The organism is Tessaracoccus sp. MC1679 (assembly GCF_014164775.1).
GTDB lineage: Bacteria > Actinomycetota > Actinomycetes > Propionibacteriales > Propionibacteriaceae > Arachnia.
In genome coordinates this window covers 56,275-112,290 of the sequence record NZ_JACJGB010000004.1, presented here as the reverse complement: position 1 = coordinate 112,290, position 56,016 = coordinate 56,275, and the positions used below count along the sequence as shown (strand labels likewise).

Genomic DNA, 56,016 nt, shown 5'->3' with positions numbered 1-56,016 from the left:
AGCCGATCCGGGTCGCTGCAACCTCCTGCTCCAGCAACGCAACCACCTCCGCAATCGCCGCGTGATGGGCTGTGGTGATCAGCGCCTGTGTCCCACCGTCTGCAACCGCCCACAACGCCGACACCGACTTGGGGACCGAGAACGTGTAGTCATACCCGGCCACCGCTCGCCGGGTCGGCCGAGCGGACTCCTCGGCCTCGATCGCGGTCACCGCTGCGGCGCGTTCGTCCACGGTCAGGCTCCGGTCGAGACGGCCGATGCGGATCTGGATGCGCTCGGCGATCCCGGCGAAGTGCCGGTAGGGCTCGCCCAACTCGTCGCCGGTGAGTGGGTCGCGGCCCATCCCCAACAGCAGCTCAAGCTGTTCCTCGGTCACCGTGTCACCGGGGCGAAGCTGGCCGTCGCCCAGGGCGTGGACACCCGAGCCGAGCCAGAAGCCGGGCGGACAGCCAGCCTCGGTGTAGTAGCGGGTCAACGGTGTTGACAACGACCGGTCACCGTCACCGGCGGCGACCGACTTCAGCAGGTACTTGAAGCCGTCGCCCGCAGACATCACCCGCATCGAAACCGTCATCTCGGCGTCCGATCCGTCCTGGCATCCATGCCAGCGAGGTAGGTCGCCACGCCCCGCCGAAGGCGGGTCGATCCGGTCGTTGCAAGACGTGTGATCCGACTGGAACGGGACTGCGGAGGAGCCGCGACAGTCCGCACGACGAGTCGGGGAGCTGGTGGGGAGCGAAGCGATCGAGCAAGTCGTGGAGGGCGAACCCGCACGCAAGTAAGGCTGCCTACTTCTTGGGAACTACGCCGGGTCGATGCCGGTTCGTGCCGCTGAAGCTCACATCTCGCGGCCGTCGGCAGCTGAGCCACCGGGGTCTGCTCCGAAGATGAAGTCGAGTTGGGTGTCGAGGGCCGCGGTGGCGGTGTCGGCGGGCAGGTCGCCGCTCAACAGGTGGACCGCGAGACCTTCGGCCGTCGCCAGCAGCGCGGCGGCTACGGGAACGGGGTCGATGGTCGAGCGCGCAGTGCCCGCGGCTTGTGCGTCACGAAGCAGGTCGGCGACGAAGCCTCCAATATGTCGGTGTCGTCACCGACGTGCTTGGCGGCATCCGGGCGGGTCGCGGCATGGGCCAGGAAGGCCAACGCCACGCGACCGTCAGCCCGCTGGGATTCGTCCAAGGGCAGCAGCGTGACGAGCATGGTGCGCAGCAGCGCTCGGACGGAAGGGTCCTCACCGAGCGCCGCGACGGCCTCGGTCATCCGTGCCTCGAAGCGCGCGCTGGCGGACTGCATCGCGAAATCCATCATCGCTTCCTTGCTCGGGAAGTAGTGCTGAACCATCCCCGACGTGACGCCAGCTTCGGCGGCGACATGGCGCAGGCTGACCGCTTCGAGTCCCTCGTTGGTGGCCACCCTCATGAGCGCGGCGGCGATCTGCTCGCGGCGCTCCTGATGGTCGAGATCCTCGGCCACGACTCGATCGCCACCACCCAGACCTACGTCGCGGTCTACGACCACGACGTGATCGACCACCACCGCGCCTACATCGCCCGCCGGCGATCACTTCGCCCCTCACAGGAGTACCGCGAGCCCACCGACAGCGAGTGGGACGAGTTCCTCGGACACTTCGCCCAACGCAAACTCGAGCTCGGCACCTGCGGGCGTGCCTACGGCTCCGCCTGCCAGCACGAACACGCCTGCATCCGCTGCCCGATGCTCCGCCCCGACCCCAAACAGCACGAACGCCTGCGACAGATCATCGACAGCCTCGACGACCGCATCGCCGAAGCAGCTGAACGAGGCTGGGCCGGCGAGGTCGAAGGACTTCGGGCCAGCCGTGCCGCTGCCGAGCTCAAGCTTGTCCACATGCAGCGCACCGCGACCAACCTGGGCCTGCCGATGTTCCCGCCCCGGCCTGGCAGCGCGCAGTAGCGTCCGTCACCGCCGATGATCGTGCGACGCTGCTCTTGCCAGACTTCCCAGCCACCAGTGACCCGGAGGTTGTGATGACTGAACCGGAGGTCGTGAAGGCCGGATCGAATGCGCTGACCTAGCGGCCAAGTTCGAGCGGGCCGGACCACGTTCGCGAGACAAGCTTACTTGCCCTTTTGGCAAGGTTCCTTTACGCTGCCCAGCATGGCATCGGAACGCGAAGAACTTCAGAGCAGCGGCGACATCGCACGTCGGCGCGCCGCATCCCGCGACCTCGTGCCCGGGCTGGTCGTGCTCATCGTCAGCCAGGCATCGCTCATTGCTGCGAGCCCGGACACCTCCACCAGCGGCTGGCATCTCGCGTGGGCGCTGTCGCCACTGGTCGGTATCGGATTGTTGGTGTGGGCGCAGTTCAGGATGCTGCGGCGTTCCGACGAGCGCGAGCGCACCGTCGTGCTGTCGGCGATGGCGATCGGGTTCGGCGTGGTGATCACCGCCCTGGCTGTCGTCGGCGTCCTCCAAGCAGCCGAGATCGGCGACGCCCGCCAACAGCTCCAGATCGCAACCGGGCTGGGGATCGCAGCGTGGGTCGTCGCCTCGCTGGTTCTTGAGCGGCGGGCGTCGTGAACAACCGCCTGCGCGAGTTGCGAGCAGCCCGCCGATGGAGCCAGGCCGACCTGGCAGATCGCCTCGACGTGTCACGCCAGACGATCAACTCGATCGAGAACGGCCGCTATGACCCAAGCCTTCCCCTGGCGTTCAGGATTGCTGCGGCCTTCACGCTACCCATCGAGGAAATCTTCTTCCCATCACCTGTACCCAACTCCTCACCCGAGTTGCCGACCGACTCCCACCACCAAGAAGCCACCCGCGGGTGAAGACCACTGCGACAAGCGAAAGGACCCCGACATGCTGGCCCACGATCTGTTGATGCTCCTCCACCACCCCGAGACCGGCCGTCCGCTGATCTCGTCGAGTAAGGCCGACCTCGTCATCGCAGGAGCGTTCCTTGCCGAACTCACCCAACGGGGACGGATCGAGTTCACCGAGCCCCATCGGCTGACCAAGAACCGCACCATCGTCGTCACCGACCCCACCCCGACAGGCGACGACGCGCTCGACCAGGCGCTACAACACATCTCGGCGCACCGCTCCACACGCGCGCACGCCATAGTCTCCAAGATCGCCAAGGGGGCCAGCAACCGAATCCTGGAACGCTTCTCCACACAGGGCACGCTCAGATCCGCGCAGGCACGGCTCGTGGGCATCATCCCCGCACGAGTGTGGCCCGCAGCCGACGCCCAGCACACCGCCGAACTCCAGCTAGGACTCCACCAAGTCCTGACCGGCGAGCGGCAACCGACACCTCGCGAGGCTGCGGCGATCGCGCTGCTCCACGCCATCGGCGGCACCGCGAAGGTTCTGGGTGACACAGGGCTCGAACATCGTGAGCTGAAACGACGCGCCAAGGCGATCGCCGCAGGCGACGCAGCAGGCGAGGCAGTCCGCCAGGCACTCGACGCGGCTGCCTTCTGAGTGAGATCAACGTGGTAGAGCGCCCGCAAACTGCTCGCGGTCGACAGTGGCATCGTCGGCACCGAAACCAAACCGTACGGGGCGCCGCGCACACCTGATCTCTATGGCAAGAGACCGCACGACAGCCCGCCCGCCTTGGTGCAGAGGAGAGCTAGCCCACATCACCCTCGGGCACGAGGATCGCCGTGGGGAGGGCTTGCATCGCGGCATCGGTGAGGTCGAAGCCGAGTCGGTGGCGATGATGGTCACCGCCGCTTGGGGCATGGACTCCACTGGCTACACGGTCCCGTACGTCGGGGGCTGGTCGTCGTCGGTCAACGACCGCGATCCGACAGAGGTGGTGCGCGAGACCGGCGAGTTGGTCCGTCGCACAGCGGTGGCGATCCTGGATCGTTGCCCAACCCGCCGCTGGGCGATGGCTCGCCACCAGGGCTTGAACAAACCCACCGCGCAGGACGCACTTCGGTCCGTTCGCACACCCCCAAGGCCGCACGGATCGAGCACACGGGCAGCACGCGGGAAACCGGTGAGGTTGTGACGTGGACGACCTGGCCCGCCTGTTGTCCGCCATCGGTGAGCGGTCCCTTCGGGACGCGGCGCTGGCGTGCGGCGAGGCCGGTGTGCGGGTGTTCCCGTGTGCACCGGGCGCGAAGCATCCGCTGACCACTCACGGGTTCACCGACGCAACCACCGACCAACGACGGATCGCCCGGTGGTGGGATCGGTGGCCGGAGGCAAACATCGGCGTGCCAACCGGCAACGGCGGCGCGGACGTAGTGGACGTTGACTGCCATCCGTCCGGGTCGGGGTTCGCCCCCCTGGACCGCGCCCGGCGAGCCGGGCTGGTCGATGGCTGGGCGTGTGTGGTGCGGACGCCTTCGGGTGGCCTGCACTTCTACTACCCCGCGGATGCACGGCGGTCGCAAGCGTCGTGGTCGGTCGGTGAGGCGCACATCGACTTCCGCGGCACCGGTGGCTATGTGCTCATCCCACCGTCACGAATCGTCGCATCCGACAACGGCTCCGTCGGCTACGAGCTGGTGGTCACTGGACGCGGTCTGCACCCGCTGGATGCGGTGGCCCTGCGCGAGTTCATCCAACCACGCCGACCGTCGCGTCGGGCCATGTCGGGTGCACCGGTGCGGGGTGGGGAACGGATCGCGACCTGGTTGGCAGGACGCCCCGAGGGCACCCGCAATCGGGCGTTGTTCTGGGCAGCGTGCCGCTACGCCGAGAGTGCGATCCCCGAAGACCACGCCCACGACCAGCTCGGCGCAGCCGCCGAGCAGGCGGGTCTGGCGCCAGGTGAGGTAGCGGCGACGATCCGCTCGGCGTACCGCCGCACCCAACCCTTTCTGACCGTGCCGTCGTCGATGTCGTCTCGCTCGGGACTGGCCCTATGACCCGCCAGCACGTTCTCGCCGAGTACAGGGGGCAGCCAGCGGTGGTGCCGGGGTGGGTGGTGGCCACGGCGGTGGCGGGGACGGTGCTAATCGCGCTTGGGGCGTTCTGGTTGTCGTTCACGGCGTTGACTGATCTGGCGCAGCGGGCGGGGATCGCGGCGAGCCAGGCGTGGGTGTGGCCGTTGATCGTGGACGGGATCATCGTGGTGGCCACGATCTCGGTGGTGGTGCTGGCCCCGTACGGGCGTCGGGCCACCTGGTACCCGTGGGCGCTGCTCATCGCCGGGGCGGTGGTGTCGGTATCGGGCAACCCCGCCCACGCGCTCGTAGCGGCGGAGAACACGCTGCCGGGGTTGTGGGCGGCGGCGATCTCGGCAGTTCCGCCACTGGTGTTGTTGGCGATCACCCACCTGACCGTCGTGCTGACCAGCCGCACCGCCCGCCAGCTCGAGGACACCGGAACCGCCCAGGACCCGAGGCTGCCGATGGCGGAGCCGTCTCGGGAGGAACGCCGGGCGGTGGCGTGGTCGCAGCGGGAGGCGGGGTGGATCAACAAGGAGATCGCTGACTACTTCGGCGTTCACCCCTCCACGGTGGGTCGCTGGTTCGCCGACCCACCGCCCGACGGCGACGGCGATGACCGACACGACGACCGCGAACTCGCCGCTACGGGAGCGGCGGGGGGCGGGATACAGGGGGCCGCGTAGAGCCCGAAATCCAACGACAGGAAGGAGCATGAAATGGTTGATGACTCTCACGAGCAGCGCACGACGGCGCCTCGACCCGACGCCGAGTCCGCTCCACGACGGGACACCGGCGGCGTCGAGGCCGAGGTGGCAGATCACCTGAAGCACCACGACCCCTCGGCGCCGTCCCGCGCTGCGTCGCGTGGACGCCGGTTGCCGACCGGTGAGGTGGCGTGGGTGCGGGTCAGTGACGTGATGACCCACCGCTCTGGCCGAGCGGCCGGGCGGGGCATCACCTGGACCGCCACGGTGAACCGCTGGCCTCGCCTGGCGCCGTTACGCACGGCGGGGACGGGGCGCCGAGCGATCGCGCGCGCCAGTGCCGACCCGAAGGTGAGGCGGTTGGCGCCGCTGTCGGCGTTCGGCACTCGACGAACACCGGCGACGGCGAGATCGGGGGTGTCCTTGTGACAGCGGTGGGTTCGCATCCGCACCGGCGGCGACAGATCGTGATTCTGATGATCTGACCAACCACGACGCCCCGCCCGCCTGACCGCTCACGGTTGGCGGGTCGAGGGTTTGGGGTGTGGGTGCGCACCTTCCCGCTGAGGGACTGACGCACTCATGACACGCACCGCATTGCACCCGCCCCAGGAGCCATCCGGGCCGGCATTCGCCGACTCGGAGGGGCTCCGCGCGGTGCTGATGCGGCTGCATGAGGCCGGGCCGGGCGCTTGGCGTCACGACCCCGAGGCCGCCGAGCTGATGCGGTTCGCCGCGGACCGCTACGCGGCGCTGGCCCGCAAGTACGACCAAGAACCCGCCGACGCCGCCGTTGCGGCGTTCGAGGCGATGCGCAACACCTCCACCCGGAGCGCCGCGGACCCGTGGGCAGTGGTGACAGTGGCGGTGCGGATCACCCTGATCGCCGAGCACCGCGCCCACGGCCTCCTCACCTCCACCGACCGAGCCCGCCGCCCGCAGTATTCGGTCTTCCATGACGCCGAGCGATTCAGCGACCGCGAGAGCGAACTGACCGAGTACCACCCCGCCTTTCACGTCCCACCCCACCACCACAACGGCAACGGTCACCAGCCCGACGACGTGTCGGAGGTTGATGTGTGGTGGGTGGTCGAGCAGACCGCCCGACTGCTGGTGCTGCTGGGCTGGCCCGCCGGCACCGCATGGACCCTGGTCGAGCACGTCTGCGCCCGCCTGGCCGACATCGGCGACCGCCACAACGCCTACGAGACCCTGCGCCGCGACAAGGCGCTGCGCGCCAACCTCGACCTGCCCCACCAGTCGTGGATCGGGCTGCTGCGCCTCACCCTCGGCCACCCCACCGGCACCGGCGCGCTACGCCACGGGGTACTGGCTCGGCTGTTGGTCGGCGACAGGCTGGCCGATCTCCTCGATGACGACGATCTGGTGCTCACCGCCGTGGCCGCCAACCCCGCCGGGGGTGGTCGCGGTGGCTAGCGGTGGGCACATCGAGTTGGACCGCTCCGTCGAGTCGATCCGTGTCGGCCAGCGGCACCGCACCGAGTTGGGCGACCTTGACGAGCTGGTTGCCTCCATCGACCGGTTGGGGTTGTTGCAACCGATCACGATCAGCCCCGACGGCACCTTGATCTGTGGTGCCCGCCGGCTGGAAGCGGTCAAGCGGCTCGGGTGGCAGCGGGTCAACGTGTGGGTGCGGTCGGGCATCTCCACCCGGCTGGAACAGCTCTTGGCCGAACAGCACGAGAACACCATGCGCAAGGCGTTCACGCCCACCGAGGCCGCCACTCTCTACCAGGAGCTGAAGACGCTGATCGCCGAAGACGCGACCCGCCGCCAGGCCGCCAGTCGCTTCGGCGCCAACGACGGCGAGGAGGGCGCCGAGCACGGTGCTGCCGATTCGGCAGCACCGTCAGACCGCACCTCTCGTGTCCAAGCCGCCCAGCTCGTGACCGGCCGCAAGTCCTACTCGATGCTGGAACAGGTCAGCGAGCTCGAACGCATCGCCGCGGACCCCGAGACACCAGAGCATGTGCGTGACCTAGCAGTCGAGGAGCTGGCGAACATCGACGCCACTGGAAAGGTCTACGGCTCTTACCAGCGCGTCAAGACCGCCCTTGGCCAAGGCGCAGCCGAAGGGGATGAGGACGAGCTACGGCAGGATGAGCTGGCTGCGCGCGCCAAGGAGGCTCTGGCGCGGGTGCAGGGCGAGCCTCGACGGCACCGCCGGGCCAAGACCGCAACGGCTCGCGACTCGGGGCGGGGATCGCGTCGATATGGGGTTCGGGCGTTCGTGGTGACCTGGAGCGACCTGCACGGGTGGGCTGACCACTACGACCCCGCCGAGATCGGCCCCGCCCTGAACGCCGAGCAGTGGGCGAGCTTCGAGGCCACCGTCGAAGCGACCGTGACCTTCGTTGACGCCGCCCGGCTCGCCCGCGACACCTGACCGACCCACGGCGGGTGGTGGTGCGCACCTTCCCGGCAACTGCTGATCGTCCGCTGTTGTCGGGAGCCCATCCATGTCGTCCGAATCGTCGTCTCGCCGTCTGCTGGTCATGGCCGTCATCGGCGGCATCGTCCTGGTCACCCTGATCGGCGTCGGCATCTATGGACTGATCGTCGGCCCACCTGACCACGACCACCAGAGCACCCCGACAACGACCACTCCCTCGGAGAGCACGCCGAGCGGTCCGAGCCGACCGGCGTCATGGGAGGACCTGCCCGCCCTGCCGGACACCGGCGACCCGATTCGCTACGCCAGCGCGGTCGCCGAGGCGTTGCTGACGTGGGACACCATGTCGGGGCTGGCGCCGATCGACTACGCCCGGCCGGTCATCGTTGGCGCTGACCCCTCCGGCTACGAGACACCGGGGCTGGTGTCGGACGTGGCCAACTTCTTGCCGACCGATGCAGTGTGGCAGGAGCTGCGTCACTACTCAACGCGCCAGACCGCCACCGTCGACGCCGCCTTCGTCCCCGACTCCTGGGACTCGATTGCCGCCTCGGCGTCGGCGGGTGAGCTGCGTGAGGGCACCGTGGCGGTCACGGTCGAGGCCACCCGCCACCGCGCTGGGGAGTGGTTCGACCGGCCCGCAACCAGCGACCACCCGATCACCTTCACGGTGTTCGTCGCCTGCCAGCCGACGTTCGATCGCTGCCACACCCTTCGGCTCTCCCTCCCCGATCAGCCGCTGTTATGAAGCGGATGCTGCTGGCCGCGGCCGCCGCGGTGCTGCTGCTGTTGCCGAGCGTGCCGCTGCTGGCGATGGCGGTGGTGATGAACCCGGCTGCGGATGCGTCGTGCCTGAACCTCACCTCGATCGTGGTCGGCGATGTCCCTGACCGCCTCCAGGCCACCACGGCGAACGGTGAGACGATCACCCTCAATCGCACGCAACTCACCCACGCCCGCACGATCACGGTGATTGGGTCACAGACCGAAGGGGTCGGCCACAACGGCATCCTCATCGCGCTGATGGCGGCGTTGACCGAATCGTCGCTGCGGATGCTGTCCAACACGTCGGCGTACCCCGAGTCCGCCAACTACCCCAACGACGGGGACGGCAGGGACAACGACTCGCTGGGCCTGTTCCAGATGCGACCGGTCTCGGGTTGGGGGACGGTCGCCGAGCTGATGAACCCGACCTACCAGGCGCGGGCGTTCTACGGCGGTCCTGATGGTCCGAACAACGGCTCACCCCGTGGACTGTTGGACATCCCGAACTGGGAACGCCTGTCGTTCGGTGAGGCAGCCCAGGCGGTGGAGGTGTCGGCGCATCCCGACCGGTACGCCAACTACGAGCCTGTCGCCCGGACCATCCTGTCCGCCCTCACCGTGTCCGGTGCTGGGTCGGGGGTCGCCGAGACCAGTCGGGTGGCCATGCCGATGGCGGTGGGGACGTACACGATCACGTCGGGGTTCGGGATGCGTGACGACCCGCTCAACCCCGGCACCCAGCGGATGCACTACGGCCTCGACTTCGCCGCCCCCGACGGCACCCCCATCCTCGCCGTCGCCGACGGCCAGGTGACCGTCGCCGGCCCATCGGCGAGCGGGCAGAACCGGATCATCGTCGAGCACACCATCGCCGGTGAGACCGTGGCATCGCTGTACCTGCACATGTGGGACCACGGCATCCACGTCACCGAAGGTGACCGGGTGCTCGCCGGACAGCACATCGCCGACGTGGGATCACAAGGCCGCTCCACCGGCCCGCACCTGCACCTGGAGATACGCCCCGGCGGCGTATCCGCACCGGCAGTCGATCCCGAGCTGTGGCTTGCCAGCCACGGTGCCGGGCACCTCGACACGCCCAGCTCCGGCGGTCCTGGCTGCGGACCGAGCATGGTCGGGTTGCCGGGCGCACCGCTGCCGTTCACCGGCACCCCCGGCGGACAGGTACCCGACCCGACCGGCACGGGCGGGTTCGTCACCCGTGAGATGGCACATCTCATCGCCGAGACCCGAGCGGCGTTCCCGGAGTCGTCGTGGTCGTGCTGGTCACCCCGACCCGGCACCGTCTCCGAACACCCTCTCGGGCGAGCGTGCGACATCACGTTCGGCAACCGCATGGGCGTGTTCCCCACTCCCGAGCAGGTCGCCGAAGGGTGGCGGATGACCAACTGGCTCCAAGCCCACGCCGACGCCCTGTGGGTCCAGTACCTCGTCTGGCAGGGCCACATCTGGAGCGTCGCTCGCGACGCCGAAGGCTGGCGACCCTACGACGGCGGCGGGATGCACGACCCCACCCACCCCACCGGTGGCCACTACGACCACCTCCACATCACCACCCGCCAGTAGCAGGCAGTCGCGGTGCACCTCGGTTGATGTCCCCCTGTGTCTCGATCGAGGAGCTGTGATGCCGCTGCCCCGCCTGCTCGTCCTCGCCAGCGTGGGTCCCGACTTCGGCGGGGTCGGCGGGTCCAGCGCGCTGACCACGATTGTCGGGGCGCTGCTCACCATCGTGTTGGTGGTGTCGGTGCTGATGCTGGTGGTCTGCGCCATCGTGTGGGCGATCGCCTCGTCGGCTGGCAACTACCAGGCCGCCACCCGCGCCCGCTCTGGCCTGTGGGTCGCGGTCGGCGCCGCCGCCCTGGCTGGTGCCGGGGTGACGTGGATGAACTTCCTCCTCGACCTCGGCCGCGACCTCTAGCCCTCCGGGTCCGAGGGTCGTGGTGTGCGGGGTGCACCTGTGCTGTGAGCCCGCCCGTCCGGTGCGGGCCACAGCGTTGAAGGAGCCCCATCCGATGTTCGACACCCTCGTGACCTTCGATCTGCCCGCTGTCGCTCAGGTGGTGGCCCAGGTCGACATCTCCCCGAATGACACCGGGCTGCCCGGCATCGCCTCGCTGCGCACCATCGTCGGCGCCGTGATGACCATTGGCCTGGTCCTGTCCGTCCTCGCCCTCATCGTCTCCGCGGTGGTGTGGGGGTTCGGCTCCAACTCGTCCAACCCGCACCTGGCGGGGCGAGGCAAGGTCGGCGTGTTGGTGTCCTGCGGGGCGGCGATCATCACCGGCGCTGCGGTGACGCTCATCAACTTCTTCTGGAACGTCGGCCAAGGCGTTTCCTAACCGACTTCGCGCTGACTGTCTGGAAGGGAGACCTCGATGGGTGTCTGTGATGTACCGCTGATCTCGACCGTGTGCGACGTGGCAGGTGAAGCCGCCGCGACGCTGGTGTCAGCACCGTTCGACTGGATCGCCTCTGCGATCGGCGCAGCCGCTGGGTGGATGTTCGAGTCGGTGTGGGCGATCTTCGACACAACGACGTTGGTGGATGTGACCAGTCCCGCCTATGTCGGGGTCTACAACATCCTGTTCGGCATCGCGGTGTTCTTGATGCTGATCTTCTTCTGCTTCCAGCTCATCGGCGGGCTGATCCGACGCGACCCCACCGCCCTGTCCAAAGCTGCCCTCGGGCTGGCCAAATCAGTCCTGGGGTCGTTCCTGGTCATCACCCTCACCGCCACCCTGCTGGAAGTCACCGACCAACTCTCGGTCGGCATCGTCCAGGCCACCGGCACCACGATGGAGGAGATGGGCGGCCGCATCGCCGCCCTCGCCATCGGCCTCACCGCGGTCAACATCGCCGCCCCCGGCGCGGGTGCCATCGTCACCATCTTCCTCGCCGGGCTCGCCATCTCCGCCGCGGCGTTGGTGTGGTTCACGTTGCTGATCCGCAAAGCCCTGCTGTTGGTGGCGATCGTGATGGCACCGATCGCGCTGTCGGGGTTCTCGTGGGAGGCCACCCGCGGCTGGTTCACCAAATGGGCCTCGTTCGTGCTGGCGTTGATCTTCTCGAAGCTCGTCATCGTCGTCGTGTTCTTGGTCGCCACGGCTCAGGTGTCGGCACCGATCGACTTCGACCTGGCCTCGATCGCCGACCCGATCGCTGGGATCGTGTTGATGTTCGTCGCCGCCTTCGCCCCCTACATGGCCTACAAGTTCATCTCCTTCATCGGCTTCGACATGTACCACTCCATGTCGGTGGAACAGGAAGCCAAGGGCGCGCTCAACCGGCCCGTCCCCGTCAGCGGCGGTCCCCGCTCCGATGGCGTCAAGAAGGTTCTCGACGGCGGCGACGGCACTACCAGTCCGAGCAGCCGCGGCTCGACGGGCGGGGCGGGCACGCCAGGCAAGCCGGGCACGTCCCCAGCCGGTGGCGCGACTGGCGGGCCAGCCAGTTCGACAGGCAGCGGAGCCGGGGCCAGTGAGAGCGGCGCGGGCGGTGGTACCGCAGCGGGTGCAGGCGCCGCTGCCGGGGCTGCTGTGACAGCGGCCAAGGCGGGACCGAAGGCGGGCAAGAAGGTCGGCACCGCGGCCGAGGAGCACACCGACGCGAGCCAGCAGGCCAGCGATCCGCCGCCGACCCCACCGGCACAGCCCTCGACGTCGCCCCGTCGCAGCCCGTCGAGGTCGGAGGGAGGGGCGTCGAGCGCACCCGCGGACCAGCCTTCGCCACGATCAACCCCACCTGAGCGCCCGGTCCGCAAGCAACCGCCGCCGACCGTCGAGCCCCGCCGAACCGACCCCAAGCCGGGAGACGGCTCGTGACCCGCACCCGAACCACGACCGACGACACGGGCGGTGACGTGGAAGCGGTGAAGTTCTCCCGGCTCACTCGCCGCGGTGTCCTGCTCGGCCTGTCCACCTCACAGGTCGTCACCGTTGCCATCGCCGTGGTCACCTTCGTGGCCAGCCTCTACCTCGTCGGTGCCCAAGCCCTGCTGGTCACCTCACCGATCTGGGCGACCGCGCTGGCGCTGACGTGGCTGCCCATCAACGGTCGCAAAGCGGTCGAGTGGCTGCCCATCTCCGCACAGTGGGCATGGCGAGTCACGGTGCGCCAGACCATCTACCGGCGGCGGGTGGTCAAGCCGCGCCCCACCGGCACCCTCGCATTGCCAGGTGACGCCGCTGCGATGCGCTCCTATGAGGACCCCGAGACCGGGGCGGTGATGGTGCATGACCCGCACCACAACCGGCTCATCGCCATCGCCAAGGTCACCCACCGCTCGTTCGTGCTGCTCGACCCCGCCGAGCAGCAACGCCGCGTCACCGGGTGGAGCCGCGTCCTCTCGACGGCTTGTCGATCTAGCCGACTCGCCCGCCTCCAGGTGCTGGAACGCACCCTGCCCGACAGCGGTACCGGGCTGGCACGTTGGTGGGCCGAGCACGGCGCCGACGACGACTCCTGGGTCGCTCGCACCTACCGCGAGCTGATCGACCGCGCCGGGCCCGCAGCAGAACGCCATCTCACCACCATCTCCATCGCACTCGACGTGAAGGCAGCTGCGCGCGCGATCCGCTCCGCCGGCGGAGGCCTGCGCGGTGCGGCGGCGGTGCTGCGCCAGGAGATGCACACCCTCGCCACCGCGCTCGGCTCCGCTGATCTGAAGCCAGCCGAATGGCTCACCCCGCCTCAGCTCGCGATCGTGCTGCGGTCTGCGTATGACCCCCAGGTCGCCGCCACGCTGGAACGCTCGACCATCGGCGCAGACCTCGCCACCGCCGGGCCGGTGGCGATCAACGAGACCTGGGACCGGCTGCGCTCGGACTCCGCCTACCACGCTGTGTTGTGGATCAGCGAGTGGCCCCGCTCACCCGTCTATCCGAGCTTCCTGGCACCGATCCTGCTGTCGTCGGGGATCAGACGTGCCTTCAGCGTCGTGTGCAATCCGGTGCGTGCCGATGTGGCGGCGCGGGACATCCGCAAGAAGAAGACCGAATACATCTCCGACGCGGCCCAGCGGGCCAAGATCGGCCAGATCGAGGACGCCCAACAGACCGCCGAGTACCACGACGTGCTCCAACAAGAAGCCGACCTCACCGCTGGCCACGGCGTCCTTCGCTACACCGGCCTCGTCGCCGTCTCCGCACCCACCCTTGACGACCTCGACGCCGCCGTAGCCGAGATCGAACAGGCCGCAATCCAGGCGTCGTGTGAGACGCGGCGGCTGGTCGGCCAACAGGCCCAGGCGTTCGTCGCCGCGGCGCTGCCATTGTGCCGAGGCATCTGAGGCTGGCGGGCCGGGCGCACCTAGCGGGCAGATGACGATGCCCGAGCGCGCGGAGGTACCACCGATGGTGACGTTCAACGATCCGAGAGCCGATGCTGATGAGGCCCGTGAGGCGCTGCGTGGATTGGCGCACGCCACCCGCACCATCGACGAGGCCGGTGACACCTATGCGGTGTTGGGGGCCTTGTCGGCGGGACTGGCGTCGTTGGGCCAGTCGTTGGATCAGCTCGCCGAGTGGCATCACCGCAACGCCGACCGGGCCGTGACCGACACGGGTTCGCGGGACGCCGGTCGGCGGTACGCCGTGGAAGCGGCCGATGATCTGCACGACGCCGCCACGCTGGTGGAGCGGGTGCGTGCCGTGGTCGATGAGGCATGGAACGTCAACGGACGCATCGCCTGGCACCCCGCACCCCAGCCCACGACACCACGCCCGGTTCGGCGTCTTGCGGAACCGTCGCTGTTCGGCGCCGGAGCACCGCAGCGGCAGGCCGTTGACGGCCTGGCCCGCTGAACGGAGCGCAACCGTCATGGCTAAGTCGTCTCGGGGCAAGGTGCATTCGTCGGTGCTGGTCGGCCCGGCCAAGGAGCATCGTCGCAACAAGCGGCAACGCCGCCGGGCCGCGGCCCGCGTGTACGCCGCCGACGCCGCTGCCCGCAAGGCCGCTGCCAAGGCCCAAGCCGCCGCCGAGCGGGCTGAACGCCGCGCCACCCACTACCTGCCAGCCAGCGGTGAGCCCGGCCCGGCGGGGTTGCGCACCCCGCGCCGCTTCCGGGTGCCAGTCCACCAGGACACCTCCGCGGCGCTGGCCGGGGCGTATCCGTTCCTGGCCGAAGGCGGGCTCGGGTCGGATGGGGTGTTCGTCGGCCAGGACCTCTACTCGGGTGGCAGCTTCGTGTACGACCCGTGGGTCCTCTACCAGCGCGGGGTCATCACTGCGCCGAACGTGGTGCTGGCTGGGATCGTCGGGGCTGGCAAGTCCTCGTTGGCCAAGTCGCTCTACACCCGGTCGATCCCGTTCGGTCGCCGTGTCTACGTGCCTGGCGACCCGAAGGGTGAGCACACCCCAGTGGCCGAGGCGGTCGGTGGCCGGGCGATCGTGCTCGGCCACGGCCTCCCCAACCGCTTGAACCCGCTCGATGAGGGCCACCGCCCCTCGGGGGTGTCGGACGTGGAGTGGGCGATGCAGGTCGCCTCCCGCCGCCGCGACCTGATCGGCGCCCTCGCCGAGACGGTTCTGACCCGACCGCTGACGCCGCTGGAGCACACCGCCATCGACATCGCCCTGCGAGCCACCGTCGCCACCTGCGACGTGCCGATCCTGCCGATGGTCGTCGACCGCATCCTCGACCCACCGCACGGTCCCGACTACGACGAACGACTCGCCGAGGACGGCCGGATGGTCGGCCACGCCCTGCGCCGCCTCGTCGCCGGTGACCTCCAAGGGCTGTTCGACGGCCCCTCGACGGTGCGGTTCGACCCGTCGCTGCCGATGATCTCGCTCGACCTGTCACGGGTGGCGGAGAACTCGACGCTCATCTCCGTGCTGATGACCTGCTCGTCGGCGTGGATGGAGTCGGCGCTGCTCGACCCGGCCGGTGGGCGGCGGTGGGTTATCTACGACGAAGCCTGGCGGCTGATGTCCCACCCGGCCCTGCTGCGCCGGATGGATGCGCAGTGGCGGCTCGCACGCCACTACGGGATCGCCAACATGTTGATCTTCCACAAGCTCACCGACCTCGACACCGTGGGCGACCGCGGCTCGGCCATGCACGCCCTGGCTTCCTCCCTACTGGCGAACGCCGAGACGCGGATCATCTACCGGCAAGAGACCGACCAGCTCGGTACGACGGGCCGGGCCCTCGGGTTGACCGGCACCGAACAACGCTTGCTGCCGGGCCTGGGGACGGGGCAGGGGTTGTGGCGGATCAAGGACCGCTCGTTCGTCATCCAGCACCAGCTCCATCCCGACGAGCTCGACGCCTTCGACACCACCGCCCGGATGGTCACCCCGTGATCGGCCACCGGCCGCGCTCCGAGCAGGCCAACGGCAGCGCAGGCGTCTCGATCGTGCCCGTCGTCCTCCCCTTGGTGGTGGTCCGTCCAGGCGGCACCGACACGGTGACCATCAGCGTCGACGGCCACGACGACCCCGAGAGCCCGCAGCGGCGCGACCGGCTCGGCGATGCCCTCGCCCGGATCGCGCACGAGCAGGACTGTGCGATCCGTGTCGAGGTCCACGACCCCGACGGGACGGTCTACGCCGACATCATCGACCCACCACCACGGCCGCTACCTGTCCCCGACGACCCCGAGGAACCAGATGTCGGGGCGGCATGGGTGGAGGTGTCGGCGGGCGGGTTCCTGCCCGGCGAGCCCGTCCACATCGCGGTCGCCGTCACCACAGAGACGGCGGACCCTGCCGGTCGGCTCACCGCGCACCTCGACCCCTCGCAGCTCGGTGGAGGGGCCGTGGTGGTCGTGTTCGGTGCGGTGTCGGGGATCACGATCGTCCAGGAGCGGTCGTGAACGGCCCCGCCCGGCCGGTCAACGACAGCCTGGCCAACCTCGGCATCGGCCTACTCATCGCTGCCTTCGCCACCCTCGGCTTGCTTCGACTGGCCGCCAGCATCGCTGCCTGGGTCAGCGGCCTACCCCAGCCCACCGGCGGCATCACCAACGCACTCGGCGTCTTGGCCGACCCCCTCAACCCCGGCTCGGCGCTCGGTGCCCCCGACCTCAACACGGTCATCTACTGGTCGATCGTCGCCGTACTGCTCGGGGTGTTGTCTACGGCCGGGTGGACGGTGTGGCGGGCAACCCGCAACCTGCGCGGCACCACCGATCCCCGCCGCCTCGCCGGAACCGCCACCGCCACCGAGATCGCCCGCACCGCCTCGGCGCGCAGCCTGCGCCACCGCGCCAAGACCCTCCGCCCCTCCCTCACCAACCCGCGCCCCGCCGATGTCGGGTATCTGTTGGGGTCGGCCAAGGGACGGGCGGTGTGGGCCACCGTCGAGGACTCGATGCTGCTGATCGGCCCGCCCCGCTCGGGTAAGGGCCTGCACATCGTCATCAACGCCATCCTCGACGCGCCCGGCGCGGTCATCACCACCTCGACCCGCCCGGACAACCTCACCGCCACCCTGCGAGCCCGCGAGCAGGTCGGGCCGGTGGCCGTGTTCGACCCCCAACACCTCGCACCCGGACTACCGGCGGGACTGCGTTGGTCGCCGGTGCGGGGTTGCGAGGACCCGCTGACGGCGATGATCCGTGCCACCGGCCTCGCCTCCAGCACGGGGCTCGGCTCGGGTGGAGTGGACAACGGCGGGTTCTGGGAGGGCAAGACCCGCACCGCCATCCAAGCTCTCCTCCACGCCGCCGCCCTCGACCACCGCGACGCCCGCACCCTCTACCAGTGGGCGCTCAACCCCACCGCCGCCGCTGACGCCGTACGCATCCTCCAAACCGACCCCAGAGCTGCGGGCGGGTGGGCCGAATCGCTCGATGCGATGATCCAGGCCGACCCCCGCACCCGCGACCCGATCTGGCAAGGAGTCTCCCTCGCCTTCGCCGCCCTCGCCGACCCACGCGTGATCGACGCCATCACCCCACGGCCCGGCGATGCGTTCGACCCCAAGTCATTCCTCCAAGACAACGGCACCCTCTACCTGCTCGCCACCGGCGCCGGCGCCGGCGCATCCGCGGCGCTCGTGGCGGCGTTCATCGAAGACCTCGTAGAAGTCGCCCGCACCCTCGCCGCCAGCTCACCCGGCGCTCGGCTGGACCCGCCGCTGTTGATGGCGCTCGATGAGATCGGCAACCTCGCCCCGCTGCCGTCGCTGCCCACGCTGATGGCCGAAGGTGGGGGCACCGGCATCACCACGATGCCGGTGCTCCAGTCGATGGCTCAAGCGCGAGAGAAGTGGGGCGACAACGCCGCCGGGTCGATCTGGGACGCCTCGATCGTCAAGATCGTCCTCGGCGGCGCGTCCAACAGCCGCGACCTCCAAGACCTCTCCACCCTGATCGGCGAGCGCGACGAGCGCACCGACTCCACCAGCATCGACGCCTACGGCGGCCGTTCCCACCAACGCTCCATTCGCCGCGTCCCCATCATGGCCCCCGACACCCTGCGCACCCTCCCATTCGGGACCGGCGTCATCCTGCTGCGCACCGCCCGACCAATCGTCACCGACCTGCGCCCCTGGACCGACCGGCCCGACGCCAAGACCCTCCGAGGCCATCGCAGCGAGGTCGAGGGGCTCCTACGCACCAGCGCTCGATAGCTCCTGGGGCGGAGTTCGCACCTTCCCGATGACACGCCGCACCGGCGTGCATCGGGGAAGGAGCACCTGATGGCCATCCGCACCCAACAGTCCCTGTCGGGGTTCATCGCAGGAGACCCAGAACTGTCGTTCACCTCCAAGGGTGACGCCCGGTTCTACGTGCGCGGCGGGCAGAACCACTACCGGACCGAGGATGACGGGTCGTTCACCAAGACCGACACGACCTACTTCAACCTGGTGGCGTTCCGGGCCACCGCCGAGCGGGCCTACGAGCGGTTCCGCAAGGGCGACAACTTCCTGGCCGAGGGGTACGTGCGCACCTACGAGCACGAGGTCGAGGGCCAGGTGCGCGAGGTCGAGGAGTTCGTCGCTCGCCGGATCGGCCACGACCTGGCCATGACCCGCTACGAGGTCGACCGCAGCCCGCAGCGCAGCGGACCCGGCCAAGACCGAGCCGTCGAGAGCGAAGGGCTCGACCAGGCCGCCGCCGAGTCGCCAGCGCGGAGCGGAAGCGAGGCGGCGCAGCGCCGTGAGCAGCTCGCCGACATCAACTCACCCGACACCCAGCGGCGCGGCCCATCGGCTCGCGCCCGCGCGGTGTCGCTCTGAAACGGCGGTCTGACGATGAGCTTCCCTGACGATCCCGACACCCCCGACGACTTCGACGAGCCGCACGACGAAGGCCCGTCGTTCGATCCCACTGCCATGTCGCTGCCGGACCCGCCCCGGCCGATCAACTGGAACCTGCTGTCGGCCGACGACGCCGAAGTGGAGTGGCTGGAGCTGAACGCCTGGGTCAACTGGCTGCGCCGCACCTACGGGCTGCCCGCGTCGGTCATCCCGCCCTACTGGCACCACCACCCCGAGCTGGTGTGGGAGCTGTCGGCGTTGCACCTGCACTGGCTTGGCGCCTACGACCCCGAACAGAACGGCTCGGCACCGATCGGCTGGCACCGCGACTTCGCCGACGCCCGCGAACGGCTCCGCGAGTGGGTCGCCGCATCCGGCAGCCGTCTCGACCGCGACCGGCCCACGCGCCAGACCCTGTGGCCCGGCGAGGAACCCGACCCCGACTATCCGGCAACCGGTGAGGAGGAGGTCATCACCGACCGCGACCGGGACTTCGTGCAGTTCGTCATCGCCGACGTGAACCGCCGCCAGGCCGTCGAGGACGCCTTCCACGCCCGCCACGACAGCACGGACGATGACGGGTCGGGCTGATGGGCCGCTACGTCAAGAAGACGGCCCAGCGCCGCTACGAGGACCGCAACATCTGGGTACGGCCGGTGCACCGGGACCCACCGGACCTGCACAAGCTGGCCGAGGTGCTGATCCGTCTCACGTTGCAGGAGACCGGCCGCACTCGAGCGATCCGCCGGGCCAACGAACCGCCCGAGACCCTGCGGACGCTCCCTCACTCATCCGGGGAGGGCCGCTAGAATGGCGGTATCTCGCGCCGAGCGTGAGGTGTTGTGGTCTACAGGAACCGACCGTGCGAGCGGTCGGGCGAATGCGGGACACGGCCGTTCAGCCGGTCGGTCCTCCAGCTTTCGGGCTCTCTCACAGTCAGCACTCACAGGCTTCGGCCAGCCGGTGCGGGGACGTTGCCGCCGAGGAGTGAGAGAGAGCCCATGTCCACCACCACCGTTCGCTGCGATCCCGTGAGCAGCCTCATCAGCCCGCCGACACCGGGCACCGCGCTGGCGGTGTCCTATCTGCGGGTGTCGACCCGTGAGCAGGCCGAACGGGGCGGCACCGACGAAGGGTTCTCGATCCCCGCCCAGCGCGAGGCCAACCTGCGCAAGGCCCAAGCCCTCGGGGCGACGATCTTCGAGGAGTTCGTCGACGCCGGGGCGTCGGCGAAGTCGGCCGACCGGCCCGAGCTGATGCGGATGATCCAGTTCGTCAAGGCCAACCGGGTGGCCTACTGCATCGTGCACAAGGTCGACCGCCTCGCCCGCAACCGGGCCGATGACGTGACCATCCACATCGCCCTCCAAGAAGCCGGTGTGATGCTGGTGTCGGCGACGGAGAACATCGACGAGACCCCCTCGGGGATGCTGCTGCACGGGATCATGTCGACCATCGCCGAGTTCTACAGCCGGAACCTGGCCAGCGAGGTCGTCAAGGGCATGACGCAGAAGGCCACCAACGGCGGCACGGTCGGCAAGGCCCCGATCGGCTACCTCAACGTCCGCACCCGCGACGCCCAGGGCCGCGAGATGCGCACCGTGGAGATCGACCCCGAGCGCGCTCCGCTGGTGGAGTGGGCGTTCAAGTCTTACGCCTCGGGTGACTGGACCCCCAGCCAGCTCCACGAGGAACTGACCGCCCGCGGCCTGACCAGCCTGCCCACCCCCAAGCGCCCGGCAAAGGCGCTCGCCCCCTCGTCGGTCCACCGGATGCTGACCAACCCCTACTACAAGGGCGATGTCACCTACCAGGGCGTCACCTACCAGGGCGCCCATGACCCGTTGGTGCCCGCCGAGGTGTGGTACCAGGTCCAGGCCGTGCTGCGGGCCAACAAGACCGCTGGCGAGGGCCACCCAGGTCCACGACCACTACCTCAAGGGCAGCGTGTTCTGCGGTAAGTGCGGGTCGCGGCTCATCATCTGCAACGCCAAGAACGCCCAGGGCAACGTCTACCCCTACTTCGTGTGCGGCGGCAGGCACGCCAAGCGGACCGACTGCACCCGCTCGGCGTTGCTGATCGAGCACGTCGAGGAACTGATCGCCGACTACTACCAGCGCATCCAGATCACCCCCGCCATGCGCCAAGCCCTCGCCGGGATGCTCCACCACGAGTTCGACCGGCTCATGTCCGCCGAGGCCAACGAGCTGGAGAACCTGACCGCCAACCGCAACCGTCTGGAGAGCGAGCAGACCAAGCTCGTCCAGGCCCACTACGCCGACGCCATCCCGCTGACAGTGCTCAAGCGCGAGCAGGACCGCATCCTCGCCGAGCTGGACCAGGTGAACCGGCGCATCGACGCCCACCACGGCGAGTACGCCGACGCCCGCGTCCACCTCGACGACGCCCTCGACCTGCTCACCAACTGCGCCGACATCTACGCCCGCTGCGACGACGCCAACCGACGCCTGTGCAACCAAGCCTTCTTCACCCGCATCTACCTCGAAGACGACGACGGCGAACTTAGAGTCGAGCACGCCCGCCCCTTCGACATGCTCCTCGACCCCGGCGTCCAAGCCGACGCCGCCGGGTGGACGGGCGACGGCACCCTCACAGCACACGAGGCCCAAACCCCGCCAAATGATGGATCAGGCGAAAGTTTGAACCTCGTGCGTCGGGTGGAGCTAAGGGGATTCGAACCCCTGGCCTCTTCCATGCCATGGAAGCGCGCTACCAACTGCGCCATAGCCCCAGTGCCGCCCGGAGGCGACTCGAAGAACGATAGCGCATCCGGAGGGACTTGAAAAATCCTGGGCGGCCCGCCGCGGCCGACCGCCCAGGGGGCTCACTTCTGCTTGGCGAGATCCCTGGCCAACGCCGCGACACCGAACTCGTCCTTCGACTTCGCCGTTGCCAGAACCGGAACGTCGAGCTGGGTGAGTGCCTGCGCGGTGGGTTCGTCCCAGGCCAGCACATGCACGCCGTCGCGATGCCCGAGGAGGTTCACATAGGCGGATGCGAACGACGGCTGGCTGAGCAGCACGGCCTGCCAGGCCCCGTCGTCCCACATCTGCTTGATCCGCGGATCCAGGTCCTCAACGTCCACCATGGTGTAGACCTCGAGGCGTTCGACGGTGTAACCCTTGGCGCGTAGGCCTACCTCGAGGTTCGTCGAGAGCTGGTCCGCGCAGACGACGACCGCCCGCTGCTCGCCCTCGGCCTTCGGGAACATCTCGACCAGCTTCTGCGAGCTGGCCGTGCCCTCCGGGCTGAGCTCCACATCTATCTCGCTCTCCTCGGCCGCCCGCTGGGTGGTTGACCCCATCGCCGCCACCCGCTTCCCCTCCGGGATGTCCCAGCCGCGCTCGCGCAGGGCCCACACCGTCTGCGCGGACGGAAGCACCACCCAGTCCGCCCAGCCGAGGATGTTGTCCGCGGAGATCAGCTTCGCTTCCTGCAGCGAGACACAGTCCACCCGGAGCCCGTTCTTGCGCAGGGCCTGCGCGAGCCGGCCCTCCTGCCTGGCGAGGAGGACTCGGATGCGATCGTCTCCGGGCACCTCGATGAACGGGGACTCGTCGTCGTGCTCGGCCGACAGCTTCACCGAGGCGAGCGCCTCCGGCGAGAAGAACCGGTCCGCCCTGCGGGCCTTGAGCGCGGCAGCGGCATTCTCACCGGTGCGCACGGCGTGGAACTCGGAGGTGGGCAGCCCCACCTCGAGCACGTTGCGCTTGGTGCCATCGATGGAGAACACCCCGGCCTTCAACGACAGGATGCCGCGCCGCGACGCCAGAGCGCCCACCGGCGCCATATAGGTGGTGCCCAGGCCCGTCAGGACGGCTCGCTCCGCGTCGATGATGATGCGGGTCTCGATGTCGTCGAAGAGCTTCAGAGCGGAGACGATGTCCGCGTCGTCCTTGCGGCACTCGAGGGCGATTGCGCCCTGCCCGGGCGCCGTGAGGATGGGGAGGTACTCGGCGATCCTGTCGGTGAGCCCCAGCGTCTCGACGCCGGCGGCCGACAGCACGACCGCGTCGAGATCGCCGGGTTCCAGATGGCGCAGACGCTCCTCCAGCGAGCCGCCCACGTCGACGAAGGTGAGATCGGGCCTCAGCGCACGCAGCTGGGCGATGCGCCGAAGCGACGTGACTCCGACCCGCGAGTGGCGAGGCAGCGCCGCCAGCGTGATGCCGCTTCGCGTGCAGAGCACGTCCCGGTGGTCACCGCGCGGAAGAACCGCCGGGAAGATGAGGTCCTCGGGCTTCTCGCGCAGCGGAACGTCCTTGACCGAATGGACCACCACGTCCACCTGGCCCGAGCGCAGCGCGTCGCGCAACTCGTTGGCGAAGAGGCCCTGCGAGTAGCCGTCGGGCATGTGGACGGTGTCCTGACCCGCCGTCGCGACGGGCACGATCTCCACCTCGAGCCCACCGTCTCGCAGCGTCGCCGCCACCATTTCCGAACGCGCCAGCGCCAGCGCCGATCCTCGTGTACCCAACCGCAATCTCACCGTTGATTCCCTCCCTGAGTGACGGGGTTAGCTTCTCACGAATGGGCCGCGGCGCGTGCGGCGGTGGGGAGAGCGTCCGCGATGCGCGTCATCGCCGCGTCGTCGTGGGCCGCGGACAGGAACCACGCCTCGAACGCCGACGGGGGCAGCGCGACGCCGTGGTCCAGCATGGAATGGAAGAAACGGGCGAAGGCGGCGGTGTCCTGCTTCTTCGCGGCCTCGTAGTCCGCGACGGCTCCCTCGCGGAAGAACACCGAGAACAGGCTGCCTGCGCGCTGCACCACGTGCGGAACGGAGGCAGCGCTCAGGGCCTCCGCGACGGCCCTCTGCAGCTCGGCGGATCTGCGGTCCACAGCCGCGTAGACGCCCGCATCGGCCTGCCTGAGGGTGGCGAGGCCCGCCGCTGTCGCCAGCGGGTTTCCCGACAGGGTGCCCGCCTGGTAGACCGGCCCGACGGGAGCCAGGAGCTGCAGCCACCGGGCAGGTCCGGCGAGCGCGGCCAGCGGCATGCCGCCGCCCACCACCTTGCCGAAGGTCACCAGGTCCGGCTCGTAGCCGCCCTCGTGTCCCAGCCATCCAGACGGCGCCACCCGGAAGCCGGTGAGCACCTCGTCGAGGATCATCAGCGAGCCGTGCCGGGCGGTGAGCTCGCGGATGGCGGCGTTGAAGCCGGGCGCCGGGGGCACCACTCCCATGTTGGCGGGAGCCCCCTCCGTGATGACGGCCGCGATCCGGTCACCCGCCTCGTCGAAGACGCGGGTCAGCGCCTCGACGTCGTTGTAGTCCACGACGATGGTGTCGGCCGCCGAGGCCCGGGTCACCCCCGCGGAACCGGGGAGGCCCTGCGTGGCGACGCCGGAGCCGGCCGCGGCGAGCAGCGCGTCCGAGTGGCCGTGGTAGCACCCGGCGAACTTGACGATGGCGTCGCGGCCCGTGGCGCCGCGGGCGAGCCGGATGGCCGTCATGGTGGCCTCGGTGCCCGTGGAGACGAACCGCACCTGCTCCGCCATCGGCACCCTCGACCTGATGACCTCGGCCAGTTCCACCTCCGCCGCCGTCGGCGCGCCGAAGGACAGCCCGCGTGAGGCCGCCTCCTGGACCGCGGCCACCACCTCGGGGTGCGCGTGGCCCAACAGGGCCGGCCCCCAGGAACACACCAGGTCCACGTACTCGACGCCGTCGGCGTCCACCACATACGGCCCGCGGGCCGACGAGACGAACCGGGGCGTGCCGCCGACGGACCCGAACGCCCGCACCGGCGACGACACCCCGCCGGGAATCACGCCGCGCGCCCGCTCGAAGAGTTGGTCCATGCTCACTTCATCCACCCCGCCAGTTCAAGCGCCCAATAGGTCAACACGATGTCAGCCCCGGCCCGCACGATGGCGGTGACCGACTCTGACACGGCCGCCTGCCTGTCGATCCACCCGCGCTCGGCGGCGGCCTCGATCATGGCGTACTCCCCCGACACCTGGTAGGCGGCCACCGGCACGTCAGAGACCGCGGCGACATCGGCCAGCACATCCAGGTAGTAGCCCGCGGGCTTCACCATCACCATGTCCGCGCCCTCCGCGAGGTCCAGTTCGGCCTCGCGGAGTCCCTCGCGACGGTTGGCCGGGTCCTGCTGGTAGGTCTTGCGGTCCCCGCTCAGCGTGGACGTCACGGCCTCCCGGAACGGGCCGTAGAACGAGGAGGCGTACTTGGCGGCGTAGGCGAGGATCGCGGTGTCGGTGTGTCCGGCACCTTCGAGCGCTGCGCGGATGGCCTCCACCTGGCCGTCCATCATTCCCGACGGCGACACCACATGCGCGCCCGCGTCGGCCTGCGCGAGGGCCATCGACGCGTAGGCGGCCAGAGTGGCGTCGTTGTCCACACGGCCCTGCGGGGTGAGGAAGCCGCAGTGCCCGTGCGTGGTGAACTCGTCGAGGCAGGTGTCTGCCATCACGACCGTATCGTCGCCGACGGTGTCGCGGACGGCCCGCAGCGCCCGCTGCAGGATCCCCTCCTCGGCCCAGCCCTGAGACCCGAGCTCGTCCTTGTCCGCGTCCTCGGGCACGCCGAAAATCATGATGCCGCCGAGCCCTGCGGTGACCACCTGCTCGGCCACCCTGCGCAGGCCGTCGAGGTCGTGGCGGCGCACGCCGGGCATGGAGGAGATGTCAGCGGACGCCTCGGCGACGAACACGGGCAACACCAGCTGCGAGGGTCGCGGCTCCACCTCCCGCACCAGGCGGCGCATCGCGGGGGTGGTCCTGAGCCTTCTCGGCCTGATCTGGATCATGCATCGTCCCTTCTGAGGGAGGCGATCGCGTGGATCAGCCCCTCCGCGTCCTGAGTGACGGCCACCGCCGCGACATTCGCCCCCGCCAATCGCAACGCCGCCGCAGATGGCGGCCCGAACGCCACCACCGCTGTTGTGTCGCGCCAGCCGAGCAGCCTCCCAACGGCCTCGCCCGCCGACCCGGAGGTCACCGCCACCGCGTCGAAGAGTCCCTCGCGCCACTCCCCGACCAGGCCTCCCGGCAGTTCGCCGAGCGACTCCATCGTGTACAGGGGAACCATCTCGACGGTGTATCCCTTGGCCCTCAGCGCGCCCTCGAGCAGCCTCGACGACAGCGCCGAGCCGGGAATCAGCACGCGGCCACCGCCCTCGGGCCAGGCCCTCGCCAGGGCCGCCGCGCTCGATTCACCCTCCGGCACCAATGCCACCTCCAGGCCAGCAGCCTCGGCCGCCGCCGCCGTCCGCGACCCCACGGCCGCCACCCTGGCACCCGGAGGCACGCTCAGTCCGAGCTCCGCCATCACCTCAAGCGTCGCCGCCGACGTGAACGCCACCCAGTCGGCCTCCTCCGGCCATTCCTCCGCGCGGAGGGTCACCCGCCGCTGCACGGGCTGGGCCACCACCTCAGCGCCGGCTGCCCGGATCCCGTCAGCAAGGGGGCCGTCGGCCTGGGTCAGCAGGATCCTGAGCCCGGCGAGCACCGCGTCGCCTCGCCAGAGCGAGCTGTCGTCGTGCAGCTCGTGGAGCCTCGACGGACGGCTCGCGCCCAGGTCAGCCACCTCGTCAGCGCCGCGCCCCTTGAGCTCCTCCGCCGCTGCCTCACCCGCCCCCGGGCCGAGCTGCACCGTCGTCCGGGTGGCTGCTGATCCGTCGACGGCGAAGACGCCGGCCGTGAGCTCCCCGTCGCGCCCCCAGGCGGCGATCGGCGCCGCGCAGCCACCGCCGAGGCCCGCCAGGACGGCCCGCTCGGCGTCCACGGCCTCACGTGTCGCGGGGTCCTCGAGTGCGGCCAACTCGGCCACCAGAGCGGGGTTGTCCGCCCGACACTCCAGCGCCAAGGCGCCCTGACCGGGTGCTGGGAGGATGCCCAGCACCTCCGTGATGTGGGCGGTGAGGCCCAGCCGCTCCAAGCCGGCCGCGGCCAGGACGACGGCGTCGAGGTCACCGTCCGCCACCCGCGCCAGGCGGGTGCCGACGTTGCCCCGCACGTCCACGAAGCGGAGGTCCGGGCGCAGCGCCCGCAGCTGGGCCACGCGCCGTGGGGAACCAGTTCCGACGGTGGCGCCCGCCGGCAGGCCGGCCAGCGTCAGGCCGTCGCGGGCGCAGAGCGCATCGCGCGCATCGGCACGCCGAGGCACCGCGGCGATGACGAGCCCGTGCACGGCCGCCGTGGGCAGGTCCTTGAGGGAGTGGACGGCGAAGTCACAGCGACCCTCCAGGAGCGCCGTGCGCAGCTCCGCCGCGAACACGCCAAGGGACCCGAGGCGGGTCAGGGACCCCTGCTCGACGTCGCCGCCGGTCCTGATCCGTTCGAGGACCACGTCGTGGCCGAGCGCGCGCAGCGAATCTGCCACCTGCCCGGACTGCGCCACCGCCAGCGCGGAGCCACGCGTGCCGAGCCGGAGCCTCATCGGCTGAGCCGATCACAGCCGGCGATCACGGAGGCGATCCCGTTGCCGTCCAGCCACGCACCCACCAGGTCCACGCCTGCCGCCTCAACCGTCTCCAGGTAGTACTGGCGGGTGGCGTGCTCCATCCGGGTGGGCATGGCCTCCCACGACACCGACGCGAAACCGGTCACGTCGTCGTCGGCCAGGTCCAACCCGAGGAACCGGGACGCGTCCCCCAACGCCTCGGCCCTCGTGGGGATGAGCTGCTCGGGATAGGACAGGCGAAGGATCTCCTGCCCCTCGCGCCGGGCCCACGGCCACTTGAGCGAGTAGTGGGTCAGTGCCTTGGCGTGGATGGCGTCGTCCCGCTCCCCCACGAGGAGCCCCGAGCCGACCGGCCCGTCGGCCAGCCCAGGATGGGACACGCCGAGCACCGCCAGCCGCGCCGTCGCGACGGGCGGCGGCGTGAGCTCCACCCCGATCCGGGCGAGCAGCGAGCAGGCGGAGGCCGCCGACGACGCGAGGACGAGCCGGTCCGCGCGCAGCACCTCGCCGTCGGGCAGCCCCACCGCGAACTCGTGTCCGGCGTGACGCAGCGACACCGCGGGCGAGGCCAGCCGGATCTCTCCACCTGCCGCGACGATCGCCTGTTCGAGGGCCTCGATGAGCCGGAACATGCCGCCCACCGGCTGCTCGACGGCCGCCACTCCGGGGCGCCGAACCGCTGCGACCGCACCCAGCAGGGTCCCGTGTTCGGCCATCGCCTGCAGCAGGCCCGGGGCGAAGGCGGCCAGCGGCATCCGATCGGGCGACAGCGAGTAGACCCCGTGTGCCACGGGCGCCACCAGGGTGGCGAGGGCGCCGTCGCCGAGACGGGCCCGCACCAGTTCACCGACTGTGACCGCGTCGGCTCCCACCTCAGCGGGCAGGTCGGCGTCCTGCCTGAGCCTCGCCAGGTCCTGCGCGGTCAGTGCGGCGAGTGCGGGATCCTCCAACGTCGAGGGGATCCCGAGCACCCCCTCCGCCATCGGCCAGACGCCGTCGGGGCGCCAGATGTGCGGCTGTCCGGCGGGCCCGGCCACCCCTAGCCCCAGTTCCTCGCACAGGGCTCGCCCGACGCCGCCACGAACCGCGTAGGCCTCTGCGCCCGAGTCGACCCGAACCCCGCCGATGTCGATGCCGGAGAGCATCCCGCCGAGCCGCGTCGAGGCCTCAAGGACGGTGACCCGACGGCCCTGCCGGGCGAGACGGTAGCCGGCCAGGACGCCGGCGAGGCCGCCCCCGACGACGACGGCGGTCACAGGCTGTGCAGGAGCGCCACCAGGTCGGTGAGCACCCCCGGGTCTGTGGTGGGCGGAACCCCATGTCCGAGGTTGACGACGTGCGCGGGAGCGGCACGGCCCCGGTCGACGACATCCCGGGCGTGGGCCTCGAGTGCGGGCCAGCCGGCGGCCAGCAGCGCCGGATCGATGTTGCCCTGCAGCGGGAGTCCGGGGAGCAGCGCGGCGGCCTCGTCGAGGGGGGTGCGGTAGTCGATGCCCATCGCCTCGACGCCGCATGCGGCCATGTCGGACAGGATGTGCCTGGTCCCGGTGCCGAAGTGGATGCGCGGGACGCGGCCCTCCACCGATTGCAGGACCGCCGCCGAGTGGGGGGCGACGTGCCGGACGTAGTCGGCGCGGGTCAGCGCACCTGCCCAGGAGTCGAACAGCTGGACCGCACGCGCCCCGGCATCCACCTGGACACCCAGGAACTGGCCCGACAGGTCCGCGCACCAGGCGAGCAGCCGATGCCAGGAGCGCGGATCCGCGTGCATCATCGCCCGCGCCGCGAGGTGGTCGCGGGAGCCGCGACCCTCCACCAGGTAGGCGGCCAGGGTGAACGGCGCGCCCGCGAAGCCGATCAGCGGGGTGGCCTCCCCCAGCTCGGCCACCACCAGGCGCACCGCCTCCGTGATGGGGGTGGTCTCCATGAGCGCGTGCCGGGTGACGCGGTCCACGTCGGCGGCCGTGCGTACGGGCTTGTCGATCACCGGGCCCACGCCCGAGTGGATCTCCACCTCTACCCCCGCGAGGACCAGCGGCGTCATGATGTCCGAGAACAGGATGGCGGCGTCCACGTGGTGCCGCCGCACCGGCTGCAGGGTGATCTCGGCGGCCAGCTCGGGGATGAGGCAGGCCTCGAGGATGGTGGTCCCCTCGCGGATGGCGCGGTACTCGGGCAGCGACCGGCCCGCCTGGCGCATGAACCAGACGGGCAGTCTTTCGGGGCGGTGTCCGCTGAGCGCGGAAAGCATGGGATTCATTTGTGGACGATTCTGCCTCATCAGACAAGGGTGATTGAATAGGGATCACTGTGACTATGCGCGTGTTCTCGATTCAGCACGACCGGCAGGGACTGCCGGAGGTTGAACGCATCAGCCCTTGCGTTGACGACGTTGCCTCCCGCCTGACTTCCCTCCCGGAGGTCAACGGGGCCGTCGTGCTCAACACCTGCAACCGGGTCGAGGTGCTCCTCGACACCACCGGGGAGGCGTCGAACACGCGCCTGCGTGCCGCCCTCAACACCGCGTTCGACACCCCTCCCGTCTGGGACCTGTACCTCGGCGAGGCCGCGCTCGGGCACGTGTTCCGCGTGGCGGCCGGCCTGGATTCCATGGTGGTGGGCGAGCGGGAGATCGCCGGCCAGCTGCGTCGCGCGCTGGCCGCGGCACAGCAGGACGGGTCCACATCGCTGCCGCTGACCATCGCCGTCGACGAGGCACTCAAGACGTCCCGGCGGATCGCGCGGGAAACCGCGTTGGAGAGCGCCGGGCGCTCCGTGGTGAGCGTGGGCCTGGACCTGATGGGTCTCGACGACTGGCCCACCGCCACCGTCACCATCGTGGGCACTGGTTCCTACGCCGGGGCCGTCGTCGCCGCCCTGCGTGCGCGCGGCGTCGCCCACATCCGCGTGCATTCCGCCAGCGGTCGGGGCTCCGCGTTCGCCGACAGCCATGACCTCAACCACGTCGCCGCCCTCGAGGAGGCCCTCGCAGGCACGGACCTGGTCGTCACCTGTCGCGGCCTGGGTTCCCCCGTCATCGAGGTCGCCCACGTGCAGGGCCCGCAGCGCTTCCTCGATCTGTCCCTGCAGCGGGACGTGGCCCCTGAGGTCGCCGCGCTGGTCGGCGTGCGCGTCGTCGATCTGGCCTCCATCCAGAATTCGATCCGGCCGTGCTTCGCCGACGACACCCGGCGCGCTGAGGCGCTGGTCGAGGCAGGGGTTGCCGAGGTGCTGATGAAGCTTCGCTCACGCATCGTGGACCCGGCCGTCGTGGGGTTGCGGCAGGCGGTCATGGCGCTGGTCGACGACGAAGCTGCCCGCCTTCCCCAGCGTCCGCTCACCCACGACGACGCCGCCCTGGCGCTGCGCCGGTTGGCCACGAGGCTGCTGCACATCCCGTCGACGCGGGCCAGGATGGCTGCCGAACAGGGACGCACCGAGGAATACCTGCTGGCCATGGCCGAGCTCTTCGGGATCGGCGCCGGCGAGGTGGTGGACCCCGAGGCGATGGAGTCGCAGCACTGCCCGGTCACGCACCTGGCCGTCAACGACCTCGACTCCGCCGACGCCCAGGAGGCCATGTGAGTATGGCCCCGTACACCGCGGTCCTGTTCGCCTCCTACGGCGGCCCCAACGAATCGGCCGATGTGCTGCCGTTCATGCGCAACGCCACCGCCGGACGGGGCATCCCGGACGAGCGGCTCATCGAAGTCTCCAGGCACTACGAGCTGTTCGGGGGCAGGTCACCGATCAACGAGCTCAACGCTGCGCTGATGGAGGCGGTCCGCGACGAGCTGGCCCGGCGTGGCGTCGTGGTGCCGGTGGTGATCGGAAACCGCAACTGGCATCCCTACTTCGCCGACACGGTGCAGGAGCTGGTGGATGCCGGCCATGAGCGCGTGCTCGCGCTGGCCACCTCCGCCTACTCCTCCTACAGTGGATGCCGCCAGTACAACGAAGACCTGCAACGGGCCGCTGACGGCCGCCCGATCCACATCGACAAGGTGGACCCCTTCGCGGAGACCCCCGGGTTCGTCTCGGCCAACGCCCGCGCCCTCGGCGAGGCCGTGCGGCGCCTGAGGGCCCGGATCGGTGAGAACACGCTGAGGGTCCTGTTCGTGACCCACTCCATCCCGAGCGCCATGAATGAGGCGTCGTCCACGGGTGAGCCGGAGCGCCGCTACGACGCGCAGCACCTGAGGGTCGCGGCTGCGGTGGCCGCTGAGGCGTCGGCGCTGGTGGGCGAGGAGTTGGCCTGGGAGCTCACGTTCTGCTCCCGCTCCGGCGCCCCGCACATCCCCTGGCTGGAGCCCGATGTCAACGACCGGATGCCCGAGGTGCAGGCCGACGGCGTCGCGGGCGTGGTGGCGGCGCCCATCGGGTTCATCTCCGATCACATGGAGGTGGCCTACGATCTGGACACCCAGGCCAGGGAAACCGCCGCCGAGCTCGGCCTCCCCTACGAGCGGGCGGCCACCGTCGGAACCGACGCCGGCTTCGCGGTCCTGCTGGTTGACCAGTTGCTCGCGAAGGCCGCCGCCGCGCGAGGCGAAGTGCCCGCCGAGGGTCGCTGCCGGTTCTCCACCGGCCGCTGCTGTCTGCCCCGCCCCCTGGAAGGTTCCCGATGAGCAAGCACCCCGGTCGAGACGAGCGCGACGAGCAGGACGTGGACCTCGAGGCCATCAACGCCCAGCCGCTGTACGCCATGTACTCGGTGTTCGCCACCCGCGCACCGCTGCCCGCCTCCACTCTCGAGGCATCGGCGTTGGGCGCCGGCGTCACCGCTGCGCTCGAGGACACCGGGGTGAGCGTGCGTGGCTTCTACGACGTGGGCGGCTTCCGCGCGGACGCCGATCTGATGGTGTGGACGCTGGCCCATGATCCGGCCCCGCTCCAGGCTGCGTACCACGCGGTGCGGCAGAGCGGCCTCGGAGCCTACCTGTCGCCCGTCTGGTCCGTGATGGGCGTGCACCGCCCCGCCGAGTTCAACCGCACCCACGTGCCCAGCTGCTTCGCCGGCTTCGCGCCACGGCCGTGGATCACCGTCTACCCGTTCGTCCGCAGCTACGACTGGTACTACCTGGACGACGCGCATCGCTCGAAGATGCTGATGGAGCACGGCATGGCCGGGCGAGAGTACCCGGACGTCGTGGCCTCCACGCTCTCGTCGTTCGCGCTGGGCGACTACGAGTGGATCCTGGCCTTCGAGGCCGACGAACTGCACCGTCTGACAGACGCGATGCGCCACCAGCGTTCCGTCGAGGCCCGGCTGCACGTTCGCGAGGAGACGCCGTTCTTCACCGGCCCGCGCGTCGGGATCGACGAATGGATCGCCCGGCAGCCGATGGCCTGACCCGCCTCACTCCTTCCAGCCGAGCTCCCGGGCCACGGCCACCAGGTTCTCCATCCAGTGGACGTTGTAGTCCACGCCGAGTTGGCTGGGCATGGCGAACAGGACGTAGTCGGCCTCGGTGACGGCCTCGTCGGCGCGCAGCAGCTCAGCGACCTCCTCGACTGTGCCCACCATCTGCGGCCCAGAGCGGGCCTTCGAGCCGTCCAGAATGCCCACGCTGTCGTGGGCGTCGCCCCTGAGTCCGAAGTAGCGGCGGTCGTCGTCGTTGGTGATCGGGAAGACAGGCCGGGTCACAGCGGTCAGGCCGGGGCCGGGATGTCCCATCCGACGAAACACCCTGCGGTAGCTGCGGACCTGGTCCGCCTGCTGGACATGGAATGGACGGCCGTCGTCGGCCAACAGCAACGTGGAGCTCAACAGGTTCATGCCCTGCTCCGCCGTCCAGACCCCCGATTCCACGCTGCCCGCACCCCACCAGATCCGGTCCGGCAGGCCTGGGCTGATCGGCCGGATGGGAAGGTCCGGGCCGTCGCCGGAGAACTGGGCGGCGGCGGAGTGGGCGACCGGTTCGCCAGCGATGGCGCGGCGGAACCGTGCCACCTTGGCCTGGGCGTGGTCGGCCCAGGATTCGCCGTCGGTCAGCCGGTAGCCGAACTGCTTCTCCCCGTCGGCGGCGTGTTCCGGGCTGCCCCGGCTGACGCCCAGCTGGAGCCTGCCCCCGGAGATGAGGTCCGTGGCGGCGGCCTGCTCGGCCATGTGCAGCGGGTTCTCGTAGCGGAGGTCCACCACACCGGTGCCCACGTCGATGCGCGACGTGACGGCTGCCATCGCCGCGAGCAGCGGGAACGGTGTGGCGTGGGACTCCTCGAAGTGGTGGACCCTCACCCAGGCGCCGTCGAGGCCAACCTCATCGGCTGCTTCCGCGAAGGCGACGTGTTGGCGCAGGGCAGCGGCGGCGTCGGGCACCCTCGCCCCCACCACCGCCCGGTAGTGCCCGAAGGACAGGAACCCGATCCGCTTCATACCTGGGCTAACGCGGCGGAGTGGGGAATATTCCGACGTTGTGGGCAAGCAGCCGCCAGGCGCCGTGGGCGTGGCCGAGCTCCGAGAAGTGGGCGTTGCCGAGCCCTCCGAGGACTCTGCCGTGTGCACCCACGATGGCGTGGATGACGCGGTTCAGGAGCAGGCCGTGCGACACCACCAGCACTGTCCCTCCCTCGTGCGAGGCCGCGATCTCGAGTAGCGCCGGCAGGCCGCGTGCCACCACGTCGGCCAGCGTCTCACCCTCAGGGGAGCGCCGGAAATCCACCCCATTGGCGTACTTGGCCTCGTAGTCCGGCATCGAGGCCTTGACCTCGTCCCATGTGAGACCGGACCAGCTGCCGACGTCGATCTCCATCAGCCGTGGGTCGGTGAGGATCTCCGCCCCAGGCCGGGCCAGCCGCGCGGTGTCAAGGGCGCGCGAGAGAGGGGAGGAGTAGACAGCGTCCAGGTGGACGTCCGCGAAGACCCCGCGCACCGCCTCGGCCTGCTGCCGCCCCGCCGCGTTCAGCGGCACGTCGGCCTGTCCTTGGAAGCGCTGCTGCGCGTTCCAATCGGTTTGGCCGTGCCTGAGGAGAAGCAGGCGCGTCGAGTGCTCGAGCCTCACTGCGCCGCGTCGTCGCTGACCTCGTCGTCGTCGGGCTCGGGAAGATGGAGCTCCAGCGGGATCTGAGGGCAGTCCTTCCACAGACGCTCGAGGTTGTAGAGCGTGCGCTCCTCCGTGTGCTGGACGTGCACGACGAAGTCGATGTAGTCGAGCAGCACCCAGCGGTTCTCCCGGTCCCCCTCGCGGCGGACCGCCTTGTAGCCGGCCGCGATCAGCTTCTCCTCCACGCCGTCGACGATGGCGCCGACCTGGCGCTCATTCCCGGCGGAGGCGATGAGGAAGATGTCGGTGATGGCGAGCTGTTCGGACACGTCGAAGGCGACGATCCTGTGGCCCCGCTTATCCGCCGCGGCCTGTGCCGCGATCTGGACGGGCTTCAGCACCTCGTCAGCTACGGTCACTGGGTACTCCTGACTGGGGGGCCGGGTAGAGCCCCCGTTTGGCGATGTATTGGACGATGCCGTCCGGCACGAGGTACCAGATGGGTTCATGGGCGTGGACGCGTTCGCGGCAGTTGGTCGACGAGATGGCCAGGGCAGGAACCTCGAGGAGAGTCACCGCGTCCTCGGGGAGATGGGCGAGATCATCGGGGGTCATCGGCACGCCGGGGCGCGTCACGCCCACGAAATGCGCGAGATCGAACAGTTCATCGGCCCCGTACCAGGTGAGGATCTGGCGGACGGCGTCGGCGCCGGTGATGAAGAACAGATCCGTGTTGTCGCCACGCTCTGCGCGGAGGTCCTTGAGCGTGTCGACGGTGTAGGTGTTGCCGGGCCGATCGATGTCCACCCGGGACACGGAGAACCGCGGGTTGGACGCGGTGGCGATCACCGTCATCAGGTAGCGGTCCTCGGCGAGGGAGACCTCGCGGTGGCTCTTCTGCCACGGCATGCCGGTGGGGACGAAGACCACCTCGTCCAGACCGAACTTGGCCGCCACCTCGGAGGCGGCGACGAGGTGCCCGTGGTGGATGGGGTCGAAGGTGCCGCCCATCACGCCGAGGCGGTAGCGGCGGGAGGACTCCGTGCGCGCCAGTGCGAGCTCGGTGGTGGTCACTTGGAGTGCGGGCGACCCGAACCCATGCCGACGATCCACGCGATCACGCCGAGCAGCGTGGCCAGCGCGAGTGCGCCCATCACCCAGCTCGGCACGGCGGGTGCGGCTGCGGCGGTCTCCAGAAGAAGGCTCATGGCGCCCGATCCTAGCAAGGGATCCCCCGGCAGTCGTCCTCTCGGCTGGTGGTCGTCCCGCACCCCCCGGAATGCGGGCCGCCCGCGAAGCGACATCGCTCCCTGAGGAGGGCCGCCCGCGAAGCGACATCGCTCCCTGAGGAGGGCCGCCCGCGGAGCGGCGTGGCCTCTTTCGCTCCCTGAGGAGGGCCGCCCGCGGAGCGGCGTGGCCTCTTTCGCTCCCTGAGGAGGGCCGCCCGCGTAGCGGCGTGGCCTGTCTCGAAGGGTCGTGACTACCACCTTCACGCGGATCTCGTGGTCGGGTGCGGTGAGCCGTGACTCGATGCCCGGGCGGCCGTTGTCCACAGTCGGAAACCTGCTGCCGGTGTGGTCCATGGTCGGGTGTTGAGGCCGCCCGGGCATCGACTCGCGTCTCCCCGCACTCGTCCTGTCTGTGGCGTGGTCTTGTCCGGGTGCTTGCCGGCAGGGCGGCGCTGGGGTCGGGTCTGCTTAGGCGGGACGCCGGTTGGGTGATCGTCGGGTTGGGCACCGCTGCGCAGTGCCGCCCTGCCGTCCCCCAGCCTCGCTGTCAGGTCCGGGTTCTCGACCCTTCGAGGGACCCTCAGGGGTTTCGCTGGTGAGTCCGGATGCTGGACCCACCCGGGATGTCCTAGGCGCGGACCTGCCCGTCGCCCTCGATGATGTATTTGCTGCTCGTCATCTCCGGGAGCCCCATGGGGCCGCGGGCGTGCAGCTTCTGGGTGGAGATGCCGATTTCGGCGCCGAAGCCGAACTCCCCGCCGTCGACGAAGCGGCTTGAGGCGTTGACGAGCACCGCCGCGGCGTCCACCTCGGCGACGAAACGCTCGGCCGCCTTCCTGCTACGCGTGACGATGGTCTCCGAGTGGCCGGTGGTGTGGGACCGGATGTGCTCGAGCGCCTCGTCGAGGGAGCCGACCACCTTGGCGGCGAGATCCAGGGTCAGGTATTCGGCGTCGTACTCGTCCGGGTTGGCCGGGACGACGGCGTCGGAGTAGGCCGCAGTGGCGGAGTCGCCGTGGACGGTGACCCCGGAGCGGCCGAGGGCCTCAAGTGCCCGCGGGAGGAATTGGTCGGCAATGTCGCGGTGGACAAGGAGGGTCTCCGCGGCGTTGCAGACGCTGGGGCGCTGGGTCTTGGCGTTGAGCAGGATGGTGAGCGCCTGGTCGAGGTCCGCGTCCGCGTCGACATAGACGTGGCAGTTGCCGGTGCCGGTCTCGATCACCGGCACCGTCGACCCGTCGACGACTGCCTGGATGAGCCCTGCGCCGCCGCGCGGGATCAGGACGTCCACCAGGCCGCGGGCGCGCATCAACTCGCCCGTCACCTCCCGGCCGCCTTCGACCAGATGGACGGCGTCGGGGGTGACGCCTGCGGTCTCCAGACCGCTGCGGAGCGCGGCGACGGTGGCGCGGTTGGTGTTGAGCGCCGAGGACGAGCCTCGCAGGAGGGCGGCGTTGCCGGACTTGAGGCAGATGCCGGCCGCGTCCGCGGTGACATTGGGGCGGGCCTCGTAGATGATGCCGACGACGCCGAAAGGCACCCGCACTTGCGTGACCGAGACGCCGTTGGCCAACTTCCATCCCCGGACGACGTCGCCGACGGGGTCGGGGAGGGCTGCAAGGTCGCGGAGACCCTGGACCATGCCCGCGATCCGGGCGGGCGTGAGTGCCAGGCGGTCGACGATGGACTCGGGAGTCCCGGCCGCGCGCGCCCCCGCGACGTCGACGGCGTTGGCCTCGAGCAGGTTGGGTTCGGCCGCGGCGAGGGCGTCTGCCATGGCTGCCAGCGCCCGATCCTTGGCGGCGCGATTCAGCGTGGCCAACTCGATGGCTGCCTTGCGGGCGGCAGTGGCTTGGGTCCGGAATTCCATGCGCCGAGTCTAGGCCGAGTCCCACCGTCGTCTCGGGGAATCTCGCCTGACGCGGCTGGCGCACGCCGGCGCTGGCCGGACGCCGCTATGTCGCGGCGCTGTGGCGGTCGGGCTTCGCCGGGCTCAGACCGCGAGCGCGACGCGGCCGCGGGCGCGCAGGTGCCGGACGACGTAGACAGCGAGGTTGACGGTGCACACCACCGTCATGGCTCCAGCGCAGATGATGAGGGCCCAGTCGGAGGTGAACAGGCCGAACGTGAACCACATCGCCTGGACGAGCAGCATGATCGACAGGTAGCCCACCGACACTCCGGAGAGGTCCGGCGCGCTGACCATCTCACGCAACTGGGAGGACTGGCCGAAGAGCTGGGGCACCGCGATCACGAACCCGAACGCCATCGCTCCGAAGACCAGCTCCACGCCGGTCAATGACGCGGCCAGCACCACCGGGAGGACGAGCTGAGGTGCGATGGCCTGCCTCCGGTCCCGAAGGACGAACACGACAATGAGCAGCGCGAGCAGCGACATCACCAGGTTGGGCCACTGCATCTGGGCCTTCTGGACCAGGAAGCCGTGCACCATCCATGCGCCCGTGGTGGCCGCAGAGATCTGCCACAGCCGCAGCGACACCCCGGCGCTGGTCCTGGCACGCAGGATCCGGATCAACTGGGGAAGGTTGGACGCCACACCGATGGCTGCAGCCACCCACCCGAAGACCTCGATCACCCGTCCAGGGTAAGCCAGCGCGACTCCCCCGAGAAATCGGCGCATCGTCGCCCAAATTCGTCCGCCTCCGCTGCACGAAGGGGCGTGCGATCAGTCCTCGGCGAGCATCATGTGGTCGCGGTGCACGACCGGGCGCTGGCCGCGATGACCATCCTCCACGCTGCTGTGTCCCATCTCGGCGATCAGTTCCGCGCTGGAGTAGCCGACGAATCCGCGACCCACAGGCTCCCCGTCCGGCCCGACGATCTCCACCGGCTCGCCCTCGGCGAAGATGCCCACCACCTCGCGCACCCCGATCGCCAGCAGGGACGCCTTCTTCTCCACCAGTGCCCGCCTCGCGCCGGCATCGACGTGGAGGAAACCGCGGGGCTCCGCCGCGAAGGCGAGCCACAGCAACCGTCGTGGGCGGCGCTTCCGGGTGGGGAGGAACAAGGTGCCCACGTCCTCGCCAGCCAGCGCGCGCTCAAGGTGGTCTGCCAGGCTCAGCACCACGCTGACGCCCGCCTGGGTGGCGATCTCGGCCGCCTGCACCTTGGTGCGCATCCCCCCGGTGCCGACCTTTGACCCCACCCGGGACGTGTCGACCTTGAGGGTGGAGATGTCCTCGACCCGATCGATCCGACGGGCGCCGGGGGTGTCGGGATGGGCCGTGTACAGGCCGTCGACGTCGCTGAGGATGATCAGCGCATCGGCGCGGACCAGGTGGGCGATGAGGGCCGCGAGGCGGTCGTTGTCTCCGAAGCGGATCTCGTGGGTGGCCACGGTGTCGTTCTCGTTGACGATCGGGATCACCCCGAGCCGGAAGATCCGCGAGATGGTGTTGAGCGCGTTGCGGTAGGTCCTGGGCCGCAACACGTCCTCGACAGTGAGGAGCAGTTGCGCCACGGTGACGCCGTGCTCGGCGAACGCGTCTGAGTAGTGCCTGATCAGGAGCCCCTGGCCGACGGCGGCGGCCGCCTGTTGGGTCTCCAGGTCCCGCGGCCGGCGCCTCAGCCCGAGCGGGCCCAGCGCGGCGGCGATGGCGCCGGAGGTGACGAGGACCACCCGGACCCCGCGACCGTGCAGCGCCGAGAGCACCCGCGCCAGCATCGCCACCCGGGCCGGGTCCAGGTGGCCGTCGGGCCTGGTCAACGAGGACGAGCCGACCTTGACGACCACCCGGTCAGCACCCGCGACCTCAGCCCTCATCGTCGTCGCCCACCTCCGGCGCTGGCTCGTAGCCGGTGGTGGCGAAGTCGATGCCCGAAGCCTTGGCCGCGTGGTAGTCGGCGTCCATCCGACGGCGGCGCGAGGCGGCGGGCCGAGGCGTCTCCAGGCGGACATCCTCGCCGCGACGGCTCAGGATCTCCGCGCCGGTCTCCACCTGCGGGGCGAAGTCGAACACCACTGCGTTCTCGCCTCCGATCGCGACCGCGTCTCCGGGGCGCGCGCCGATCTCGAGCAGCTTCTCCTCGACGCCCAACCTGTTGAGCCGGTCCGCCAGGTAGCCCACGGCCTCGGCGTTGGCGAAGTCCGTCTGTTTGATCCAACGCTCTGGCTTCTCGCCGCGGACCCGCCAGACGAGGCCGCCCTCGCCGTCGCCCTTCTGCACGATGGTGAACTCCGGCCCGGCCGCGCGGCGTGCGACGGGCAGCGGGCGGAGCACCTGCCTGGGCTTGGCAGCCTCGGGCAGCGCGGCGCGCCGGGCGGCCACGATCTCAGCCATGGCGAACTTCAGCTCGTTGAGCCCCTCCCCCGTCTTGGTGGAGATCTCGAAGATCCGGTGCCCGAACTTCGCCAGATCCGGGCGTGCGATCTCCGCCATCTCGTGCGCGTCCGGCAGGTCGACCTTGTTGAGGGCGATCAGGCGCACCCGGTCCTCCAGGCCCCCGTGGGCGGTCAGCTCGGCCTCGATGATCTCCAGGTCCGTCAGCGGGTCACGCCCCGGCTCGTAGGTGCCGAGGTCGATGACGTGCACGATGGCCTGGCACCGCTCGATGTGGCGCAGGAAGTCGAAGCCCAGGCCGCGACCCTCGGAGGCGCCCTCGATCAGGCCGGGCACATCGGCGACGGTGTAGGTGACGTCCCCGGCGACCACGACGCCCAGGTTGGGAATCAGCGTGGTGAACGGGTAGTCGGCGATCTTCGGCCGCGCCCGGGAGATGGCGGCGATCAGCGACGACTTCCCGGCGGACGGGAACCCGACGAGGCCGACGTCGGCGATCACCTTGAGCTCGAGCTGGACCAGCCGGCTCTCCCCCTCCTCGCCGAGCAGCGCGAAGCCGGGAGCCTTGCGTGCGGCCGAGGCCAGCGCCGCGTTGCCGAGCCCGCCCTTGCCCCCGGCTGCGGCGACGTACTCAGCCCCCGGCTCGGTGAGGTCTGCCAGCACCTCCCCTGTCTCGGCGTCGGTCACGACCGTGCCGCTGGGGACCGCCAGGACGACGTCATCGCCGTTGGCTCCGTCGTGGTGGTCGCCCTTGCCCGGCTGCCCGTTGACGGCCTTCCGGACAGATTGGCGGTGGAACTCGACCAGGGTCGAGAGGGAGTCGTCGACCCGGAAGATGATGGAGCCTCCCGTGCCACCGTTGCCGCCGTCCGGTCCCCCCAGCGGAACGAACTTCTCGCGGTGGATGGAGGTGCAGCCGTGGCCGCCGTTGCCGGCCTGAACGGTCAGCTTGACCCGGTCGACGAACGAGGGAATAGCCATGGAAAGCTCCTTATCAGCCGAGGCCGAGTGTATCGAAAAAGCAAGAACGGCCCCGGAGGGCCGTTCTTGTGATGAGTGTCCGCCGAAGGATCAGGCTGTCACGACGTTGACGACGCGACGTCCGCGCTTGACGCCGAACTCCACCTGGCCTTCGACCAGGGCGAAGAGGGTGTCGTCGCCACCGCGACCCACACCGTCGCCCGGGTGGAAGTGGGTGCCGCGCTGGCGCACGAGGATCTCGCCCGCGCCGACGACCTGGCCTCCGAAGCGCTTCACGCCCAGGCGCTGGGCATTCGAGTCACGACCGTTGCGCGTCGAGGACGCGCCCTTTTTGTGTGCCATAGTGTCAGCTCCTCAGCTCTCGATCCCGGTGACCTTGACCTGGGTGTACCGCTGACGGTGACCCTGGCGCTTCTTGTAGCCGGTCTTGTTCTTGTACTTCAGGATCCGGATTTTCGGACCCTTCTTCATGCCCAGCACCTCAGCGGTGACGCTGATCTTGCCGAGTCCCTTGGCATCTGAGGTGATCTTGTCGCCGTCGACCAGCAGCAGCGGCTGCAGGGTGACGGTGTTGCCGACCTCTTCGGACACCAGATCGATGTCCAGGACGTCGCCAACAGCCACCTTGTGCTGACGTCCACCGTTGCGCACGATCGCGTACACGACTGACCTACCTTCTTGTTTGCTTCAAGCCTTGCGGCGCGCCCGACCCGACAGGGGGCAAAGCACCGAGGGCCAACTGTACGTGGGCGCCCCGCACCCGGTCAAACCGGGCATGCCCATTCTAGGTGGTGACAACCACCGGCACGATCATCGGGCGGCGACGCAGTGACCGCGCCACCCACTGGCCCACCACGCGGCGGGTCACCTGCTGCAGGCGGAAGGAGTCGTTGACCCCGTCGCGCATCGCGTCGGTGAGTGCATCGGCCACCCGCTGGCGGGCCTCGTCGAAGACGCTGCTGTCTTCGGCGATGCCGCGGACGTGAATGTCCGGGCCGCTGACGATGGTGCGGTTGTGCACGTCCACAGCCGTGATCACGGAGACGAAGCCCTCCTCGCCCAGGATCCGGCGGTCCATGATGGACTCCGAGATGTCGCCCACGAACGAGCCGTCGACGAAGACGTAGCTCGCATCGATCGAGCCGACCTTCTTGGCGATGCCGTCCTTGAGGTCGATCACGTCTCCGTCGCCGGCCACGATGGTGCGCGCAGCGGGGACGCCCGTGGCCTGCGCGAGCTTGGCGTTGGCGATCAGGTGGCGCGCCTCGCCGTGGACGGGCAGCACGTTGCGGGGCTTCAGGATGTTGTAGCAGTACAACAACTCGCCCGCTGAGGCGTGCCCCGAGACGTGGACCAGCGCGTTGCCTTTGTGGACGACGGTGGCGCCGAGTGCGGAGAGTCCGTTGATGACCCGGTACACGGAGTTCTCGTTGCCGGGGATCAGCGAGCTGGCCAGCAGGACGGTGTCGCCCGGGCCGACCTCGACGACGGGGTGGTCGCTGTTGGCGATCCGGCTGAGCGCGGCCATCGGCTCGCCCTGCGATCCGGTAGAGACGATGACCACCTTGCTCGGCGGGTACTTGTCGATTTCCTTCAGCTCGATGAGGGTCCCGGCCGGCACCTTGAGGAAGCCCAGATCCCGCGCGGTGCCCATGTTGCGCACCATCGAGCGGCCCACGTAGACAACCTTGCGGTCGTGCTTGACGGCCATGTTCAGGATCTGCTGGATGCGGTGCACGTGGCTGGCGAAGCTGGCCACGATCAGCTTGCCCGTGGCCTGATCGAAGACGCGCGCGATGGCGGGCTCGAGGTCCCGCTCCAGGGTGGTGAACCCTGGGGACTCCGCGTTGGTGGAGTCCACCATGAACAGGTCCACACCCTCCTCACCCAGGCGGGCGAAGCCGCGGAGGTCGGTCAGGCGGCCGTCCATCGGCAGCTGGTCCATCTTGAAGTCGCCGGTGTGCAGCACCAGCCCGCCCTTGGTGCGGATCGCCACCGCCAGGGCGTCCGGAATGGAGTGGGTGACGGCGAGGAACTCGAACTCGTAATTGCCGATCTCGACGATGTCGCCCTCCTCGACGGCGTCGAGGTCGAAGTTGCGGATCTTGTGCTCGCGCAGCTTCGTGGCGAGGAACGCCAGGGTCAGCTTCGAGCCGTAGATCGGGATGTCGGGGCGCTTCTTCAACAGATAGGGCACCGCTCCGATGTGGTCCTCGTGGCCGTGGGTGAGGACGAGGGCGACGATGTCGTCGAGCCTGTCGTCGAGGTAGCCCAGCGCGGGGAGGATGAGGTCGACACCGGGGTGGTGATCCTCCGGGAACAGCACACCACAATCCACCAGGGCGATCTGCCCGTCGATCTCGAAGGCGGTCATGTTGCGACCGATGTCCCCGAGCCCTCCGAGCGGGATCACCCGCAACGTTCCTGGGGCCAGTTTGGGGGGTAGTGTCACGTCGGTCATGGGCTCAGGCTAGTGGATAGGGGGGCGGCCGCCCCTACGATGGCGCCATGTCTGTCACCGACACCGTCCGCCTGGCCATGCCCGCCGAAGCCGTCGACGTCGCCCGCGTCCAGCGGCGCGCCTGGGCCGAATCCGGCCTGCTGGCGGCTGCGGGCGGCGGCCTCCCGGCAGACGAGGCGACGCGAGTGTGGCACGAGGCGATCGTCAAGCCCCCGCTGGCCCACCTGCGCGTGCTGGTGGCCATCGGCGACGTGGGCGTGGTGGGGTTCGCCGTCACCGGGCCGAGCGGGGATCCGGACCGCGCCGAGCGCGACGGGACGGTCGCGGAGTTCGTCGTCGACCCTCGGCACCGGGGCGCCGGCCACGGATCGCGTCTGATCAACGCCGCCGTCGACACGCTGCGCCGGGACGGCTATCTGGTGGCGACGATGTGGGTTCGGGCCTCCGACGATGCGCTGCGGGCCTTCCTGTCCGGCTGCGGCTGGGCTGCGGACGGTGCGCACCAGGAGATCGGGACCGACGATGGCGCCCCCGGCATCAAGCTGATCCGGATGCACACCGACATCTCGGTGTGATCGAGACAGGAGACTTGCGACCCGTCCACGGCCCGTGACAGGGTGGAGGCTGGTTTTTCGCGTAACCGAGTGACTCTGAGCCTACTGAACCTGAACCTGACCGAGGGAGCCCGCAGTGCCCACACCCCTGACCCCGCGCGCCGTCGAGCGCGACATGGCCACTGATGCGTGCGAACCGCCGACGGAGGGTGGGGGCCTCAACCGTTGGGTCTTCGGCTCGTCGGCGCTCATCATCCTCGCCGCCCTGACAGTGGCCCTCATCGCACCGCAGGCGTTCAATGACGTCGTCTCGGCCATCAACACCGTCGTGGTCAACTCGATCGGCTGGTACTACGTGGCCCTCGTCTCGGGCTTCGTCATCTTCGCTCTCGTCGTCGCCTTCAGCAAGCTCGGCACCATCCGGCTGGGCCCCTCCGACGAGGCCCCGCAGTATCCGTGGCGGACATGGTTCGCGATGCTGTTCGCCGCCGGGATGGGCATCGGGCTCGTGTTCTGGGGCGTCGCGGAGCCCCTGTGGCACCTCGCGGCGCCGCCGCCCGGATTCGGGGAGTCGGGTATCGAGGCGCAGGGTCGCCGGGCCATGGCGCAGACCTTCCTGCACTGGGGCGTGCACGCCTGGGCCGTGTACGTGGTCGTCGGACTGGCTGTGGCCTACGCCGTCCACCGCAAGGGGCGCCCCGTCTCCATCCGGTGGGCCCTCGAGCCGATCCTCGGCAAGCGGACCAACGGGCCCATCGGTGACGCGATCGACATCGCGGCTGTCGTGGGCACCCTGTTCGGCGTGGCCACCTCATTGGGTCTCGGCGTCAACCAGATCGCGGCCGGCCTGGAGCACCTCGGTCTAGTCGACGGCAGCACCACCGTCAAGCTGCTGATCATCGCCGGCATCACCGTGCTCGCGACCCTGTCGGTGGTCTCCGGGCTGGATCGCGGCATCGCCTTCCTGTCGCGCGCCAACCTGTGGCTGGCCGCGCTCCTCATGGTGGCCGTGCTGATCCTCGGACCCACCCTGTTCGTGCTGCGCGAACTGGTCTCCGGATTCGGCGGCTACATCCAGAACTTCGTGTCGATGTCCTTCCAGACCTTCGCGTTCTACGGTGATCGGGGCGAGTCCTGGCTCGGCGCCTGGACCACCTACTACTGGGGATGGTGGATCGCCTGGTCCCCGTTCGTGGGTGTGTTCATCGCCCGCATCTCCCGCGGCCGCACCGTGCGGGAGTTCGTCTCCGGCGTCCTGCTGGTTCCCACCGCCGTCACCATGCTGTGGTTCTCGGTCATGGGCGGCACCGCCCTCTACCAGCAGATCTTCGGCGGGGCAGACCACATCGTCGACGGTTCGGTGAGCACCAACACCGCCCTGTTCGACATGCTGGGCCAGCTGCCCGGCGGCTCACTCCTGTCAGGGGTGGCGATCGTTCTCGTGCTGGTGTTCTTCGTCACCAGCTCGGACTCGGGTTCGTTCGTGGTGGACATGTTGACCCACAACGGCAACCCGAATCCGCCTGTGTGGTCCCGGGTCTTCTGGTCCGTGCTGGAGGGCTCGATCGCTGCGGTGCTCATCTGGGCCAGCTCTGCCGCATTGGGCGGAGACACCTCGGGGATCTCCGCTCTCCAGGCCCTGACGATCGTGGCGGCGGCACCGTTCTCGCTGGTGATGATCGGCATGTGCTTCTCCGTGGTCAAGGCGCTCCGGCACGACGTCGCGGTGTGGGAACGGGCCGAGGAGACACTTCTGCGCCGCGAGCTGGCTGAGGAGGCCGCCAAGCTCGCCGCGGACCCGCCCCAGTGAGGTGAGGTGAGGGCTGGGGCTCGTCAGAGTCCCAGCACTGACTCCATCTCGAGCGTCAGGCCGGGGTGGTCCACAACATGGCGGATGCCTGCCACCACGCCGGGCATGAACGAGACTCGCTCGAAGGAGTCATGGCGGACGGTCAGCGTCTCTCCCGTGTCGCCGAAGAGGACCTCCTGGTGTGCCACCAGTCCCTGCAACCGGATGCCGTGGATGTGGATGCCGTCCACCACGGCACCCCGGGCGCCGTCGTCATGGACGGTGGCGTCCGGGACCGGGCCCAACTCCGCCTCCGCGCGGGCCGCCGCGATCCGACGCGCCGTCGTGGCCGACGTGCCGGAGGGGGCGTCGGCCTTGTTGGGGTGGTGCAGTTCGATGATCTCCGCCGACGGGTAGAAGGGCGCTGCCAGTGCGGCGAACTTCATCATGAGCACCGCCCCGATGGAGAAGTTGGAGGCGATCAGCACCCCCACCTCGGGGTGCGCGGCGCAGAGCTCCCGCACTCTCGCGAGGCGCTCATCGTTGAAGCCGGTGGTGCCGATCACCATGTGCAGCCCGCGCCCGAGGCACCACTCGATGTTGTCCATCACCGCGTCAGGGTGTGTGAAGTCCACCACCACCTGGGCCCGGTTGACCAGTTCCCGGGGCTCCCCCAGGTCCGCGCCACCCACGGGGGTCATGCCCTCGGCGCGGGTGACGGCCCGGACCACCTCGCTGCCCATCTTGCCGCTGACTCCGAACACGCCCACGCGAATCTCTGTCATAGGTGATCCCTTCTGGTTCTCTTCCATCTCCATCCAAGCATCGACGGCAGGGTGGCGCCACCCTTCGGGGAACGCCGCAGGGGCGGGCCCGGTTCATCCGGACCCGCCCCTGCGGTGTGTGCCTGTGTGACCGAGGTCAGTCGTTCGACTCGGCCTTCTCCTCCACCACCGGGATCAGCGACAGCTTGCCGCGATCGTCGATGTCGGAGATCTCCACCTGGAGCTTCTGGCCCACAGACAGGATGTCCTCGACGTTCTCGACGCGGGCGCCGCCGGCCAGGGGGCGCAGCTTCGAGATGTGAAGGAGTCCGTCCTTGCCAGGCAGCAGCGACACGAAGGCGCCGAAGGTCGTGAGCTTGACGACGGTGCCCAGGTAACGCTCGCCGCGCTCCGGCAGGTGCGGGTTGGCGATGGCGTTGATGGCCGCGACAGCGGCATCCGCGGCCTCACCGGTCTCGGCGCCGACGTAGACCGTGCCGTCGTCCTCGATCGAGATGTTCGCGCCGGTGTCATCCTGGATCTGGTTGATCATCTTGCCCTTGGGGCCGATGATCTCGCCGATCTTGTCCACCGGGATGCGCACCGTGATGATGCGGGGGGCGAACGGGCTCATCTCATCGGGCACGTCGATGGCCTCGTTCATGACGTCCAACAGCGTGTGCCGGGCGTCACGGGCCTGCAGGAGGGCCTTCTGGAGCTCGAGGGCGGGGATGCCGTTGAGCTTGGTGTCCAGCTGCAGGGCGGTGAGGAAGTCCCTCGTGCCGGCCACCTTGAAGTCCATGTCACCCAGCGCGTCCTCGGCGCCCAGGATGTCGGTCAGCGCGATGTACTTCGTCTCGCCGTCGACCTCCTCGGACATGAGTCCCATTGCGATGCCCGCGACAGCGGACTTCAGCGGGACACCCGCGTTGAGCAGCGAGAGCGTCGAGGCGCACACCGAGCCCATCGACGTGGAACCGTTGGAGCCCAGCGCCTCCGAGACCTGACGGATGGCGTAGGGGAACTCCGAGCGCGTGGGCAGCACGGGGATCAGCGCCCGCTCAGCCAACGCGCCGTGTCCGACCTCGCGGCGCTTCGGGGAGCCGACGCGACCCGTCTCACCGGTGGAGAAGGGCGGGAAGTTGTAGTTGTGCATGTAGCGCTTGGTGCGCTCCGGGGAGAGGGTGTCGATCTTCTGCTCCATGTCCAGCATGTTCAGGGTCGAGACACCCATGATCTGGGTCTCGCCGCGCTGGAAGAGAGCCGAACCGTGGACGCGCGGGATGACCGCGACCTCCGCCGCCAGCTCGCGGATCTCAGCCGGGCCGCGACCGTCGATGCGGACCGCGTCGGTGAGGGTGCGGTGGCGCACGAGCTTCTTCGTCAGCGCCTTGAGTGAGGCGGACACCTCACTGAGGCGACCCTCGAAGCGCTGGGCGAGCTGCTCGGTGACGTCCTGACGGATGGCGTGGGTGGCCTCGTCACGCTCCTGCTTGCCGGCGATCTGCATGGCCTCGGCCACGCGGGCGCTGGCCAGCTCGGAGACGGCCTCGAACACGTCGTCCTGGTAGTCACGGAAGACCGGGAAGTCGTAGGTCTCCTTGGGCAGCTTCGCGGCCAGTTCGGACTGGGCGTCGCACAGCGCCTTGATGAAGGGCTTGGCCGCCTCGAGACCCAGGCCCACGACCTCTTCGGTGGGGGCGGTCTTGCCGGAGCGGACGAGCTCCCATGTGGCCTCGGTGCCGCCGGCTTCAACCATCATGATGGCGACGTCGCCGTCGGCCAGCACGCGGCCGGCCACCACCATCTGGAAGACGGACTTGGACACCTGCTCGACGGAGGGGAATGCCACCCACTGGTCGTCGATGAGGGCCACCCGAACGCCGCCGATGGGGCCGGAGAACGGCAGCCCGGCGATCTGGGTGGACATCGACGCAGCGTTGATGGCGACGACGTCGTACATGACGTTGGGGTTGAGCGACAGGACGGTGACAACCACCTGGACCTCGTTGCGCAGGCCCTTGACGAACGCGGGGCGCAGCGGGCGGTCGATGAGGCGGCAGGCGAGGATGGCGCCCTCGCCCGGGCGGCCTTCGCGACGGAAGAACGAGCCGGGGATCTTGCCCGCGGCGTACATGCGCTCCTCGACGTCGACGGTGAGGGGGAAGAAGTCGAGAGCGTCGCGCGGGGTCTTCTGCGCGGTGGTGGCCGACAGCAACATGGTGTCGCCGTCCAGGTAGACGGCGGCCGAGCCATCGGCCTGCTGGGCCAGCACGCCGGCCTCGAAACGTACAGTGTGCTTGCCGAACTTGCCGTTGTCGATCACGGCTTCAGCGAATTCGATGCCTGGTCCTTCCATGGACAGGCTCCTTTCGATTGGGTGTCGCCACCCGCGCACGGCGATGCTCGCCACGCCTGCCGGTCTTCGATCGAGGCCCGCGGGTGCGCGCTCTCTGGGCGCCCGAAAGCCACTACCGAGGACCAGACGGACACGTGCGCTGGGCGGCGGGGTGGTATGAAACATATTCAGTTGTCCGGTGCAGTCTAGCCGCTTGGGCCACGATGGTTGAATGCTCAGTGTCACCACCCCGCAGTCCGTGGAGGCCGCGGTGGCCACCGCACGACGATGGGCTGCCGAGACCGCCGGCCGCTCCGAGCCCCCCGCGGCGCGGCTGCTGGCGAGGGTCCTCGCCCACCCGCGCGGCCTGGCGTTCACCCTGGATTTCGTCGACGGGGTGCTCCGCCCCGAGGATCCTACGGTGGCCGGCGCGGCGCTGGGGGCGCTGGCGCGACGCCCGGCCCCGTTCCTGCCCCTTCCGCTGCGGTGGGGCCTCCGGGCGGTCCGCATCGCACCCAGGCCCGCCCTCCCTCTGGTCCGCGCGGCCTTCGCCGCGCTGGTGGGCGACCTGGTCATCGACGTGGGGCGGCGGCTGGGCCCATCGCTGCGGCACGCCCGGCGGCGCGGCGCAGACCTCAACGTCAACCTCCTCGGCGAGGCCGTCCTCGGGGACGCCCACGCCGCCGGGAGGCTCCGCGAGACGATGCGCCTGCTGGCGCGCGACGACGTGGACTACGTCTCCATCAAGGTCTCAGCCGTCCTGGGACCGCACTCCCCCTGGGCGCACGCCCAGACCGTGGAGGAGGCCGTCACGAGACTCCGGCCCCTGATGCTCCTGGCCGCCCGCGCAGGCAAGTTCGTCAACCTCGACATGGAGGAGTACCGGGACCTGCACCTCACCCTGGACGTGTTCGCCGAGCTCGTCCTCGACCCGGAGCTGCTCGGGCTGCGGGCGGGCCTGGCGGTACAGACCTACCTCAAGGAGTCCGGCCTGGTGCTTCGCCGAATCGACGAGCTGGCCAGGCGACGGGTCGCGGCTGGTGGCGCGCCGCTGAAGGTCCGGCTCGTCAAGGGCGCCAACCTTGCGATGGAGCGGGTGCAGGCCGAGCTTCGGGGCTGGGAGAACCCGGTCCTGGATGGCAAGGCGGCCACCGACGCCGGCTTCCTGCGCGCGCTGGAATTCTGCCTGACCCCGGAGCGGGCCGCACGGCTCCTGGTGGGGGTGGCCAGCCACAATGTGTACACGGTGGCCGCCGCGTGGGAGCTCGCGAAAGCCAGGGGCGTGACCGGCCAGGTCGACGTCGAGATGCTCTCCGGCATGGGGGCGCCGCTCCAGCGCGTGATCCTCCGCGAGGTCGGACGCCTGCGGCTCTACGTCCCGGTGGTGCCGCGCGCCGAGTTCGACTCGGCCATCTCCTACCTTGTGCGGCGCCTCGAGGAGAACGCCGCCCCGGAGAATTTCATGTCGGGCGCCGCCCACCTCGGCCGCGATGCCGGCTTCCTGGACATGGAGGAGGCGCGGTTCCGCGATGCCCTCACCCTCGTCGACTCCCCCGTGCCTCAGCAGTGGGCCACCCAGGCCCGACCCACCGGCGGCCACGGCTTCGTCAACGCGCAGGACACCGAACCGGCGCTGCGGGCCAACCAGGCGTGGGCCGCCGGCATCCACGCACTCCTCCCCAGCCCGGGGTTGGGCGCTGCGAGGGTGAGCCACGCCACCGTGACCTCGTCCGCAGGCATCGACGAGACGCTCCGCCGCGGCAGGGACGCCGGAGCGGTATGGGCCGCCGTCCCACCGGTTGAGCGGGCCGCCGCCCTGCGCCGGCTGGCGGGTGAGCTTGAGGCGGGCCGGACGGCGCTCGTGGCGGTGGTGGCCGACGAGGTGGGCAAGCTGATCGACCAGGCCGACGTGGAGGTCTCGGAGGCGGTTGATTTCGCCCACTACTACGCCGAGCGGGCCATCGACCGCATCGAGGGCGCCCACCACGTCCCGCCTGGGCTGACCGTCGTCGCGCCGCCGTGGAACTTCCCCATCGCCATCCCCCTGGGGGGTGTGGCGGCCGCGCTCGCCGCGGGGTCGGCCGTCCTCCTCAAGCCGGCTCCCCCGGCCCGAAGGACGGCATCGCTGCTGGCCGAGGCCTGCGACCGCGCCGGCCTGCCGCCCGGGGTGGTGCAGTTCGTGGTGGTCGACGACGGACCCCTGGGCGAGTCGCTTCTGTCGGATCGCCGCGTAGATCTCGTGATCCTCACCGGGGCCGCGGAGACCGCGTCGCTGTTCCGGTCCTGGCGCCCGTCGATGCCCCTGCTGGCGGAGACCTCCGGCAAGAACGCGATCGTCGTGACTCCGTCTGCCGACCTCGACCTCGCGGTCGCGGACCTGGTCACCTCTGCGTTCGGGCACGCCGGCCAGAAGTGCTCGGCGGCCTCCCTGGGGATCCTGGTCGGTTCGGTGGCCCGGTCGCGCCGGTTCCGCGACCAACTGCTCGACGCGGTCGGGTCGCTGAGGGTGGCCTGGCCGATCGACCCGGCGGCCCAGATGGGGCCCCTCACCGAGCCACCCAGGGACAAGCTGCTGCGCGGCCTCACCGGACTCGAGCCGGGCCAGCGCTGGTTGATCCGGCCCCGCCGCCACGACGACCGGCTGTGGAGCCCCGGCGTCCGCGCCGGGGTCCGCCCAGGCAGCGAGTTCCATCAGGTGGAGTACTTCGGCCCGGTGCTCGGCCTGATGGAGGCCGCCTCACTCACGGAGGCTCTCCGGTGGCAGAACGGCACCCCCTACGGCCTCACTGCGGGGCTCCACTCGTTGGACGAGCGGGAGATCAACACCTGGCTGGACGGCATCGAGGCGGGCAACTGCTACGTCAACCGCACCATCACCGGCGCCATCGTCCGCCGGCAGCCGTTCGGCGGCTGGAAGCGCTCAGCCGTGGGCCCCGGCGCCAAGGCCGGCGGGCCGCACTACGTGCAGAGCCTGGGCCGCTGGGAGGCCGATGAGGAGTGGCCGGGCACGGGCGCCGTCCCCACCTCACCGATGCTGGCGCGGTTGGTCCGCGCCTCGCGGGCCGCCCTCGGCGAGGCCGACGCGCTTCGGCTCGGCGCCGCCGCGGCGGGTGACGAGGAGGCGGCGCGGGCGGTGTTCCTCGCCTCGCACGACCCCACCGCCCTGTCCGCAGAGCGCAACGTCCTGCGCTACCGGCCGGCGACAGTGACCGTCCGCGTCGAGGAGTGCGAGGAGTGGGCCGTTTTCCGCGAGGCCTCAGCCGCGCTGGCGGTGGGCGCACGGGCGGGTTTCTCTGTGCGCCGGCCGCTCAGCGGGGGTGTCGCGGCGGCGCTGGACGAGGCCGGTCTCGAGGTGAGGGTCGAGGACGACGCGCGCTTCGACGCCGCAGCCACAGGGCGGATCAGGCACCTCGGGCGGCGCGATCTGCTCGCGGACCTCGGCGGCTCGATCGACGCCACCGTGTACCCCGGCGGCCCGCTGCCGGGTCGCCTCGCCTGCCTGCCCTACGTGCGGGAACAATCCGTGTCGCTCACCGCGCACCGCTTCGGGCACGCCTCCCGGATCCAGCTCGACCTGTAGGAGGGGAGAGGAAACGGTTCAGGGCACCCCGAGATGGGGTGCCCTGAACCGTGATTAGTGGTCCGCGATCAGCGGCGCAGGCCGAGGCGTGCGATCAGCGCGCGGTAGTGCTCAATATCGTTCTTGGCGACGTAGTTGAGCAGCCGGCGGCGCTGGCCGACCATGAGCAGCAGGCCTCGGCGGCTGTGGTGGTCTCCCTTGTGAGCCTTGAGGTGCTCAGTGAGGTGGGAGATCCGCTTGGTCAGCAGCGCGATCTGCACGTCAGGCGAGCCGGTGTCCCCGGGTGCGATGGCGTAGTCGTCGATGATCTTCTTCTTGTCCACAGCGTCCATAAATATGGGTCCTTCCGGTTCGCTGCACGGCGCCCCCGTTGCGGGTGCTGTCGGGGCTCTGACGGGTCCGTGGCCGATCGAACGGCAACCTGGGAACCCTATCACCGCCAGTGCAGCTCCCCCAAACCGCTCACTGTCCGGGGGTCGGACTCCGTGAAAGGGGTAGGGTGGGACCAGTCCCCTGCAGAGTGAACAAGGAGCCCCTATGGCCGTCGCCGTCCGTCCTGCGACATCAGCAGATCTTGAGGCCCTGCGCTCACGTCAGTCGCGGCCGGAGCTCGGTCTGGTTGACGAGCACTTCGAGGCGCAGCAGCGCGGCGCACTGATCTTCGCGGTCGCCTTCGACGGCGACGAGCCTCTGGGCACGGCGGTGCTGGACCTCGACGCGGACTCGATGACTCCCGAGCTGCGCAACATGTTCGTCTACCCGGAGGCCCGTCGCAAGGGCGCCGGCCGGGCATTGAGCCAGTTTCTCGAGTCGGAGGCTCGCGCCCGCGGCTTTGCAGCGGTGTACCTCGCGGTGGATCCCAACAATGAGAAGGCCGTGCCGCTGTACATCTCGCTCGAATATCACCCCACAGGCGAGCACCTGTTTGTCGACGAGCCCGAGGTGCAGCAGGTGGATCCCGACGCTGAGCCCAGCCAGCACTACGCCATCTACAAAAAGTCGCTGACCGCCCGCTGACCGGTGGGGCTCAGCCGAGGAGCCGCCGCCTGGCTGCCTCCACGTCGGCTCCCATCTGCTCGACCAAGGCGTCGATGCCGGTGAAACGCACCTGTCCGCGGAGCCGCTCGACGAAGTCCACGGCCACCTCCACCCCGTACAGCTCGAGGTCCGTGCGGTCCAGGACGTAGCTCTCCACCCTGCGATCCGCACCGTCGAACGTGGGATTGGTGCCCACCGAGATGGCCGCCGGCATGGGCTCGCTGCCCCGTTCGTCGAGGTTGGTCAGCCACCCGGCGTAGACGCCGTCTGCGGGCACGGCCATCTCGGTGGACACGGTGAGGTTCGCCGTCGGGAAGCCGAGGTCCCTGCCGCGCTGGTCACCCACGACCACCACCCCGCGGAATCGGAAGGGCCTGGTGAGGTGTTGGGCCGCGCCCGCCACGTCCCCGGCTGCCAACAGCTCCCGGATGGCGGTGGAGCAGGTGACCTCATGGTTGATCACCTCGAGCTGGAGCGGGATCACCTCGAACCGTCCCGCGCCGAGCTCGGCGAGCGTCCGCACGTCGCCCGCGGCGCGACGACCGAAGCGGAAGTTCTCCCCCACAACCACGCGCACCGGGTGAAGAGGGATGAGGAACCGGTCCACGAACTCGGCCGGGGACATCGCCGCCACCTCCGGGGTGAACCGGATCACGCGCACCTCGTGAGCCCCGGCACCCTTGAGCAGTTCTATGCGGGTCCGGAGATCGCTCAACAGCTTCGGGGCCGCGGCGGGGCGCAGCACCGTCACCGGGTGTGGCCAGAAGGTCAGCACGACCAGCGGGTGATCGACGTCGCGCGTCGCCTCGGCCAGCACGCGGCGATGGCCGACATGTACCCCGTCGAAGTTGCCGATGACGACGACCGTTTCAGTCACAGTTGCTCAATCTGTCATGCTCCGACCAGCACCGCAAGCGGTCTCGCACCGCCGTCGGCCGGTTCATACAGGGCGAGGAGTTCCCCGGAGGGTGAGAGCATCCCGGTGGGTGAGCCCGGGACGGGGCGGGCCAGGGGGCGACCGTAGCCGACGTCGCGCGCCTCGTCGTCGGTGAGGTCCACGACGGGGAAGCTGAGGCGCGCCGCGTCCGCCATCGACATCAGCTCCGGCGGCTCGTCGGAGAGGACGACTGCGTTCTCCAGCGCGTAGTGCCCGATACGGGTGCGCCTCAGAGCTGTGAGGTGACCACCCACCCCGAGGGAGGCCCCGAGGTCGCGGGCGATCGCCCGGATGTAGGTGCCCGAGGAGCATTCGATATCCAGGTCCACGTCGAGGCGTGCCCCGTCGACGCGTACGGCCAGCACGTCGAGCCGGGCCACCGTCACAGGGCGCGCCTTCAGCTCGACGGCCTCCCCTGCCCGCGCCAGAGCGTAGGAACGCTTCCCGTCGACTTTGATGGCCGAATAGCTGCTGGGCACCTGCAGAATGTCCCCCCGTAAGGGGATCAGCGCCCCTTCCAGCTCCCACTCCGTGACGGCCGAGGCGTCCGCCACGAACACCACCTCGCCCTCGGCGTCGTCGGTGGCCGAGGACTCCCCCAACCGCACGGTGGCCAGGTAGCGCTTGTCGTGCAGGGCCAGGTGCCCGAGCAGCCGGGTGGCCCGGTTGACGCCGAGGATCAGCACGCCCGTGGCCATGGGATCCAGGGTGCCTGCGTGCCCGATCTTCCGCGTGCCCAGGAGCCTGCGCAGCCGACCCACCACCTGGTGGGAGGTGACCCCCGACTCCTTGTCGACGATCACCACCCCCGAGGTCCGGGTCACTGCTCGTCGTCCTCCTCGGACTCGCGCGGCTTCCGGTACGGATCCGACTCGCCGGCGAAGGTCTTGCCGGCGGCGGCCTGAGCCGCCGCGGCATCCTTGGCCTGCACCTCCGCCAACAGGTCCTCCATGTGCCGCGCCACCTCGGGGGTGGCGTCGAGCACGAAGGACAGCGTGGGCGTGAACTTCATTCCCAGGTGCTGCCCAACGGTGGAGCGGAGCATGCCGGTGGCCGACTCGAGCGCCGCCGCGGATGCGGCACGCGCCTCGTCGTCACCCAGCACCGTGTAGAAGGCCGTGGCGTCGCGGTTGTCCCCGGTCAGCCTCACCTCCGTGAGGGTCACGAAGCCCAGACGGGGATCCTTGACGCGTCGCTCGATGGTGGTGGCGAGGATGACCTTGATCTGGTCCGCCAGCTTGGCGTTTCTTGGACCTGGCATCAGGAGCGCTCCTTCTCCACCATCTCGAACGTCTCGATGACGTCTCCGATCCGGATGTCGTTGTAGTTGTTGAGCGTGACACCGCACTCGAAGCCCTCGCGGACCTCAGTGGCATCGTCCTTCTCGCGCCGCAGCGAAGCGATGGTGCTGGTAGCCACCACCACCCCGTCGCGCAGCAGGCGTGCACTGGCGTTGCGACGGAGGGTGCCGTCGGTGACCATGCAGCCTGCGATGTTGCCGAACTTGGACGAGCGGAAGATCTCGCGGATCTCCGCCTGGCCACGCACTTCCTCGGCGAAGATCGGCTTGAGCATGCCCTTGAGCGCCGCCTCGATCTCGTCGATGGCCGAG

The 56,016-nt window shown here is 69.8% G+C and carries 57 protein-coding genes, 1 tRNA gene and 3 pseudogenes (2 of these 61 cut by a window edge); 31 read left to right on the top strand and 30 right to left on the bottom strand.

What is annotated here, in order from left to right:
- From mobF to H5398_RS07825, 3 genes and pseudogenes are all read right to left on the bottom strand, one after another.
- A protein-coding gene (mobF, locus tag H5398_RS16830) for a MobF family relaxase (protein WP_220489247.1) crosses the window boundary here: on the bottom strand, positions 1-574 show its 5' portion. The gene continues 1,505 nt to the left of window position 1, outside the view; 574 of the gene's 2,079 nt are visible here — the first part of the coding sequence; its start codon is at positions 572-574; the stop codon falls past the left edge of the window.
- Positions 575-949: 375 nt separating this feature from the next.
- Positions 950-1,012, bottom strand: a pseudogene (locus tag H5398_RS17755) (hypothetical protein); the annotation flags it as partial.
- Positions 994-1,473 carry a TetR/AcrR family transcriptional regulator gene (locus H5398_RS07825; protein WP_220489246.1) on the bottom strand — a complete coding sequence of 160 codons (480 nt, stop codon included), beginning with the start codon at positions 1,471-1,473 and terminating at the stop codon, positions 994-996. The gene H5398_RS07825 and the pseudogene H5398_RS17755, both read right to left, overlap by 19 nt.
- On the opposite strand from H5398_RS07825, the gene H5398_RS07820 reads away from it, so the two are divergent.
- The 24 genes and pseudogenes from H5398_RS07820 to H5398_RS17325 all read left to right on the top strand — a co-directional run.
- Positions 1,453-1,932 carry a hypothetical protein gene (locus H5398_RS07820; protein ID WP_182799635.1) on the top strand — a complete coding sequence of 160 codons (480 nt, stop codon included), beginning with the start codon at positions 1,453-1,455 and terminating at the stop codon, positions 1,930-1,932. The genes H5398_RS07825 and H5398_RS07820 overlap by 21 nt on opposite strands.
- A 204-nt stretch (positions 1,933-2,136) precedes the next feature.
- On the top strand, positions 2,137-2,559 hold the full coding sequence (locus H5398_RS07815) for a hypothetical protein (RefSeq protein WP_182799634.1): 423 nt from the start codon (positions 2,137-2,139) through the stop codon (positions 2,557-2,559).
- A complete protein-coding gene (locus H5398_RS07810) occupies positions 2,556-2,810 on the top strand; it encodes a helix-turn-helix transcriptional regulator (protein WP_182799633.1) in 255 nt (84 codons plus the stop codon). Before H5398_RS07815 ends, H5398_RS07810 begins: the two co-directional genes overlap by 4 nt.
- Positions 2,811-2,841: 31 nt before the next feature.
- Positions 2,842-3,468 (top strand): GPP34 family phosphoprotein, encoded by a 627-nt coding sequence (locus H5398_RS07805; protein ID WP_182799632.1) that lies wholly within the window; start codon positions 2,842-2,844, stop codon positions 3,466-3,468.
- A 539-nt stretch (positions 3,469-4,007) separates the two neighbouring features.
- Positions 4,008-4,871 (top strand): bifunctional DNA primase/polymerase, encoded by an 864-nt coding sequence (locus tag H5398_RS07800; protein ID WP_182799631.1) that lies wholly within the window; start codon positions 4,008-4,010, stop codon positions 4,869-4,871.
- Positions 4,868-5,578, top strand: coding sequence for a DUF2637 domain-containing protein (locus H5398_RS07795; protein WP_182799630.1), 711 nt, complete (start codon positions 4,868-4,870; stop codon positions 5,576-5,578). The genes H5398_RS07800 and H5398_RS07795 overlap by 4 nt, the downstream gene beginning before the upstream one ends.
- 33 nt (positions 5,579-5,611) lie before the next feature.
- Positions 5,612-6,028, top strand: a complete 417-nt coding sequence (locus H5398_RS07790; protein ID WP_182799629.1) for a hypothetical protein — start codon at positions 5,612-5,614, stop codon at positions 6,026-6,028.
- 153 nt (positions 6,029-6,181) lie between these two features.
- Positions 6,182-7,036, top strand: coding sequence for a hypothetical protein (locus H5398_RS07785; RefSeq protein ID WP_182799628.1), 855 nt, complete (start codon positions 6,182-6,184; stop codon positions 7,034-7,036).
- Positions 7,029-8,006, top strand: coding sequence for a ParB/RepB/Spo0J family partition protein (locus H5398_RS07780; protein ID WP_220489245.1), 978 nt, complete (start codon positions 7,029-7,031; stop codon positions 8,004-8,006). The genes H5398_RS07785 and H5398_RS07780 overlap by 8 nt, the downstream gene beginning before the upstream one ends.
- 73 nt (positions 8,007-8,079) lie before the next feature.
- Complete coding sequence (locus H5398_RS07775; protein ID WP_182799626.1) at positions 8,080-8,760, top strand: hypothetical protein; 681 nt, start codon at positions 8,080-8,082, stop codon at positions 8,758-8,760.
- The gene (locus tag H5398_RS07770; protein WP_182799625.1) at positions 8,757-10,361 is read left to right on the top strand and encodes a M23 family metallopeptidase; all 1,605 of its coding nucleotides are present in this window, start codon (positions 8,757-8,759) and stop codon (positions 10,359-10,361) included. Before H5398_RS07775 ends, H5398_RS07770 begins: the two co-directional genes overlap by 4 nt.
- A 58-nt stretch (positions 10,362-10,419) precedes the next feature.
- A complete protein-coding gene (locus H5398_RS07765) occupies positions 10,420-10,713 on the top strand; it encodes a DUF6112 family protein (protein ID WP_182799624.1) in 294 nt (97 codons plus the stop codon).
- Positions 10,714-10,807: 94 nt separating this feature from the next.
- Positions 10,808-11,134, top strand: coding sequence for a DUF6112 family protein (locus H5398_RS07760; RefSeq protein ID WP_182799623.1), 327 nt, complete (start codon positions 10,808-10,810; stop codon positions 11,132-11,134).
- A 78-nt stretch (positions 11,135-11,212) separates the two neighbouring features.
- Positions 11,213-12,616, top strand: coding sequence for a conjugal transfer protein TrbL (locus H5398_RS07755; protein WP_220489244.1), 1,404 nt, complete (start codon positions 11,213-11,215; stop codon positions 12,614-12,616).
- Positions 12,613-14,082 carry an SCO6880 family protein gene (locus H5398_RS07750; protein ID WP_182799621.1) on the top strand — a complete coding sequence of 490 codons (1,470 nt, stop codon included), beginning with the start codon at positions 12,613-12,615 and terminating at the stop codon, positions 14,080-14,082. Before H5398_RS07755 ends, H5398_RS07750 begins: the two co-directional genes overlap by 4 nt.
- Positions 14,083-14,146: 64 nt before the next feature.
- Positions 14,147-14,596 carry a hypothetical protein gene (locus H5398_RS07745; protein WP_182799620.1) on the top strand — a complete coding sequence of 150 codons (450 nt, stop codon included), beginning with the start codon at positions 14,147-14,149 and terminating at the stop codon, positions 14,594-14,596.
- 16 nt (positions 14,597-14,612) lie between these two features.
- Positions 14,613-16,100: a VirB4 family type IV secretion system protein gene (locus H5398_RS07740; protein ID WP_182799619.1), complete on the top strand. Its 1,488-nt coding sequence runs from the start codon at positions 14,613-14,615 to the stop codon at positions 16,098-16,100.
- Positions 16,097-16,612: a hypothetical protein gene (locus tag H5398_RS17335; protein WP_255443618.1), complete on the top strand. Its 516-nt coding sequence runs from the start codon at positions 16,097-16,099 to the stop codon at positions 16,610-16,612. Before H5398_RS07740 ends, H5398_RS17335 begins: the two co-directional genes overlap by 4 nt.
- Entirely contained in the window at positions 16,609-18,372 is a 1,764-nt protein-coding gene (locus H5398_RS07735) for a type IV secretory system conjugative DNA transfer family protein (RefSeq protein ID WP_370586090.1), read from the top strand. Before H5398_RS17335 ends, H5398_RS07735 begins: the two co-directional genes overlap by 4 nt.
- 69 nt (positions 18,373-18,441) lie before the next feature.
- A complete protein-coding gene (locus H5398_RS07730; RefSeq protein ID WP_182799617.1) occupies positions 18,442-18,981 on the top strand; it encodes a single-stranded DNA-binding protein in 540 nt (179 codons plus the stop codon).
- Positions 18,982-18,996: 15 nt separating this feature from the next.
- On the top strand, positions 18,997-19,593 hold the full coding sequence (locus H5398_RS07725; protein ID WP_182799616.1) for a hypothetical protein: 597 nt from the start codon (positions 18,997-18,999) through the stop codon (positions 19,591-19,593).
- Positions 19,593-19,811, top strand: a complete 219-nt coding sequence (locus H5398_RS07720; protein ID WP_182799615.1) for a hypothetical protein — start codon at positions 19,593-19,595, stop codon at positions 19,809-19,811. The genes H5398_RS07725 and H5398_RS07720 overlap by 1 nt, the downstream gene beginning before the upstream one ends.
- Positions 19,812-20,003: 192 nt before the next feature.
- The gene (locus tag H5398_RS17330) at positions 20,004-20,963 is read left to right on the top strand and encodes a recombinase family protein (RefSeq protein WP_255443617.1); all 960 of its coding nucleotides are present in this window, start codon (positions 20,004-20,006) and stop codon (positions 20,961-20,963) included.
- A pseudogene (locus tag H5398_RS17325) lies at positions 20,950-21,057 on the top strand (recombinase zinc beta ribbon domain-containing protein); the annotation flags it as partial. The gene H5398_RS17330 and the pseudogene H5398_RS17325, both read left to right, overlap by 14 nt.
- 625 nt (positions 21,058-21,682) lie before the next feature.
- Here the strand turns inward: H5398_RS17325 and H5398_RS07710 are convergent.
- The 8 genes and pseudogenes from H5398_RS07710 to hemE all read right to left on the bottom strand — a co-directional run bounded on the left by H5398_RS07710 (position 21,683) and on the right by hemE (position 29,709).
- Positions 21,683-21,755 (bottom strand) — tRNA-Ala (locus H5398_RS07710).
- Positions 21,756-21,848: 93 nt separating this feature from the next.
- Positions 21,849-23,513 carry a hydroxymethylbilane synthase gene (hemC, locus tag H5398_RS07705; RefSeq protein WP_182799614.1) on the bottom strand — a complete coding sequence of 555 codons (1,665 nt, stop codon included), beginning with the start codon at positions 23,511-23,513 and terminating at the stop codon, positions 21,849-21,851.
- Between the two features lie 35 nt (positions 23,514-23,548).
- Positions 23,549-24,826: a glutamate-1-semialdehyde 2,1-aminomutase gene (hemL, locus tag H5398_RS07700; RefSeq protein ID WP_182799613.1), complete on the bottom strand. Its 1,278-nt coding sequence runs from the start codon at positions 24,824-24,826 to the stop codon at positions 23,549-23,551.
- Between the two features lie 2 nt (positions 24,827-24,828).
- Entirely contained in the window at positions 24,829-25,794 is a 966-nt protein-coding gene (gene hemB / locus H5398_RS07695) for a porphobilinogen synthase (protein WP_182799612.1), read from the bottom strand.
- Positions 25,791-26,390: a uroporphyrinogen-III synthase gene (locus H5398_RS17320; RefSeq protein WP_370586096.1), complete on the bottom strand. Its 600-nt coding sequence runs from the start codon at positions 26,388-26,390 to the stop codon at positions 25,791-25,793. The genes hemB and H5398_RS17320 overlap by 4 nt, the downstream gene beginning before the upstream one ends.
- A 150-nt stretch (positions 26,391-26,540) precedes the next feature.
- Positions 26,541-27,425: pseudogene (gene hemC / locus H5398_RS17315) on the bottom strand (hydroxymethylbilane synthase); the annotation flags it as partial.
- Positions 27,422-28,705 carry an FAD-dependent oxidoreductase gene (locus H5398_RS07685; protein ID WP_182799610.1) on the bottom strand — a complete coding sequence of 428 codons (1,284 nt, stop codon included), beginning with the start codon at positions 28,703-28,705 and terminating at the stop codon, positions 27,422-27,424. The gene H5398_RS07685 and the pseudogene hemC (H5398_RS17315), both read right to left, overlap by 4 nt.
- Positions 28,702-29,709 (bottom strand): uroporphyrinogen decarboxylase, encoded by a 1,008-nt coding sequence (gene hemE, locus H5398_RS07680; RefSeq protein WP_370586089.1) that lies wholly within the window; start codon positions 29,707-29,709, stop codon positions 28,702-28,704. The genes H5398_RS07685 and hemE overlap by 4 nt, the downstream gene beginning before the upstream one ends.
- 56 nt (positions 29,710-29,765) lie before the next feature.
- Between hemE and H5398_RS07675 the strand changes: the two genes are divergently transcribed.
- From H5398_RS07675 to hemQ, 3 genes are read left to right on the top strand one after another with little or no spacing between them, the layout of a single operon-like run.
- Positions 29,766-31,034 carry a glutamyl-tRNA reductase gene (locus tag H5398_RS07675; protein ID WP_182782981.1) on the top strand — a complete coding sequence of 423 codons (1,269 nt, stop codon included), beginning with the start codon at positions 29,766-29,768 and terminating at the stop codon, positions 31,032-31,034.
- Positions 31,035-31,036: 2 nt separating this feature from the next.
- Positions 31,037-32,077, top strand: coding sequence for a ferrochelatase (locus H5398_RS17310; RefSeq protein WP_255443629.1), 1,041 nt, complete (start codon positions 31,037-31,039; stop codon positions 32,075-32,077).
- The gene (gene hemQ / locus H5398_RS17305) at positions 32,074-32,802 is read left to right on the top strand and encodes a hydrogen peroxide-dependent heme synthase (RefSeq protein WP_255422208.1); all 729 of its coding nucleotides are present in this window, start codon (positions 32,074-32,076) and stop codon (positions 32,800-32,802) included. The genes H5398_RS17310 and hemQ overlap by 4 nt, the downstream gene beginning before the upstream one ends.
- 6 nt (positions 32,803-32,808) lie before the next feature.
- Here the strand turns inward: hemQ and H5398_RS07665 are convergent, their stop codons facing one another.
- The 12 genes from H5398_RS07665 to H5398_RS07610 all read right to left on the bottom strand — a co-directional run bounded on the left by H5398_RS07665 (position 32,809) and on the right by H5398_RS07610 (position 43,404).
- Positions 32,809-33,825, bottom strand: coding sequence for an LLM class flavin-dependent oxidoreductase (locus tag H5398_RS07665; protein ID WP_182782982.1), 1,017 nt, complete (start codon positions 33,823-33,825; stop codon positions 32,809-32,811).
- Between the two features lie 7 nt (positions 33,826-33,832).
- The gene (locus H5398_RS07660) at positions 33,833-34,450 is read right to left on the bottom strand and encodes a histidine phosphatase family protein (RefSeq protein ID WP_182782983.1); all 618 of its coding nucleotides are present in this window, start codon (positions 34,448-34,450) and stop codon (positions 33,833-33,835) included.
- Positions 34,447-34,851, bottom strand: coding sequence for a ribosome silencing factor (gene rsfS / locus H5398_RS07655; protein ID WP_370585746.1), 405 nt, complete (start codon positions 34,849-34,851; stop codon positions 34,447-34,449). Before rsfS ends, H5398_RS07660 begins: the two co-directional genes overlap by 4 nt.
- Positions 34,838-35,506, bottom strand: coding sequence for a nicotinate-nucleotide adenylyltransferase (gene nadD / locus H5398_RS07650; protein ID WP_182782985.1), 669 nt, complete (start codon positions 35,504-35,506; stop codon positions 34,838-34,840). Before nadD ends, rsfS begins: the two co-directional genes overlap by 14 nt.
- Positions 35,503-35,640 carry a hypothetical protein gene (locus H5398_RS07645; protein ID WP_182782986.1) on the bottom strand — a complete coding sequence of 46 codons (138 nt, stop codon included), beginning with the start codon at positions 35,638-35,640 and terminating at the stop codon, positions 35,503-35,505. Before H5398_RS07645 ends, nadD begins: the two co-directional genes overlap by 4 nt.
- A 649-nt stretch (positions 35,641-36,289) precedes the next feature.
- Positions 36,290-37,531 (bottom strand): glutamate-5-semialdehyde dehydrogenase, encoded by a 1,242-nt coding sequence (locus tag H5398_RS07640; RefSeq protein WP_182799608.1) that lies wholly within the window; start codon positions 37,529-37,531, stop codon positions 36,290-36,292.
- A gap of 123 nt (positions 37,532-37,654) precedes the next feature.
- The gene (locus tag H5398_RS07635) at positions 37,655-38,257 is read right to left on the bottom strand and encodes a PQ-loop domain-containing transporter (RefSeq protein WP_182799607.1); all 603 of its coding nucleotides are present in this window, start codon (positions 38,255-38,257) and stop codon (positions 37,655-37,657) included.
- A gap of 90 nt (positions 38,258-38,347) precedes the next feature.
- The gene (gene proB / locus H5398_RS07630; RefSeq protein WP_182799606.1) at positions 38,348-39,445 is read right to left on the bottom strand and encodes a glutamate 5-kinase; all 1,098 of its coding nucleotides are present in this window, start codon (positions 39,443-39,445) and stop codon (positions 38,348-38,350) included.
- Positions 39,435-40,943, bottom strand: a complete 1,509-nt coding sequence (obgE, locus tag H5398_RS07625; RefSeq protein ID WP_182799605.1) for a GTPase ObgE — start codon at positions 40,941-40,943, stop codon at positions 39,435-39,437. Before obgE ends, proB begins: the two co-directional genes overlap by 11 nt.
- A gap of 90 nt (positions 40,944-41,033) precedes the next feature.
- A complete protein-coding gene (gene rpmA, locus H5398_RS07620; protein WP_182782991.1) occupies positions 41,034-41,285 on the bottom strand; it encodes a 50S ribosomal protein L27 in 252 nt (83 codons plus the stop codon).
- 12 nt (positions 41,286-41,297) lie between these two features.
- Positions 41,298-41,606: a 50S ribosomal protein L21 gene (rplU, locus tag H5398_RS07615; protein WP_182782992.1), complete on the bottom strand. Its 309-nt coding sequence runs from the start codon at positions 41,604-41,606 to the stop codon at positions 41,298-41,300.
- Between the two features lie 121 nt (positions 41,607-41,727).
- Positions 41,728-43,404: a ribonuclease J gene (locus tag H5398_RS07610; protein WP_182782993.1), complete on the bottom strand. Its 1,677-nt coding sequence runs from the start codon at positions 43,402-43,404 to the stop codon at positions 41,728-41,730.
- Between the two features lie 47 nt (positions 43,405-43,451).
- Here H5398_RS07610 and H5398_RS07605 point away from each other — a divergent pair, with 47 nt between their 5' ends.
- The gene (locus H5398_RS07605) at positions 43,452-43,979 is read left to right on the top strand and encodes a GNAT family N-acetyltransferase (protein ID WP_182782994.1); all 528 of its coding nucleotides are present in this window, start codon (positions 43,452-43,454) and stop codon (positions 43,977-43,979) included.
- Between the two features lie 115 nt (positions 43,980-44,094).
- The gene (locus H5398_RS07600; protein ID WP_220489243.1) at positions 44,095-45,768 is read left to right on the top strand and encodes a BCCT family transporter; all 1,674 of its coding nucleotides are present in this window, start codon (positions 44,095-44,097) and stop codon (positions 45,766-45,768) included.
- Between the two features lie 23 nt (positions 45,769-45,791).
- On the opposite strand, the gene dapB is transcribed toward H5398_RS07600, so the two are convergent.
- Together dapB and H5398_RS07590 are read right to left on the bottom strand one after the other, a co-directional pair.
- Positions 45,792-46,532: a 4-hydroxy-tetrahydrodipicolinate reductase gene (gene dapB, locus H5398_RS07595; protein ID WP_182799604.1), complete on the bottom strand. Its 741-nt coding sequence runs from the start codon at positions 46,530-46,532 to the stop codon at positions 45,792-45,794.
- 136 nt (positions 46,533-46,668) lie between these two features.
- A complete protein-coding gene (locus H5398_RS07590) occupies positions 46,669-48,870 on the bottom strand; it encodes a polyribonucleotide nucleotidyltransferase (protein WP_182782996.1) in 2,202 nt (733 codons plus the stop codon).
- Between the two features lie 211 nt (positions 48,871-49,081).
- On the opposite strand from H5398_RS07590, the gene H5398_RS07585 reads away from it, so the two are divergent.
- Positions 49,082-52,429 (top strand): bifunctional proline dehydrogenase/L-glutamate gamma-semialdehyde dehydrogenase, encoded by a 3,348-nt coding sequence (locus tag H5398_RS07585; protein ID WP_182799603.1) that lies wholly within the window; start codon positions 49,082-49,084, stop codon positions 52,427-52,429.
- A 68-nt stretch (positions 52,430-52,497) separates the two neighbouring features.
- Here H5398_RS07585 and rpsO read toward each other — a convergent pair whose 3' ends face one another.
- Positions 52,498-52,761 carry a 30S ribosomal protein S15 gene (gene rpsO / locus H5398_RS07580; RefSeq protein ID WP_182782998.1) on the bottom strand — a complete coding sequence of 88 codons (264 nt, stop codon included), beginning with the start codon at positions 52,759-52,761 and terminating at the stop codon, positions 52,498-52,500.
- A gap of 205 nt (positions 52,762-52,966) precedes the next feature.
- On the opposite strand from rpsO, the gene H5398_RS07575 reads away from it, so the two are divergent.
- Entirely contained in the window at positions 52,967-53,446 is a 480-nt protein-coding gene (locus H5398_RS07575; RefSeq protein WP_182782999.1) for a GNAT family N-acetyltransferase, read from the top strand.
- Positions 53,447-53,456: 10 nt separating this feature from the next.
- On the opposite strand, the gene H5398_RS07570 is transcribed toward H5398_RS07575, so the two are convergent.
- The 4 genes in view from H5398_RS07570 to infB are tightly spaced (at most 14 nt apart) and all read right to left on the bottom strand, a layout consistent with a single transcriptional unit that may run on beyond the window.
- A complete protein-coding gene (locus tag H5398_RS07570; RefSeq protein ID WP_182799602.1) occupies positions 53,457-54,344 on the bottom strand; it encodes a bifunctional riboflavin kinase/FAD synthetase in 888 nt (295 codons plus the stop codon).
- A gap of 14 nt (positions 54,345-54,358) precedes the next feature.
- Positions 54,359-55,228, bottom strand: coding sequence for a tRNA pseudouridine(55) synthase TruB (gene truB, locus H5398_RS07565; RefSeq protein ID WP_182783001.1), 870 nt, complete (start codon positions 55,226-55,228; stop codon positions 54,359-54,361).
- Positions 55,225-55,665 (bottom strand): 30S ribosome-binding factor RbfA, encoded by a 441-nt coding sequence (gene rbfA / locus H5398_RS07560; protein ID WP_182783002.1) that lies wholly within the window; start codon positions 55,663-55,665, stop codon positions 55,225-55,227. The genes truB and rbfA overlap by 4 nt, the downstream gene beginning before the upstream one ends.
- Positions 55,665-56,016: the end of a translation initiation factor IF-2 gene (gene infB / locus H5398_RS07555; protein ID WP_182783003.1), read on the bottom strand. Its footprint extends 2,579 nt past the window's final position; the window shows 352 of its 2,931 coding nt (coding positions 2,580-2,931); its start codon lies off the right edge, out of view; the stop codon is at positions 55,665-55,667. The genes rbfA and infB overlap by 1 nt, the downstream gene beginning before the upstream one ends.

Excerpts from the sequence above, each read along its gene's own strand:
- H5398_RS07720 (WP_182799615.1), top strand. The coding sequence starts at position 19,593 with ATGGGCCGCTACGTCAAGAAGACGGCCCAGCGCCGCTACGAGGACCGC.
- H5398_RS07610 (WP_182782993.1), bottom strand. The coding sequence starts at position 43,404 with ATGACCGACGTGACACTACCCCCCAAACTGGCCCCAGGAACGTTGCGG.
- H5398_RS07645 (WP_182782986.1), bottom strand. The coding sequence starts at position 35,640 with ATGAGCCTTCTTCTGGAGACCGCCGCAGCCGCACCCGCCGTGCCGAGC.
- proB (WP_182799606.1), bottom strand. The coding sequence starts at position 39,445 with ATGAGGGCTGAGGTCGCGGGTGCTGACCGGGTGGTCGTCAAGGTCGGC.
- H5398_RS17310 (WP_255443629.1), top strand. The coding sequence starts at position 31,037 with ATGGCCCCGTACACCGCGGTCCTGTTCGCCTCCTACGGCGGCCCCAAC.
- obgE (WP_182799605.1), bottom strand. The coding sequence starts at position 40,943 with ATGGCTATTCCCTCGTTCGTCGACCGGGTCAAGCTGACCGTTCAGGCC.
- H5398_RS07805 (WP_182799632.1), top strand. The coding sequence starts at position 2,842 with ATGCTGGCCCACGATCTGTTGATGCTCCTCCACCACCCCGAGACCGGC.
- H5398_RS07765 (WP_182799624.1), top strand. The coding sequence starts at position 10,420 with ATGCCGCTGCCCCGCCTGCTCGTCCTCGCCAGCGTGGGTCCCGACTTC.
- dapB (WP_182799604.1), bottom strand. The coding sequence starts at position 46,532 with ATGACAGAGATTCGCGTGGGCGTGTTCGGAGTCAGCGGCAAGATGGGC.
- H5398_RS07760 (WP_182799623.1), top strand. The coding sequence starts at position 10,808 with ATGTTCGACACCCTCGTGACCTTCGATCTGCCCGCTGTCGCTCAGGTG.
- H5398_RS07665 (WP_182782982.1), bottom strand. The coding sequence starts at position 33,825 with ATGAAGCGGATCGGGTTCCTGTCCTTCGGGCACTACCGGGCGGTGGTG.
- H5398_RS07815 (WP_182799634.1), top strand. The coding sequence starts at position 2,137 with ATGGCATCGGAACGCGAAGAACTTCAGAGCAGCGGCGACATCGCACGT.
- H5398_RS07775 (WP_182799626.1), top strand. The coding sequence starts at position 8,080 with ATGTCGTCCGAATCGTCGTCTCGCCGTCTGCTGGTCATGGCCGTCATC.
- hemQ (WP_255422208.1), top strand. The coding sequence starts at position 32,074 with ATGAGCAAGCACCCCGGTCGAGACGAGCGCGACGAGCAGGACGTGGAC.
- H5398_RS17330 (WP_255443617.1), top strand. The coding sequence starts at position 20,004 with ATGTCCACCACCACCGTTCGCTGCGATCCCGTGAGCAGCCTCATCAGC.
- hemE (WP_370586089.1), bottom strand. The coding sequence starts at position 29,709 with ATGAATCCCATGCTTTCCGCGCTCAGCGGACACCGCCCCGAAAGACTG.
- H5398_RS07575 (WP_182782999.1), top strand. The coding sequence starts at position 52,967 with ATGGCCGTCGCCGTCCGTCCTGCGACATCAGCAGATCTTGAGGCCCTG.
- hemL (WP_182799613.1), bottom strand. The coding sequence starts at position 24,826 with ATGGACCAACTCTTCGAGCGGGCGCGCGGCGTGATTCCCGGCGGGGTG.
- rpmA (WP_182782991.1), bottom strand. The coding sequence starts at position 41,285 with ATGGCACACAAAAAGGGCGCGTCCTCGACGCGCAACGGTCGTGACTCG.
- hemB (WP_182799612.1), bottom strand. The coding sequence starts at position 25,794 with ATGATCCAGATCAGGCCGAGAAGGCTCAGGACCACCCCCGCGATGCGC.
- H5398_RS07725 (WP_182799616.1), top strand. The coding sequence starts at position 18,997 with ATGAGCTTCCCTGACGATCCCGACACCCCCGACGACTTCGACGAGCCG.
- H5398_RS07730 (WP_182799617.1), top strand. The coding sequence starts at position 18,442 with ATGGCCATCCGCACCCAACAGTCCCTGTCGGGGTTCATCGCAGGAGAC.
- H5398_RS07640 (WP_182799608.1), bottom strand. The coding sequence starts at position 37,531 with ATGGAATTCCGGACCCAAGCCACTGCCGCCCGCAAGGCAGCCATCGAG.
- H5398_RS07770 (WP_182799625.1), top strand. The coding sequence starts at position 8,757 with ATGAAGCGGATGCTGCTGGCCGCGGCCGCCGCGGTGCTGCTGCTGTTG.
- H5398_RS07785 (WP_182799628.1), top strand. The coding sequence starts at position 6,182 with ATGACACGCACCGCATTGCACCCGCCCCAGGAGCCATCCGGGCCGGCA.
- H5398_RS07740 (WP_182799619.1), top strand. The coding sequence starts at position 14,613 with ATGGCTAAGTCGTCTCGGGGCAAGGTGCATTCGTCGGTGCTGGTCGGC.
- H5398_RS07585 (WP_182799603.1), top strand. The coding sequence starts at position 49,082 with ATGCTCAGTGTCACCACCCCGCAGTCCGTGGAGGCCGCGGTGGCCACC.
- H5398_RS07820 (WP_182799635.1), top strand. The coding sequence starts at position 1,453 with ATGGTCGAGATCCTCGGCCACGACTCGATCGCCACCACCCAGACCTAC.
- H5398_RS07790 (WP_182799629.1), top strand. The coding sequence starts at position 5,612 with ATGGTTGATGACTCTCACGAGCAGCGCACGACGGCGCCTCGACCCGAC.
- rpsO (WP_182782998.1), bottom strand. The coding sequence starts at position 52,761 with ATGGACGCTGTGGACAAGAAGAAGATCATCGACGACTACGCCATCGCA.
- rbfA (WP_182783002.1), bottom strand. The coding sequence starts at position 55,665 with ATGCCAGGTCCAAGAAACGCCAAGCTGGCGGACCAGATCAAGGTCATC.
- H5398_RS07795 (WP_182799630.1), top strand. The coding sequence starts at position 4,868 with ATGACCCGCCAGCACGTTCTCGCCGAGTACAGGGGGCAGCCAGCGGTG.
- H5398_RS07605 (WP_182782994.1), top strand. The coding sequence starts at position 43,452 with ATGTCTGTCACCGACACCGTCCGCCTGGCCATGCCCGCCGAAGCCGTC.
- H5398_RS07675 (WP_182782981.1), top strand. The coding sequence starts at position 29,766 with ATGCGCGTGTTCTCGATTCAGCACGACCGGCAGGGACTGCCGGAGGTT.
- H5398_RS07745 (WP_182799620.1), top strand. The coding sequence starts at position 14,147 with ATGGTGACGTTCAACGATCCGAGAGCCGATGCTGATGAGGCCCGTGAG.
- H5398_RS07590 (WP_182782996.1), bottom strand. The coding sequence starts at position 48,870 with ATGGAAGGACCAGGCATCGAATTCGCTGAAGCCGTGATCGACAACGGC.